Annotated in this window: 49 protein-coding genes (1 of these 49 cut by a window edge); 17 read left to right on the top strand and 32 right to left on the bottom strand. The window is 71.8% G+C overall.

Annotation, left to right across the window (positions count from 1 at the left end):
• Window positions 1-1,239: the 3' end of a bifunctional [glutamine synthetase] adenylyltransferase/[glutamine synthetase]-adenylyl-L-tyrosine phosphorylase gene (locus tag AB0898_RS19245; RefSeq protein WP_366804141.1), read on the top strand. 1,761 nt of this gene lie to the left of the window's left edge; only the last 1,239 of its 3,000 coding nucleotides appear in the window; its start codon lies off the left edge, out of view; the stop codon is at window positions 1,237-1,239.
• Between the two features lies 1 nt (window position 1,240).
• Here AB0898_RS19245 and AB0898_RS19240 read toward each other — a convergent pair whose 3' ends face one another.
• Both AB0898_RS19240 and AB0898_RS19235 read right to left on the bottom strand, forming a co-directional pair.
• Entirely contained in the window at window positions 1,241-2,191 is a 951-nt protein-coding gene (locus AB0898_RS19240; protein WP_366804140.1) for a phosphatase PAP2 family protein, read from the bottom strand.
• A 90-nt stretch (window positions 2,192-2,281) separates the two neighbouring features.
• Window positions 2,282-3,325, bottom strand: a complete 1,044-nt coding sequence (locus tag AB0898_RS19235) for a LacI family DNA-binding transcriptional regulator (protein WP_366804139.1) — start codon at window positions 3,323-3,325, stop codon at window positions 2,282-2,284.
• Window positions 3,326-3,780: 455 nt separating this feature from the next.
• Here AB0898_RS19235 and AB0898_RS19230 point away from each other — a divergent pair, with 455 nt between their 5' ends.
• The 7 genes from AB0898_RS19230 (at window position 3,781) to pulA (ending at window position 16,583) form a co-directional block, all read left to right on the top strand.
• Window positions 3,781-5,052 carry an extracellular solute-binding protein gene (locus AB0898_RS19230; RefSeq protein ID WP_366804138.1) on the top strand — a complete coding sequence of 424 codons (1,272 nt, stop codon included), beginning with the start codon at window positions 3,781-3,783 and terminating at the stop codon, window positions 5,050-5,052.
• Window positions 5,053-5,168: 116 nt separating this feature from the next.
• Window positions 5,169-6,173, top strand: a complete 1,005-nt coding sequence (locus AB0898_RS19225) for a sugar ABC transporter permease (protein WP_366804137.1) — start codon at window positions 5,169-5,171, stop codon at window positions 6,171-6,173.
• A 19-nt stretch (window positions 6,174-6,192) separates the two neighbouring features.
• A complete protein-coding gene (locus tag AB0898_RS19220; protein WP_366804136.1) occupies window positions 6,193-7,101 on the top strand; it encodes an ABC transporter permease subunit in 909 nt (302 codons plus the stop codon).
• 49 nt (window positions 7,102-7,150) lie between these two features.
• Window positions 7,151-8,833, top strand: coding sequence for a glycoside hydrolase family 13 protein (locus tag AB0898_RS19215; RefSeq protein WP_366804135.1), 1,683 nt, complete (start codon window positions 7,151-7,153; stop codon window positions 8,831-8,833).
• Between the two features lie 121 nt (window positions 8,834-8,954).
• Complete coding sequence (locus AB0898_RS19210; protein ID WP_366804134.1) at window positions 8,955-9,446, top strand: hypothetical protein; 492 nt, start codon at window positions 8,955-8,957, stop codon at window positions 9,444-9,446.
• A gap of 130 nt (window positions 9,447-9,576) precedes the next feature.
• A complete protein-coding gene (locus AB0898_RS19205; RefSeq protein WP_366804133.1) occupies window positions 9,577-10,968 on the top strand; it encodes an alpha-amylase family protein in 1,392 nt (463 codons plus the stop codon).
• A gap of 218 nt (window positions 10,969-11,186) precedes the next feature.
• On the top strand, window positions 11,187-16,583 hold the full coding sequence (pulA, locus tag AB0898_RS19200) for a pullulanase-type alpha-1,6-glucosidase (RefSeq protein WP_366804132.1): 5,397 nt from the start codon (window positions 11,187-11,189) through the stop codon (window positions 16,581-16,583).
• Between the two features lie 12 nt (window positions 16,584-16,595).
• Here the strand turns inward: pulA and AB0898_RS19195 are convergent, their stop codons facing one another.
• The 5 genes from AB0898_RS19195 to AB0898_RS19175 all read right to left on the bottom strand — a co-directional run bounded on the left by AB0898_RS19195 (window position 16,596) and on the right by AB0898_RS19175 (window position 21,869).
• Window positions 16,596-17,294, bottom strand: coding sequence for a TetR/AcrR family transcriptional regulator (locus tag AB0898_RS19195; protein ID WP_366804131.1), 699 nt, complete (start codon window positions 17,292-17,294; stop codon window positions 16,596-16,598).
• Between the two features lie 67 nt (window positions 17,295-17,361).
• A complete protein-coding gene (locus AB0898_RS19190; protein WP_366804130.1) occupies window positions 17,362-18,420 on the bottom strand; it encodes a PDR/VanB family oxidoreductase in 1,059 nt (352 codons plus the stop codon).
• Window positions 18,417-19,322 carry a metal-dependent hydrolase gene (locus AB0898_RS19185; RefSeq protein WP_366804129.1) on the bottom strand — a complete coding sequence of 302 codons (906 nt, stop codon included), beginning with the start codon at window positions 19,320-19,322 and terminating at the stop codon, window positions 18,417-18,419. The genes AB0898_RS19190 and AB0898_RS19185 overlap by 4 nt, the downstream gene beginning before the upstream one ends.
• 78 nt (window positions 19,323-19,400) lie before the next feature.
• On the bottom strand, window positions 19,401-21,320 hold the full coding sequence (locus AB0898_RS19180; RefSeq protein ID WP_366804128.1) for a hypothetical protein: 1,920 nt from the start codon (window positions 21,318-21,320) through the stop codon (window positions 19,401-19,403).
• Window positions 21,321-21,368: 48 nt separating this feature from the next.
• Window positions 21,369-21,869: a tetratricopeptide repeat protein gene (locus tag AB0898_RS19175; RefSeq protein ID WP_366804127.1), complete on the bottom strand. Its 501-nt coding sequence runs from the start codon at window positions 21,867-21,869 to the stop codon at window positions 21,369-21,371.
• 132 nt (window positions 21,870-22,001) lie between these two features.
• On the opposite strand from AB0898_RS19175, the gene AB0898_RS19170 reads away from it, so the two are divergent.
• Window positions 22,002-22,406: a hypothetical protein gene (locus AB0898_RS19170; protein ID WP_366804126.1), complete on the top strand. Its 405-nt coding sequence runs from the start codon at window positions 22,002-22,004 to the stop codon at window positions 22,404-22,406.
• A gap of 95 nt (window positions 22,407-22,501) precedes the next feature.
• On the opposite strand, the gene AB0898_RS19165 is transcribed toward AB0898_RS19170, so the two are convergent.
• The 5 genes from AB0898_RS19165 to AB0898_RS19145 all read right to left on the bottom strand — a co-directional run bounded on the left by AB0898_RS19165 (window position 22,502) and on the right by AB0898_RS19145 (window position 27,089).
• A complete protein-coding gene (locus AB0898_RS19165) occupies window positions 22,502-24,082 on the bottom strand; it encodes a DUF1996 domain-containing protein (protein WP_366804125.1) in 1,581 nt (526 codons plus the stop codon).
• A 190-nt stretch (window positions 24,083-24,272) separates the two neighbouring features.
• Entirely contained in the window at window positions 24,273-24,917 is a 645-nt protein-coding gene (locus AB0898_RS19160) for a winged helix-turn-helix domain-containing protein (protein ID WP_366804124.1), read from the bottom strand.
• 121 nt (window positions 24,918-25,038) lie between these two features.
• On the bottom strand, window positions 25,039-25,161 hold the full coding sequence (locus tag AB0898_RS19155; RefSeq protein ID WP_267880469.1) for a hypothetical protein: 123 nt from the start codon (window positions 25,159-25,161) through the stop codon (window positions 25,039-25,041).
• Window positions 25,162-25,432: 271 nt separating this feature from the next.
• Entirely contained in the window at window positions 25,433-26,464 is a 1,032-nt protein-coding gene (glnII, locus tag AB0898_RS19150) for a glutamine synthetase (RefSeq protein WP_366804123.1), read from the bottom strand.
• A 157-nt stretch (window positions 26,465-26,621) separates the two neighbouring features.
• A complete protein-coding gene (locus AB0898_RS19145) occupies window positions 26,622-27,089 on the bottom strand; it encodes a helix-turn-helix domain-containing protein (RefSeq protein WP_366804122.1) in 468 nt (155 codons plus the stop codon).
• Between the two features lie 68 nt (window positions 27,090-27,157).
• On the opposite strand from AB0898_RS19145, the gene AB0898_RS19140 reads away from it, so the two are divergent.
• Window positions 27,158-28,030 carry an alpha/beta hydrolase gene (locus tag AB0898_RS19140; RefSeq protein ID WP_366804121.1) on the top strand — a complete coding sequence of 291 codons (873 nt, stop codon included), beginning with the start codon at window positions 27,158-27,160 and terminating at the stop codon, window positions 28,028-28,030.
• Window positions 28,031-28,033: 3 nt separating this feature from the next.
• Here AB0898_RS19140 and AB0898_RS19135 read toward each other — a convergent pair whose 3' ends face one another.
• Complete coding sequence (locus tag AB0898_RS19135) at window positions 28,034-28,759, bottom strand: hypothetical protein (protein WP_366804120.1); 726 nt, start codon at window positions 28,757-28,759, stop codon at window positions 28,034-28,036.
• Window positions 28,760-28,879: 120 nt separating this feature from the next.
• Window positions 28,880-29,275: an ArsC/Spx/MgsR family protein gene (locus AB0898_RS19130; protein WP_366804119.1), complete on the bottom strand. Its 396-nt coding sequence runs from the start codon at window positions 29,273-29,275 to the stop codon at window positions 28,880-28,882.
• Between the two features lie 241 nt (window positions 29,276-29,516).
• On the opposite strand from AB0898_RS19130, the gene AB0898_RS19125 reads away from it, so the two are divergent.
• The gene (locus AB0898_RS19125) at window positions 29,517-29,819 is read left to right on the top strand and encodes a hypothetical protein (RefSeq protein WP_366804118.1); all 303 of its coding nucleotides are present in this window, start codon (window positions 29,517-29,519) and stop codon (window positions 29,817-29,819) included.
• A 40-nt stretch (window positions 29,820-29,859) separates the two neighbouring features.
• Here AB0898_RS19125 and AB0898_RS19120 read toward each other — a convergent pair whose 3' ends face one another.
• Together AB0898_RS19120 and AB0898_RS19115 are read right to left on the bottom strand one after the other, a co-directional pair.
• Window positions 29,860-30,447, bottom strand: a complete 588-nt coding sequence (locus AB0898_RS19120; RefSeq protein ID WP_366804117.1) for a hypothetical protein — start codon at window positions 30,445-30,447, stop codon at window positions 29,860-29,862.
• 35 nt (window positions 30,448-30,482) lie between these two features.
• Window positions 30,483-32,117: an alpha/beta fold hydrolase gene (locus AB0898_RS19115; protein ID WP_366804116.1), complete on the bottom strand. Its 1,635-nt coding sequence runs from the start codon at window positions 32,115-32,117 to the stop codon at window positions 30,483-30,485.
• A gap of 83 nt (window positions 32,118-32,200) precedes the next feature.
• Between AB0898_RS19115 and AB0898_RS19110 the strand changes: the two genes are divergently transcribed.
• Window positions 32,201-33,082, top strand: a complete 882-nt coding sequence (locus AB0898_RS19110; protein WP_366804115.1) for an alpha/beta hydrolase — start codon at window positions 32,201-32,203, stop codon at window positions 33,080-33,082.
• Window positions 33,083-33,141: 59 nt separating this feature from the next.
• On the opposite strand, the gene pspAB is transcribed toward AB0898_RS19110, so the two are convergent.
• From pspAB to AB0898_RS19095, 3 genes are all read right to left on the bottom strand, one after another.
• Complete coding sequence (pspAB, locus tag AB0898_RS19105) at window positions 33,142-33,738, bottom strand: PspA-associated protein PspAB (protein WP_366804114.1); 597 nt, start codon at window positions 33,736-33,738, stop codon at window positions 33,142-33,144.
• A gap of 2 nt (window positions 33,739-33,740) precedes the next feature.
• Window positions 33,741-34,661: a zinc metalloprotease HtpX gene (gene htpX / locus AB0898_RS19100; RefSeq protein ID WP_366804113.1), complete on the bottom strand. Its 921-nt coding sequence runs from the start codon at window positions 34,659-34,661 to the stop codon at window positions 33,741-33,743.
• Window positions 34,662-34,769: 108 nt separating this feature from the next.
• Window positions 34,770-36,113, bottom strand: coding sequence for a hypothetical protein (locus tag AB0898_RS19095; protein WP_366804112.1), 1,344 nt, complete (start codon window positions 36,111-36,113; stop codon window positions 34,770-34,772).
• Between the two features lie 147 nt (window positions 36,114-36,260).
• Here AB0898_RS19095 and AB0898_RS19090 point away from each other — a divergent pair, with 147 nt between their 5' ends.
• A complete protein-coding gene (locus AB0898_RS19090; protein WP_366804111.1) occupies window positions 36,261-36,857 on the top strand; it encodes an ALF repeat-containing protein in 597 nt (198 codons plus the stop codon).
• A 78-nt stretch (window positions 36,858-36,935) separates the two neighbouring features.
• Here AB0898_RS19090 and glnA read toward each other — a convergent pair whose 3' ends face one another.
• Window positions 36,936-38,345 (bottom strand): type I glutamate--ammonia ligase, encoded by a 1,410-nt coding sequence (glnA, locus tag AB0898_RS19085; protein ID WP_366804110.1) that lies wholly within the window; start codon window positions 38,343-38,345, stop codon window positions 36,936-36,938.
• Window positions 38,346-38,556: 211 nt separating this feature from the next.
• On the opposite strand from glnA, the gene AB0898_RS19080 reads away from it, so the two are divergent.
• Entirely contained in the window at window positions 38,557-39,024 is a 468-nt protein-coding gene (locus AB0898_RS19080; RefSeq protein WP_366804109.1) for an RDD family protein, read from the top strand.
• Between the two features lie 124 nt (window positions 39,025-39,148).
• On the opposite strand, the gene AB0898_RS19075 is transcribed toward AB0898_RS19080, so the two are convergent.
• From AB0898_RS19075 to lipB, 4 genes are all read right to left on the bottom strand, one after another.
• A complete protein-coding gene (locus AB0898_RS19075; protein ID WP_366804108.1) occupies window positions 39,149-39,853 on the bottom strand; it encodes a DUF4191 domain-containing protein in 705 nt (234 codons plus the stop codon).
• 74 nt (window positions 39,854-39,927) lie between these two features.
• The gene (locus AB0898_RS19070) at window positions 39,928-40,125 is read right to left on the bottom strand and encodes a hypothetical protein (protein ID WP_161179873.1); all 198 of its coding nucleotides are present in this window, start codon (window positions 40,123-40,125) and stop codon (window positions 39,928-39,930) included.
• Window positions 40,126-40,395: 270 nt separating this feature from the next.
• A complete protein-coding gene (gene lipA, locus AB0898_RS19065) occupies window positions 40,396-41,361 on the bottom strand; it encodes a lipoyl synthase (RefSeq protein WP_366804107.1) in 966 nt (321 codons plus the stop codon).
• A 118-nt stretch (window positions 41,362-41,479) separates the two neighbouring features.
• Window positions 41,480-42,280, bottom strand: a complete 801-nt coding sequence (lipB, locus tag AB0898_RS19060) for a lipoyl(octanoyl) transferase LipB (RefSeq protein WP_366804106.1) — start codon at window positions 42,278-42,280, stop codon at window positions 41,480-41,482.
• 264 nt (window positions 42,281-42,544) lie between these two features.
• On the opposite strand from lipB, the gene AB0898_RS19055 reads away from it, so the two are divergent.
• Window positions 42,545-44,011, top strand: a complete 1,467-nt coding sequence (locus AB0898_RS19055) for a regulator (RefSeq protein ID WP_366804105.1) — start codon at window positions 42,545-42,547, stop codon at window positions 44,009-44,011.
• A 23-nt stretch (window positions 44,012-44,034) separates the two neighbouring features.
• Here the strand turns inward: AB0898_RS19055 and AB0898_RS19050 are convergent, their stop codons facing one another.
• The gene (locus AB0898_RS19050) at window positions 44,035-45,411 is read right to left on the bottom strand and encodes an FAD-dependent oxidoreductase (protein WP_366804104.1); all 1,377 of its coding nucleotides are present in this window, start codon (window positions 45,409-45,411) and stop codon (window positions 44,035-44,037) included.
• A 149-nt stretch (window positions 45,412-45,560) separates the two neighbouring features.
• Window positions 45,561-46,457, bottom strand: a complete 897-nt coding sequence (locus AB0898_RS19045; protein WP_366804103.1) for a TIGR01777 family oxidoreductase — start codon at window positions 46,455-46,457, stop codon at window positions 45,561-45,563.
• Between the two features lie 91 nt (window positions 46,458-46,548).
• On the opposite strand from AB0898_RS19045, the gene AB0898_RS19040 reads away from it, so the two are divergent.
• On the top strand, window positions 46,549-47,037 hold the full coding sequence (locus AB0898_RS19040; RefSeq protein ID WP_366804102.1) for a GNAT family N-acetyltransferase: 489 nt from the start codon (window positions 46,549-46,551) through the stop codon (window positions 47,035-47,037).
• Window positions 47,038-47,052: 15 nt separating this feature from the next.
• Here AB0898_RS19040 and AB0898_RS19035 read toward each other — a convergent pair whose 3' ends face one another.
• Window positions 47,053-48,246, bottom strand: coding sequence for a MarP family serine protease (locus AB0898_RS19035; protein ID WP_366804101.1), 1,194 nt, complete (start codon window positions 48,244-48,246; stop codon window positions 47,053-47,055).
• Between the two features lie 187 nt (window positions 48,247-48,433).
• Here AB0898_RS19035 and AB0898_RS19030 point away from each other — a divergent pair, with 187 nt between their 5' ends.
• The gene (locus AB0898_RS19030) at window positions 48,434-49,240 is read left to right on the top strand and encodes a peptidoglycan recognition protein (RefSeq protein WP_366804100.1); all 807 of its coding nucleotides are present in this window, start codon (window positions 48,434-48,436) and stop codon (window positions 49,238-49,240) included.
• Between the two features lie 28 nt (window positions 49,241-49,268).
• Here the strand turns inward: AB0898_RS19030 and AB0898_RS19025 are convergent, their stop codons facing one another.
• The 5 genes from AB0898_RS19025 to lpdA form a co-directional block, all read right to left on the bottom strand.
• The gene (locus tag AB0898_RS19025) at window positions 49,269-49,787 is read right to left on the bottom strand and encodes a DUF4240 domain-containing protein (protein ID WP_366804099.1); all 519 of its coding nucleotides are present in this window, start codon (window positions 49,785-49,787) and stop codon (window positions 49,269-49,271) included.
• Window positions 49,788-49,904: 117 nt separating this feature from the next.
• Window positions 49,905-52,607, bottom strand: a complete 2,703-nt coding sequence (gene aceE / locus AB0898_RS19020) for a pyruvate dehydrogenase (acetyl-transferring), homodimeric type (RefSeq protein WP_366804098.1) — start codon at window positions 52,605-52,607, stop codon at window positions 49,905-49,907.
• Window positions 52,608-52,850: 243 nt separating this feature from the next.
• Window positions 52,851-53,474 (bottom strand): GntR family transcriptional regulator, encoded by a 624-nt coding sequence (locus AB0898_RS19015; RefSeq protein WP_366804097.1) that lies wholly within the window; start codon window positions 53,472-53,474, stop codon window positions 52,851-52,853.
• Between the two features lie 299 nt (window positions 53,475-53,773).
• Window positions 53,774-55,675 carry a 2-oxoglutarate dehydrogenase, E2 component, dihydrolipoamide succinyltransferase gene (gene sucB, locus AB0898_RS19010; RefSeq protein WP_366804096.1) on the bottom strand — a complete coding sequence of 634 codons (1,902 nt, stop codon included), beginning with the start codon at window positions 55,673-55,675 and terminating at the stop codon, window positions 53,774-53,776.
• A gap of 62 nt (window positions 55,676-55,737) precedes the next feature.
• Window positions 55,738-57,126 carry a dihydrolipoyl dehydrogenase gene (gene lpdA, locus AB0898_RS19005; RefSeq protein ID WP_366804095.1) on the bottom strand — a complete coding sequence of 463 codons (1,389 nt, stop codon included), beginning with the start codon at window positions 57,124-57,126 and terminating at the stop codon, window positions 55,738-55,740.
• Between the last annotated feature and the right edge of the window lie 280 nt (window positions 57,127-57,406).

Raw genomic sequence — 57,406 nt, 5'->3', positions numbered from 1 at the left:
TCGGCCGGCCGCCTCGCTCCCGACCTGCTGATGCGCGCCCCCGAGGCGGTGGCCCTGCTGGGCGACGGCGACGGCGGGAGCGGCGGCCTGGAGCCGCGCGGCCGGGCCCAGCTGGAGCAGGAGATCCTGGCCGCGGTGGGCCGCGCGGAGAACGCCGAGCAGGGCGTCACCGCGGCGCGCGGGGTGCGCCGCCGCGAGCTGTTCCGTACGGCCGCGACGGACATCGTCGGCTCCTACGGCACCGAGACCACCCCCGCCGAGGCCGACGAGGGCGCCCTCCTGGACCGTACCGGCGCGGCGGTCTCCGACCTCACCGCCGCCACCCTCGCGGGCACCCTGCGCGCGGTGGTCCGCGAGCACTGGGGCGACACCCTGCCGGTCCGGTTCGCGATCATCGGCATGGGCCGCTTCGGCGGGCACGAGCTGGGCTACGGCTCCGACGCCGACGTGCTCTTCGTCTACGAGCCGCGCGAGGGCGTGGACGACCAGGAGGCGAACCGCGCCGCGAACAAGGTCGTGGCCGAAATGCGCCGCCTGCTGCAGATCCCGAGCGCCGATCCGCCGCTGCTGATCGACGCGGATCTGCGCCCGGAGGGCAAGTCGGGGCCGCTGGTGCGCACCCTGAAGTCGTACGAGGCGTACTACCGCCGCTGGTCGCTGGTGTGGGAGTCGCAGGCGCTGCTGCGGGCCGAGCCGGTGGCCGGGGACGAGGACCTCGGGCGCCGGTTCATCGAGCTGATCGACCCGCTGCGCTACCCGCGCCACGGCCTGGACGACGAGGCCGTGCGCGAGATCCGGCGCCTGAAGGCCCGTATGGAGTCCGAGCGGCTGCCACGCGGCGCCGACCCCAAGCTGCACACCAAGCTGGGCCCCGGCGGCCTGTCCGACGTGGAGTGGACCGTGCAGCTGCTCCAGCTGCGGCACGCCTGGGAGGTGCCGGGCCTGCGGACGACCCGTACCCGCGAGGCGCTGGCCGCCGCGCGCGAGGCGGGGCTGCTGAGCGAGGAGGACGCGGCCGTACTGGACGAGGCGTGGGTCCTGGCGAGCCGGGTGCGCAACGCGGTCATGCTGGTCCGGGGCCGGGCCGGGGACACCTTCCCCACCGAGCCCCGCGAGCTGGCCGCCGTCGGCCGCTACCTCGGCTACGGCGCCGGCCAGGCGGGCACCATGCTCGACGCCTACCGCCGTACCGCCCGCCGGGCCCGCGCGGTGGTGGACGAGCGGTTCTACGCGGACTGAGTCACCGGGAACCGGTCTCGGTCCCGGTCCCGGACCCCGTCCCGGACTTCGTCCCCGCGCCCGGCGCCGGTTCCACCCCGCCGTCCACCCCCTCCACCCGGGAGTCCATCCGGGAGTCCACCCCGTCGTCCACCCCCCGCGGCAGCGCCCCCGGCAGCCGCCCGTACCAGAGCCACGCCACCGCGAACCCGAAGGCCAGGCACGCCGCCCCGCCCACCGCGTCCAGCCAGAAGTGGTTGGCGGTGGCGACGATGACCACCAGGGTGGCCGCCGGGTAGAGGAGGGCCAGGACGCGGACCCACGGCACCGAGGCCAGGGTGAAGACCGTCAGCCCGCACCACAGGGACCAGCCGATGTGCATGGACGGCATCGCGGCGTACTGGTTGGACATGTGCTTGAGGTCGCCGGAGGCCATCGAGCCCCACGTCTGGTGGACCATGACGGTGTCGATGAAGTGGCCGCCGCGCATCAGGCGGGGCGGGGCGAGCGGGAACAGGTAGTAGCCGAGCAGGGCCACGCCCGTGGTCGCGAACAGGACGAGTCTGGCGGCGCCGTAGCGCCCGGGATGCCAGCGGTAGAGCCACACCAGCACGGCGATCGTGATGACGAAGTGCAAGGTGGCGTAGTAGTAGTTCATGGCGATGATCAGCCAAGTCACCGCGTCGGCGGCGTGGTTGACCGACACCTCCACCGCGATGCCGAGATGGTGCTCCAGGCGCCAGATCCCGTCGGCGTTGCGCAGCGCGTCCGCCTTCTGCTCCGGGACCGCGTTGCGGATCAGGGAGTAGACCCAGTAACTCACGCCCGTCAGCAGGATCTCGAACCACAGCCGGGGCCGCCCGGGACGGCCGCGCAGCCGCTCCCGCACGCTCTTGCCGCGCTCGCCCGTGACGGTCCGCGGAACGGTCACCTTCTCGCGACCTTCCGGGCCTGTCACGGTCGAGTCACTCATAGCCACCGAGTCTGCCAGACAAAGCGTGCCTGACTGATCATCCCAAGGCGGGTTCCAGCACGCATGTTCTGCGCGTGGAGCCCCCTTGTGCTAGTGCCCGCGCTCCTGGTTGCCACGCCCCGGCGCCGACGCCGTCGAGCCGCGCACCACCAGCTCCGGCATGAACACGAACTCGCTGTGCGGAGCGGGCGTCCCGCCGATCTCCTCCAGGAGCGTGCGCACCGCGGCCTGTCCCATCGCGGGGACCGGCTTGCGGACGGTGGTCAGCGGCGGGTCGGTGAACGCGATCAGCGGGGAGTCGTCGAAGCCCACCACGGAGACGTCCCGGGGGACCTCCAGGCCGAGCTGCCGGGCCGCGCGTATCGCGCCGAGCGCCATCATGTCGCTCGCGCAGACGATCGCCGTGCAGTCGCGCCCGATCAGCGCGGTGGCGGCGGCCTGGCCGCCCTCCAGGGTGTACAGCGAGTGCTGCACCAGCTCGGTCGTCACCGTCGTCGCGTCGAGCCCGAGCTGCTCCTGCATCGCGCGCACGAAGCCCTCGATCTTGCGCTGCACCGGCACGAACCGCTTCGGCCCGAGCGCGAGCCCGATCCGGGTGTGGCCCAGCGAGGCGAGGTGGGTCACCGCGAGGGTCGTCGCGGCCCGGTCGTCGGGGGAGATGAACGGCGCCTGCACCTTGGGCGAGAAGCCGTCCACCAGGACGAAGGGCACGCCCTGCGCCCGCAGCCGCTCGTAGCGCTGCATGTCGGCGGTGGTGTCGGCGTGCAGCCCGGAGACGTAGATGATGCCGGCCACCCCCCGGTCCACCAGCATCTCGGTCAGCTCGTCCTCGGTGGAGCCCCCGGGGGTCTGGGTGGCCAGCACCGGGGTGTAGCCCTGACCGGTCAGCGCCTGCCCGATGACCTGCGCGAGCGCCGGGAAGATCGGGTTCTCCAGCTCGGGGATGATCAGGCCCACCAGGCCCTCGCTGCGCCGCCGCAGCCGTACCGGGCGCTCGTAGCCGAGCACGTCCAGCGCGGCGAGCACGGACTGGCGGGTGGCGGACGCGACGCCCGGCTTGCCGTTGAGGACACGGCTGACGGTCGCCTCGCTCACCCCCGCCTGCGCTGCGATGTCGGCAAGCCGTGTGGTCACGCCACCGGACTGTACCGGCCGCGCCTTGCCCTGTGCACCGGCGGGACGTCGTGCACGGCTTGCCGAACGGCCCGCCGTGGATTGCCGCGTCATCGCGCTCCTCGTCCCTCTAGGAATGTCATCGCTCTGCCCGCCGGGAGGTCTCCCCGGCGCGCGGCCGCAAGGGGATGATCCCGGCGGCGACACCCTGCGGCAAGAGCTTGCAGAGTCTTGCACAAGTGTCCGTCAACCCTCCTACCGGCGGAAGGCCAGTATTTCGACAAGGTCTGGCGCAGGTCACGACACGGTAACCCCACGGCGTTCTTGCACTTTTTTTCTGCAAGGTCTTTCGCCAGGATTGCATCGCTGTTACGTTCCCAGTCGCCCGGCCGCGGCAATGGCGCAGTCGGCAAGTCGCAGGCGGCGGCAGACGGGGCCGCTCCTGCAAACTCGGGCTTTCACCCTCAAGGAGAATCATGCGGCGTGGCATAGCGGCCTCCGCGCTCGTGGCGTCCCTCGCCCTCACGGCGACGGCGTGCGGCGGGAGCGACAGCGACAGCAAGTCCAGCGGCCCGGTGACCGTCACCTGGTGGGACACCTCCAACGCCACGAACGAGGCGCCGACCTACAAGGCCCTCATCAAGCAGTTCGAGGCCGCCAACAAGGGCATCAAGGTCAAGTACGTCAACGTGCCCTTCGACCAGGCGCAGAACAAGTTCGACACCGCGGCCGGCTCCCAGGGAGCCCCGGACGTCCTGCGCTCCGAGGTCGGCTGGACCCCCACGTTCGCCAAGAAGAGCTACCTGCTGCCGCTGGACGGCACCGAGGCCCTGGCCGACCAGGCCAAGTTCGAGCCGAACCTGATCAAGCAGGCCCAGTACGAGGGCAAGACCTACGGCGTGCCGCTGGTCACCGACACCCTCGCGCTCGTCTACAACAAGGCCCTGTTCAAGAAGGCCGGCATCACCGAGGCGCCCAAGACCTGGGACGACCTGAAGAAGGCCGCCGCCACGATCAAGTCCAAGACGGGCGTGGACGGTTACTGGGGCTCCACCCAGGCCTACTACGCGCAGTGCTTCCTCTACGGCGAGGGCACCGACACCGTCGACGCCGCCGCCAAGAAGATCACCGTGGACTCCGCCCCGGCGAAGAAGGCGTACGGCACCTGGCTCGGCCTGTTCAAGGGCAAGGGCCTGCACAAGGCCGACGCCACCGCCGACGCCTACGCCCACATCCAGGACGCGTTCGTCAACGGCAAGGTCGCCGCGATCGTCCAGGGCCCCTGGGAGATCACCAACTTCTACAAGGGCTCGGCGTTCAAGGACAAGGCCAACCTCGGCATCGCCACCGTCCCGGCCGGCTCCACCGGCAAGGCGGGCGCCCCGACCGGCGGCCACAACCTCTCGGTCTACGCCGGCTCCGACAAGGCCCACCAGAAGGCGGCCCTGAAGTTCGTGAACTTCATGACCTCGGCCAAGTCGCAGGAGACCATCGCGCTGAAGAACTCCACGCTGCCGACCCGCACCGACGCCTACACCGACCAGGTCAAGGCCGACCCGGGCATCGCCGGCTACCAGGGCGTCCTCTCCGCCGCCCAGCCGCGCCCGGCGCTGCCGGAGTACAGCTCCCTGTGGGGCCCGCTGGACACCGAGCTGCCCAAGGTCGCCGGTGGCAAGGAGTCGCTGGACAAGGGCCTCGGCAACGCCGAAGTGGCCATCGCCAAGCTGGTTCCCGGCTTCGGCAAGTGAGCCCGCGTGACCGCCGGACCCTTCCCGCCGTGGGGGATGGGGAGGGTCCGGCGGTCACCGGACGGCGCCCCGCGCGTCCCGGCCCGTAACCCGAACTTTCCAGAAGGTGTCGAACCATGACAGTCGCCATCGACCGCGCGACCGGCGAACGCCGAGGTGAGCGCGCGCCCCGTCCCGGGCTGGCGCAGCGCCTGAAGAACGGCTACCAGCGGTACTGGTACGCCTACGCGATGATCGCCCCGGTGGTCGTCGTCCTCGGCGTCCTGGTGGGCTATCCGCTGGTGCGGGGTGTCTACCTCACCCTCACCGACGCCAACAGCCTCAACTCGGCGCGCACGATCGGCGTCAACCACATCGACGCCACGTACAAGTTCATCGGGCTCGACAACTACAAGGACATCCTGTTCGGGCCGACCGCCTACGACCGGTTCTGGTCGCACTTCGTGTGGACCGTCGTGTGGACCGTCGCCTGTGTGGCCCTGCACTACCTCATCGGGCTCGGCCTCGCGATGATGCTCGACCAGAAGCTGCGCGGCCGCACCTTCTACCGGGTGCTCCTGGTGCTGCCCTGGGCCGTGCCGACCTTCGTCACCGTCTTCTCCTGGCGGATCATGCTCGCCGACGGCGGTGTCCTCAACCAGGTCCTCGGCGCGCTCCATCTGCCCCAGCCCGAGTGGCTGGAGGACTCCTTCTGGCAGCGGTTCGCCGCCATCATGGTCAACACCTGGTGCGGTGTGCCGTTCATGATGATCTCGCTCCTCGGCGGGCTCCAGTCCATCGACTCCACCCTCTACGAGGCCGCCGAGATGGACGGCGCGACCGCCTGGCAGCGCTTCCGGCACGTCACCCTGCCCGGACTGCGCTCGGTCAGCTCCACCGTGATCCTGCTCGGTGTGATCTGGACCTTCAACCAGTTCGTGATCATCTTCCTGCTGTTCGGCAAGACCTCCGCGCCGGACGCCCAGATCCTCGTGACCTGGGCCTACCAGCTCGGCTTCGGACAGCAGCCGCGCGACTTCGCCCAGTCCGCCGCCTACGGCGTGCTGCTGCTGTCGATCCTCACCGTCTTCACCTCCTTCTACTTCCGCTGGCTGAAGCGCAATGACCAGCTCGCCGTCTGACGCCGCAGGAGCCGCCGCCATGAGCACCACGACCCTCGTCGAGAAGTCCGGGAACAGCACGCCCGCCGCCGCCCCGGCCGCCCCCGCGGTCCGCCGGCGCGGCGAGCGCGGCCTCCTCGGCAGCGCCCTGCTGCACGCCGGGCTGATCCTCGCGAGCCTCATCGCGCTCGCCCCGGTGGCCTGGCTGTTCTTCCTGTCCCTCGGCCCGGACAAGGACGCCTATCTCCACCCCCGCAAGATCCTGAGCACCGCGGACTTCTCCAACTACGCCTACGTGCTCCAGCACAGCGGCTTCTTCGACTGGTTCAAGTCCACGCTCATCGTGGCGCTCGGCACCACCGTCATCGGCGTCTTCGTCGCCGCCACCACCGGCTACGCCGTCTCCCGGATGCGCTTTCCCGGCTACAAGCAGCTGATGTGGGTCCTGCTGCTCACCCAGGCGTTCCCGATCGCCATCCTGATCGTGCCGATGTACGACATCTTCGGCGAGCTGGGCCTGATCGACACCTACTGGGCGCTGATCCTCATCAACTGCACCACCGCCGTGCCGTACAGCGCCTGGCTGCTCAAGGGGTACTTCGACACCATCCCCTTCGAGATCGACGAGGCGGGCCGGGTGGATGGGCTCACCCCGTTCGGCACCTTCTTCCGGCTGATCCTGCCGCTGGCCCGGCCGGGTCTCGCCGTCGCCGCCTTCTACAACTTCATCACGGCGGTCAGCGAGGTCGCCTTCGCGACGACCTTCATGCTGGACGACTCCAAGTACACCTTCGCCGTGGGCCTGCAGACCTTCGTCAGCGAGCACGACGCGCAGTGGAACTACATGGCCGCCACCGCCGTGCTGATCGCGATACCCGTGTCCGTGTTCTTCTACCTCGTGCAGAAGAACCTGGTCACCGGCCTCACCGCGGGCGGCACCAAGGGCTGACGCCCGCCCCCCTGCTCTCGAACCAACCTCGTCACGCACCAAGGACGCCATGAGCCAGCAGCATCTCGCAGCCCCGGCCGACGAAACCGCCGTCGCCACCGTCGCCCCGCACCGCGACTGGTGGCGCGGCGCGGTGATCTACCAGGTTTACCCGCGCAGCTTCGCCGACAGCAACGGCGACGGCATGGGCGACCTGGAGGGCGTACGCGCCCGCCTCCCGTACCTGCGCGACCTCGGCGTGGACGCCGTCTGGCTCAGCCCGTTCTACGCCTCCCCGCAGGCCGACGCCGGCTACGACGTGGCCGACTACCGCGCGGTGGACCCGATGTTCGGCAACCTGCTCGACGCCGACGCGCTGATCCGCGACGCGCACGGGCTCGGCCTGCGCATCATCGTGGACCTCGTGCCCAACCACTCCTCCGACCAGCACGAGTGGTTCAAGCGGGCGCTCGCCGAGGGCCCCGGCTCGCCGCTGCGCGAGCGCTACCACTTCCGCCCCGGCAAGGGGAAGAAGGGCGAACTCCCGCCCAACGACTGGGAGTCCATCTTCGGCGGCCCCGCCTGGACCCGGGTCACCGAGCCCGACGGCACGCCCGGCGAGTGGTATCTGCACCTCTTCGCGCCCGAGCAGCCCGACTTCAACTGGGAACACCCGGCGGTCGGCGACGAGTTCCGCTCCATCCTGCGCTTCTGGCTGGACATGGGCGTGGACGGCTTCCGCATCGACGTGGCGCACGGGCTGGTCAAGGCCGAGGGCCTGCCGGACCTCGGCGACCACGACCAGCTGAAGCTGCTGGGCAACGACGTGATGCCGTTCTTCGACCAGGACGGCGTGCACGAGATCTACCGCCAGTGGCGCACGGTCCTCGACGAGTACGCGGGCGAAAGGATCTTCGTCGCGGAGGCGTGGACTCCCACCGTCGAGCGCACCGCGCACTACGTGCGCCCCGACGAGCTGCACCAGGCGTTCAACTTCCAGTACCTGAGCACCGCTTGGGACGCCGACGAGCTGCGCGTGGTCATCGACCGCACCCTGGACGCGATGCGCCCGGTCGGCGCCCCGGCCACCTGGGTGCTCTCCAACCACGACGTGACCCGGCACGCCACCCGCTTCGCCAACCCGCCCGGCCTCGGCACCCAGATCCGCACCGAGGGCGACCGCGAGCTGGGCCTGCGCCGCGCCCGCGCCGCCACCCTGCTGATGCTGGCCCTGCCCGGCTCGGCCTACCTCTACCAGGGCGAGGAACTGGGCCTGCCCGACGTGGTGGACCTGCCCGACGAGGTGCGCCAGGACCCCGCCTACTTCCGGGGTGAGGGCCAGGACGGCTTCCGCGACGGCTGCCGGGTGCCGATCCCGTGGACCCGCGAGGGTTCGTCGTACGGCTTCGGCGCGGGCGGCAGCTGGCTGCCGCAGCCGGGGAGCTGGGGCGAGCTGAGCGTGGAGGCGCAGACCGGCGACCCGGACTCGACGCTGGAGCTGTACCGCGCCGCGCTCACCGCGCGCCGCGAGCAGCCTTCGCTCGGCGCGGGCGAGTCGCTGGAGTGGCTGACCGCCCCGGAGGGCGTACTGGCCTTCCGGCGCGGGGAGTTCGTGTGCGTCGCCAACACCACGGACGCCCCGGTGACCGTGCCCGCGCACGGCCGGGTGCTGCTCGCCAGCGGCGAGGTCACCGTGGCCGGCACGGAGGCGACGCTCCCGGCCGACACCACGGTGTGGTGGACGACCGCCTGACACCCGTCGGCCGCCGCACCGCCACGCGGGCCCGCCGTTCCCGGAACCGGGAGCGGCGGGCCCGCGTGCGTAAGAAGGGCACCTTCCACCACATCTCCGAGGAGGACAGCGGGATGAAGCGATGAGCCACGGCACGCCCGACGCCGCCCGGGCATCCACGGCGGGCGTCGGCATCGGGGGGATCGCCCTCCTCTTCGTCTTGATGATCGGGCTGGTGCTCGTCGTCTCCCTGATCGGCTACCTGTGCTCCTGCGTCGCGCGCCGGGACCAACTGCCGCCCGGCAGGCTGCCGTTCCGGGCCGGAATCGCCCTGGGGGGCTGCGCGGCCGTCCTCGTGTACCTGTGGGGCCTGCTGTACATGCCGTCCGACGACGCCCACTATCTGCGCGAGGCGTGTGCGGAGGCGGGCGGGGCGGAGCGGGCGGCCGGGGTCGTCGGCTACGAGACGGGCTTCGTGCCCCTGCGCTTCGTCTGCCGCCTCGACGGGGGCGGCGGCATCTCCACCATCCCGTCGTGGATCAACCCGACCGTGGGCGCGCTGGTCGCGGTGACGCTGATCCTCGCGGCGGCCGCCCTGCTCACCCGGGGTCCGGCGCGCGGCCGGCGGTCGTAAAAATCTGAAGCAACTTCCCCCGGCCCGCTGCCTTTTCAGGCGGCGGGCCCTTAACATCTGCGTCACCGCAAGTTTGCTGAAATGTTTCAGCAAGCGCCTTCAAGCCTTCAACGACGAAGGAAACCCCCACATGGCACGACGCAGAACCCTCCCCACGGCGTTCGCCCTCGCGGCAGCGGTCTCACTCGGCATGTCGCTTGGCATGAACCCGACTACCGCACAGGCCTCCCCGCCCGGCACCAAGGACGTCACCGCCGTCCTCTTCGAGTGGAACTACGCCTCGGTCGCCCGCGAGTGCACCACCACCCTCGGCCCCGCCGGCTACGGCTACGTCCAGGTCTCCCCGCCCGCCGAGCACATACAGGGCTCGCAGTGGTGGACCTCCTACCAGCCCGTCTCCTACAAGATCGCGGGCCGCCTCGGTGACCGCACCGCCTTCAAGAACATGGTCGACACGTGTCACTCGGCCGGCCTCAAGGTCGTCACCGACACCGTGATCAACCACATGTCGGCGGGCAGCGGCACCGGCACCGGCGGCTCGTCGTACACGAAGTACAACTACCCCGGCCTGTACTCCCCGCCGGACTTCGACGACTGCACCTCCGAGGTCAGCAACTACCAGGACCGCTGGAACGTCCAGCACTGCGAACTCGTCGGCCTGGCCGACCTGGACACCGGCGAGGACTACGTCCGCAAGGCCATCGCCGGGTACATGAACGACCTGCTCTCCCTCGGCGTCGACGGCTTCCGCATCGACGCGGCCAAGCACATCGACGCGGCCGACCTGGCCAACATCAAGTCCCGCCTGACCAACCCGTCCGTGTACTGGAAACAGGAGGTCATCTACGGCGCGGGCGAGCCCGTCCAGCCCACCGAGTACACCGGCAACGGCGACGTCCAGGAGTTCCGCTACGCCTACGACCTCAAGCGGGTCTTCAACAACGAGAACCTCGCCTATCTGAAGAACTTCGGTGAGGGCTGGGGGTACATGAGCAGCTCGGTCGCCGGTGTCTTCGTCGACAACCACGACACCGAGCGCAACGGCAGCACCCTCAACTACAAGGACGGCGCCAACTACACGCTGGCCAACGTCTTCATGCTGGCCTATCCGTACGGCGCGCCGGACATCAACTCCGGTTACGAGTGGTCCGACGTGGACGCGGGACCGCCCAACAACGGCAAGGTCAACGCCTGTTGGCAGGACGGCTGGAAGTGCCAGCACGCCTGGCCGGAGATCAAGTCCATGGTCGCCTTCCGCAACGCCACGCGCGGCCAGGCGGTCTCCAACTGGTGGGACAACGGCAACGACGCCATCGCCTTCGGACGCGGCACCAAGGGGTATGTGGCCATCAACCACGAGACCTCGTCGCTGACCCGCACCTACCAGACCTCGCTCGCGGCGGGCACGTACTGCAACGTGCAGAACAACACGAGCGTGACGGTCAATTCGAGCGGCCAGTTCACGGCCACGCTCGGGGCCAACACCGCGCTCGCGCTGTACGCGGGCAAGTCCAGCTGCTGAACGCAGATGGCCGCGAAGGTCCGTTGAACGCTTCATCGGTGAACCGCCCGTCGTATACGGGCGGTTCGTCCTTCGTTCAGCGATGAAATTTCTTTCTTCGGGTTTCAAGAGTCTTGCAGCAAGGCTTGCGGCGGCGGTACGGTCACGCGGCGTCCGGCAACGAAGCCGTGTCCAGGGGCCGGACCCGAACGAGCCGTGAGCGCAAGGAGTCTGTGCCCGTGAGACCGAGTTGGCAGGCGCGCCGGTCGCGCCGCACCCCCTTCCGGAGGAGAGCGGCGGCCGTCGTCGCCGTGGCCCTCGCCGCCGCCCTCGTACCGCCGCTGGCGGCGCACGCGGACGCCCCGCCCGCGCCCCCGTCGGACGCGGCCCTGGCCGCGCAGCCGGCCCGGCACGACGACACCCGCGAACAGTTCTACTTCGTCATGCCGGATCGTTTCGCCAATGGCGACAAGGGCAACGACCGCGGTGGCCTGACCGGTTCGCGCATGAGCACCGGCTACGACCCCACCGACAAGGGCTTCTACCAGGGCGGCGACCTCAAGGGCCTCACCCACCGCCTCGACTACATCAAGGGCCTGGGCACCACCGCCATCTGGCTCGCCCCCATCTTCAAGAACCGCCCCGTGCAGGGCACCGGCGCCGACGCCTCGGCGGGCTACCACGGTTACTGGATCACCGACTTCACCCAGGTCGACCCGCACTTCGGCACCAACGCCGACCTGAAGAACCTCATAGCCAAGGCCCACGGCAAGGGCATGAAGGTCTTCTTCGACGTCATCACCAACCACACCGCCGACGTCGTGGACTACAAGGAGAAGTCGCACGACTACCTCTCCAAGGGCGCCTTCCCGTACCTGACGAAGGACGGCCGCCCCTTCGACGACTCCGACTACGCGGACGGCCGAAGCGGGTTCCCGGCCGTGGACACCTCGTCCTTCCCGCGCACCCCCGTCGTCACCGGTAAGAGCAAGGTCCCGGCCTGGCTCAACGACCCGGCGATGTACCACAACCGGGGCGACTCCACCTTCGCGGGCGAGTCCGCCGAGTACGGCGACTTCGGCGGCCTGGACGACCTGTGGACCGAGCGTCCCGAGGTCGTCACCGGCATGGAGAAGATCTACCAGCGCTGGGTCAAGGACTTCGCCGTCGACGGCTTCCGCATCGACACGGTCAAGCACGTCGACATGCCGTTCTGGACCCAGTGGGCGACCGCGCTCGACACGTACGCCGCCGCGCACGGCCGGAAGAACTTCTTCATGTTCGGCGAGGTCTACTCCGCCGACACCTCGGTGACCTCCCCGTACGTCACCCAGGGCCGGCTGGACGCCACCCTCGACTTCCCCTTCCAGGACGCGGCCCGCGCCTACGCCTCCCAGGGCGCGAGCGCGAAGAAGCTGGCGGGCGTCTTCGGGGACGACTACAAGTACACGACCGACAAGGCCAACGCCTACGAGCAGGTCACCTTCCTCGGCAACCACGACATGGGCCGCATCGGGTACTTCCTCAAGCAGGACAACCCGAAGGCCACCGACGCCGAGATCCTGCGCAAGGACAAGCTGGCCAATGAGCTGATGTTCCTCAGCCGCGGCAACCCGGTCGTCTACTACGGCGACGAGCAGGGCTTCACCGGCTCCGGCGGCGACAAGGACGCCCGCCAGACCATGTTCGCCTCCAAGGTCGCCGACTACCTGGACGACGACGAGATCGGCACCGCCCGCACCCACGCGAGCGACGCCTACGACACCAAGGCCCCGCTCTACCGGGACATCGCCGCCCTCGCGAAGCTCCGCAAGGCCAACCCGGCCCTCACCGACGGCGTGCAGACCGAGCGCTACGCGGCCGACGGCGCCGGGATCTACGCCTTCACCCGCACGGACGCGCGCACCGGCGCCGAGTACGTCGTCGCCGTCAACAACGCCGGCGAGGCCAAGTCCGCGTCCTTCGCGACCGGTTCGGCCCGTATGACGTACCAGGGCCGCTACGGCGCCCACGGCACGGTGAAGACGGACGCCGACCGCAAGATCACGGTGACCGTCCCGGCCGAGTCGGCGGTCGTCTACCAGGCCGCCGCCCCCCTCGGCAAGCCCGCCGCCAAGCCGTCGATCACCCTGACCGCCCCGGCCGCCGGAGCCACCGGCACGGTGGAGATCGGCGCCGATGTCGACGGCGGGCAGCTGAACCGCGTCGTCTTCGCCGCCCAGGTCGGCAACGGCCCCTGGAAGACCTTGGGTTCGGCCGATCACGCGCCGTACAAGGTGACCCAGAGCATCGGCAAGAAGGTCCCGGCCGGTACCGCGCTGCGCTACAAGGCGGTCGTGATCGACTCCGCCGGCCGCACCGCGAGCGCCCAGGCCGCCTCCACCACCGGCACCCCGGCCGCGCCCGAGACGCCCTCGGCCTCCTCGCGGGACTACGCGGTCGTCCACTACAAGCGCGCCGACGGCGACTACGCCGACTGGGGTCTGTACGCCTGGGGTGACCTCGCCGACGGCGAGTCCACCACCTGGCCCGCCGGGCACCCCTTCACCGGACGCGACGCCTACGGCGCCTTCGCCTGGGTCAAGCTGAAGCCGGGCGCCTCGAACGTGGGCTTCCTGGTCGTCGACAAGGACGGCGACAAGGACGTCTCCGCCGACCGGTCCATCGACGTCACCAAGACGGGTGAGGTCTGGCTGGAGCAGGGCAAGCCCGAGGTCCTCACCGAGAACCCCGACCAGCCCGCCCAGGACAAGGGCAAGGCGGTCCTGCACTACCACCGCGCCGACGGGAACTACGACGGCTGGGGCCTGCACGTCTGGACGGGTGCCGCCAGCCCCACCGACTGGTCGAAGCCCCTGCAGCCGGTGAAGACTGACGCCTATGGCGCGGTCTACGAGGTGCCGCTCACCGAGGGTGCCACCAGCCTCAGCTACATCATCCACAAGGGCGACGACAAGGATCTGCCCACCGACCAGTCCCTGGACCTCACCGCCAGCGGCCACGAGGTGTGGCTGTTGAACGGCCAGGAGACCTATCTGCTCCCGCAGCCCAAGGGCAGCGCGGCCGCGCTCGACCTGACCACCGCCAAGGCGGTCTGGATCGACCGGGACACCGTCGCCTGGAACGGCGTGGACGGCGCCGCCTCCACCCAGCTGCTCGCCTCCCACGACGGCTCCATCGCCGTCAAGGACTCCGCCCTGACCAGCGACGACGAGCGCTGGCTGCGGCTGACCAAGACGAGCCTCACCGACGCCCAGAAGGCGAAGTTCCCGTACCTCAAGGACTACACCGCCTGGTCCGTCGACCCGCGCGACCGCAGCCGGGTGCGCGAGGCGCTGACCGGCCAGCTCGTGGCCTCCCAGCGCGCCGCCAACGGCGCCGTGCTGGCCGCGACCGGCGTGCAGATCGCCGGCGCGCTGGACGACCTGTACCCGGGCGCCACCAAGGCGAAGCTCGGTCCCGTCTTCCACGACGGCAGGCCCACGCTCTCCGTGTGGGCGCCGACGGCCCAGAGCGTCGCCCTGGAGCTGGACGGCTCGCTCAAGGCCATGCACCGCGACGACGCCACCGGCGTCTGGTCCGTCACCGGGCCCGCGTCCTGGAAGGGCAAGGCCTACCGGTACGTGGTCAAGGTGTGGGCGCCCAGCGTCCGCAAGATCGTCACGAACAAGGTCACCGACCCCTACTCGGTCGCCCTGACCGCGAACTCCGAGCGCAGCCTCGTCGTCGACCTGGCCGACCGCTCGCTCGCCCCCAAGGGCTGGACGGGGCTGACCAAGCCCAAGGCCGTGCCGCTCAGGGACGCGCAGATCCAGGAGCTGCACATCCGGGACTTCTCGGTGGCCGACAAGACCGTGCCCGCCGGTGACCGGGGCACCTACCTGGCCTTCACCGACAAGAACAGCGACGGCTCGAAGCACCTGCGCGCGCTGGCGAAGGCGGGCACGTCCTATGTGCATCTGCTGCCCGCGTTCGACATCGCCACCATCCCCGAGAAGAAGGCCGACCAGGCCACTCCGGACTGCGATCTGGCCTCCTACCCGGCCGACTCCGACAAGCAGCAGGAGTGCGTGGCGAAGACCGCCGCGAAGGACGCCTACAACTGGGGGTACGACCCGTACCACTACACGGTCCCCGAGGGCTCGTACGCCACCGACCCCGACGGCACCGGGCGCACCGTGCAGTTCCGGAAGATGGTGCAGGGGCTCAACCAGGACGGCCTGCGCGTCGTCATGGACGTCGTCTACAACCACACCGCCGCCAGCGGCCAGGCCGACACCTCGGTGCTCGACAAGGTCGTGCCCGGCTACTACCAGCGGCTCCTCGCGGACGGCAGCGTGGCCAACTCCACCTGCTGCGCCAACACCGCGACCGAGAACGCCATGATGGGCAAGCTCGTCGTGGACTCGATCGTCACCTGGGCCAAGGAGTACAAGGTCGACGGCTTCCGCTTCGACCTCATGGGCCACCACCCGAAGGCCAACATCCTCGCCGTGCGCAAGGCGCTGGACGGGCTGACCCTCGCCAAGGACGGCGTCGACGGCAAGAAGATCATCCTCTACGGCGAGGGCTGGAACTTCGGGGAGGTCGCGGACGACGCGCGCTTCACGCAGGCCACGCAGAAGAACATGGCCGGCACCGGCATCGCCACCTTCTCCGACCGCGCCCGTGACGCGGTGCGCGGCGGCAGCCCCTTCGACGACGACCCGGGCGTCCAGGGCTTCGCCTCCGGCCTCTACACCGACCCCAACTCCTCGAAGGAGAACGGCACTCCGGCCGAGCAGAAGGCCCGGCTGCTGCACTACCAGGACCTCATCAAGGTGGGCCTGAGCGGCAACCTGGCCAAGTACCGCTTCACCGACACCGACGGCAAGGCGGTCACCGGAGCCGAGGTCGACTACAACGGCGCGCCCGCCGGCTACGCGGCCGCACCCGGCGACGCCCTCGCCTATGTGGACGCCCACGACAACGAGTCGCTGTTCGACGCCCTCGCCTACAAGCTGCCCGCCGGGACCAGCGCGTCGGACCGGGCCAGGATGCAGGTCCTCGCGATGGCCACCGCCGCCCTCTCGCAGGGCCCGGCACTCTCACAGGCGGGCACCGACCTGCTGCGCTCGAAGTCGCTCGACCGCAACTCCTTCGACAGCGGCGACTGGTTCAACGCCATCCACTGGAACTGTGCCGACGGCAACGGCTTCGGCCGCGGTCTGCCCCCGGCGGCCGACAACAAGCCCAAGTGGCCGTTCGCGACGCCGCTGTTGACCAAGGTCAAGGTCGGCTGCCCGCAGATCACGGGGACCTCGGCCGCGTACCGCGATCTGCTGCGCATCCGCACCACCGAGTCCGCGTTCTCGCTCGCGACGGCGGACCAGGTGCAGCACGGGCTCGCCTTCCCGCTCTCCGGCAAGGGCGAGACCCCCGGCGTGATCACCATGGAACTCGGTGACCTGGTCGTGGTGTTCAACGCCACGCCCGAGCGCCAGGAGCAGAAGGTGGGCGCCCTCGCGGGCAAGCACTACCGGCTGCACCCGGTGCAGGCTGCCGGGGCGGACCAGGTGGTGAAGTCGGCTGCCTACAAGGCCGGTTCGGGCACCTTCAGTGTCCCGGCGCGGACCGTGGCCGTCTTCACCCGGTAAACGGACGGGCGTTCAGGACGCCAGGGAGATGAGCCGGCCGGCGAGTTCCGCGAAGGGACCGTCGGCCGGCTCGTCCTTGACCAGGGACCGCACCAGCGCGGCCATCTCCGCGTCCCGCGACGCGCTCACGGCGGCCAGCGCCCCGAAGTCGTCCACGAGCTGGACCTCCAGCTCGGCGCGCGGCACCCGCCGGCCGTCCAGCCAGATCAGCGCGGTGGACTCGGCCAGCGAGATCCACGAACGCACCACCAGCTCAAGCCGCGGGGGAGCCGCCTCGACGTCCTCGATGCCGAGGTGCCTGAGGATCTGCTCGTAGGCGGCCTGCCGCACCGAGTCGATCAGCGCGTTGGTCGCCGAGGAGCCGACCGCCGGGCCGCCGCGCATCAACGCGGAGAAACCGGGGCCGTGTTCGTCCACGAAGTCGAAGAAGCGGCGCATCACCCGCAGCAGCCGCAGCCCCAGCGGGCCTTCGAGGGGCTCCACGAACCGCCCGGCCAGATCCTCCGAGGCACGCTTCAACGCGGCCTCGTACAGGCTGAGTTTGCCGGGGAAGTAGTGGTAGACCAGCGGGCGGGAGATGCCCGCCGCCGACGCTATCTCGTCGATGGAGACCTCGTCGGGCGAACGGCGGCTGAACAGATCGAGCGCGACCTTGATCAACTGTTGCCGTCGCTCCTCGACGCCCATCCTGCGGCGAACCCCGGTGCTCATGCACCCACCTTACCGATCGGAACCGGCAGTTGGATGATCCGGTTCCGCATCGAGGTGCGCAGGTCCGTCACATGTCGAGCACCAGACGCTCACTTCTGGACCGGGACACACAGATCAGCATCGAGTCCCCGCGCTCCGCGTCGGTCAGCAGCTCGTCGCGGTGGTCCACCTCGCCCTCCAGCACCCGCTGCTGGCAGGTCCCGCAGAAACCCTGCTCGCAGGAGAACACGGTGTCCGGCAGCTCACGCCGTACGGCCGCCAGCACACTGGAGCCGGGCGGGACGGCCACCGTCCTTCCGCTGCGCCGCAGTTCGACCTCGAAGGCGCTGTCGCCCCCTGCCGTCGTACGCGGCGCGAACCGCTCCAGGTGCAGCGTGGCACCCTCGGGCAGCCGCTCGGCCACCGCGTCCATCAGCCCCTCCGGGCCGCAGCAGTAGACCGCCGTACCGGGTGCCGTGTCCGCGAACAGCGCGGCCAGGTCCGGGCGGCCGTCCTCGTCCTCCGCGACCAGGGTCAGCCGGTCGCCCGCCAGCTTCTCCACCTCCGCGAGGAACGGCATCGAGTCCCGCGACCGCCCGCAGTACAGCAGCCGCCACGCGGCGCCCTCCGGGAGCGCCCGCAGCATCGGCAGCACCGGGGTGATGCCGATCCCGCCCGCGACGAAGACGTACGCGGGCGCCTCGACCAGCGGGAAGCGGTTGCGCGGCCCGCGCACCTCCAGCTCCATCCCCTCGGCCAGCTGCTCGTGCACCTCGCGCGAACCGCCCCGCCCGTCCGTGACCAGCCGCGTCGCCACGGTGTACGAGGCCGGGTCCGCCGGGTCGCCGCACAGCGAGTACTGCCGGACCAGTCCCGAGGGCAGCACCAGGTCCAGATGCGCGCCCGGCTCCCAGGACGGCAGCCCCTCGCCCTCCAGACGCAGCCGCACCACGCCCTCGGCGACCTCCTCGTGGGCGGTGAGCAGCAGCCGCAGCGTCCGGGCGCGCGGCTGCCCCGAGATCGGCGGGTCGAGTGCCGGCAGCGGCCACAGCGGAGAGTTCCTCACCCGGCGGCGCAGCGCCCGCCGGGTCAGCAGGGCGGCGGCACCGCCCGCGAGCAGCAGCAGCGTGCGGGGCCTCGGTGTCACGACGCCTCCTTCTCGTGCTGTTCGGCGGCCAGGGCGGCGGGGGAGGAGGCCAGGTAGGCGGCCGCCTGCGCGGTGGAGCACTCCTGGGAGGGGTGGTAGGCGCGGCTGAGGTAGCGCGGGATGGACTTCAGCAGGGCGCCGGTGGCGGGCAGCGTGCCCCGGCGGCCGCTGCGGTAGAACTCCGCGAAGGACGCCTTGGCGTCCACCAGGGTCGGGTCGTTCTCCATGAAGAAGCGGGCCCCGCGCTGCCACAGGAACATCAGCACCGCGAAGGACAGCGCCCAGGTGCGCACCCGGCGCCGGTAGTCGCCGTCCACATGGACGAAGAGGTCGAAGGCGACCGAGCGGTGCTCGACCTCCTCCGCGCCGTGCCAGCGCAGCAGGTCCAGCATGGTCGGGTCGGCGCCCCGCCGGTCCAGCTCGGCCGCGTTGAGCACCCAGTCGCCGAGGAACGCGGTGTAGTGCTCGATGGCCGCGATCAGCGCGACGCGTTCGAGGAGCCACCAGCGCCGGGCCCGTCCCGGGGGCAGCGTGCGGTCCCCGAGCAGCTTCTCGAAGAACCAGTCCACCTGCGCGGTGTACGGCGTCGGGTCGAGCCCCTGCTCGCGCAAGTGCGGCAGCACCCCGTCATGGGCCTGGGAGTGCATCGCCTCCTGCCCGATGAACCCGATGACGTCCTCGCGCAGCCGGTCGTCCTTGATCAGCGGCAGCGCCTGCTTGTAGACGTGCACGAACCAGCGCTCGCCGGCGGGCAGCAGCAGATGCAGCACGTTGATGGTGTGCGTGGTGAACGGGTCGCCGGGCACCCAGTGCAGCGGGGTGTCCGCCCAGGAGAAGGACACGTTGCGGGCCTTGAGCGCGATGCGCTCGGACTCCACCGGCCCGGCCTGCTTGTTAGACATGGCGTCAATGTACTGAGGCGCGGGCCGCCTGAGAACCCCTCGGGCAGGGCTTGTTGACTTCTGCGTCAGCAAGCGTGCTCATCCGAGCCCGTTGATCTCCCGCCCGCTCGTCAGCGTGCCCTTGAGGTCGGCCTGCGCACCGCGTTCGGCGGGAGCCGCCAGCAGCCGCCCGGTGCCCTCGGCCTTGACTCCGCCGGTCGCGCGGACCGACGCCACGTCCTCGCTGCCCGCCGCGAGCAGATACCAGGCGCCCGTACCGGACTTCCACAGCACACCGGCCAGCACCCGCGGATCACGCGGACCGCACGCCGTGGTGTCCGTCGCCTTCGCCACGACCGCCCCGGCCGACCCGCCCGGCGTACGGAACTGGGCGAGGGCCGCCGTGCCGTCGCCGCGCCAGGTCTCCGCCCGGGTGCACACCCAGGTGCCGTCGCCGCCCGCGTCCGGCAGCGCCTGCTCGGCGTACGCCCACGCGTTCACCTCGCGGATGCCGGCCGAGCGCTCGGCGCCCAGCGAGCAGGCGAACGGCGCCCAGTCGCGCAGCCCTTCGGCGCCGGACGCCTCCTCGGACGCGCCCGGCCGTCCCGCGGTCAGGTGCGCGGGGACCAGCTCGCCGAGGTCGGTGGCGAGCCGGGCGCCGGTGCCGTCGGTCAGCTGGAGCACACTCCACGAGGTGCAACTGCCGGTGCGCAGCACAGGGCTGGCCAGCGGGGAGGTCACCCCGTCGGTGAGGGTGAGCGCGTGGGGCGCCGACTCCGGCTTGGTCAGGTCGCGTTCGGCGGCCTTCTTCACCCAAGGAGCCGTCAGATAACGGACGTTGCCGTCCGCGCGGCCGAGCACCAGCGCGCTCGCCTCGGCCCGGCCCGCGCCGTCCACCCGGGCGAAGTCGAGGGCGGCGCCCTCGGTGCCGTCCACCGGCTCGGCGTAGCGGGCGATGCGCAGACCGTCGTAGAGGATCACCACCCGGGCCGCGTCCACCTGCCCCGCGTACAGCAGTTGGGGCGGTCCGGCCGGGCCGCCGGTCTGGGTGCCCGGGGTCGCCGAGACGCGCACGGTGGCGCCGGGGCGGGCCCAGACCGCCAGCGCGCGGCGCAGCAGGTCCTTGTCGCCGGTGAGCGGGCCGCGCGCGGGCCACACCGAGAAGTCGGTGCGCGCCGAGGTCTTCCAGACGGCCGGCGTCACCCGGGTGAGCCTGGCCGGGTCCAGGGCGGCCTCGGCGGCGGGGTTGGACGCGTACGACGGCGCGGCGGCGCCCTCGGGGCCCCAGCCGCCGCCGGGCATCGCCACCAGCGCGCAGCACACCAGGAGCGCGGCGCCCGCCGCGAGCGCCGCCTTGGTGTGCTGGCGGCGGCGCATCAGATCGGTGGGGCGCGCCTGAAGCGAGCAGGCGTCGAACTCCGGTGAGGACAGCAGCCCGTACCGCGCCGGGACGCCGCTCGCCTCGGACAGCGCCGACTCCACCCGGGTCACCCCGGCGGACTTGAGGATCTTGCGCACCTCGTCGTCCGCCAGACCCTCCAGACCGCGCAGCACATAGGCGGCGCGGGCCGGGGCCGACAGCGCGGACAGCCGCTGCTCCAGGGCGAGTTCGTCGGCACCGCCGGAGCGCGGGAAGAGCCTGAGCCCCCACGCCCGGGGCAGCAGCGCGGGCAGCTGGGAGCGCTTGGGCAGGCCCTTGCGCGGCCGGCACGCCTCAAGGGCGGAGCGCAGCACCCGCTCCCGCACGAATCCGTACGCCGGGTCGCCGTCCCGCCCGGACGCCTGCGCCGGGATGAGGGAGCGCTGCTTGCGCCCGGTGGGCAGGGCCCGCTGGGCCAGCGCGTGGGCGGTCAGCACGCGCCGCCCACGGCCGAGTCCGGGCGGCAGCATCAGATAGGCGAGCCGGACCAGCCGCGGATAGTGCTCGACGAGCGCGGCCTCGGCCTGCTCGACATCGGCGGCGGGCCCCCGGGCCCCGTGGGCGGCTGCGTGACGCTGGGCTACATCCTGTGACTGCACATCGGGGAGAACGAGCGAAACGCCCGCGGGTTACCGCCGGGTGGGTGACTACGGCACCAGCGCCCGCGCGTAGTTCCCCATCGACCGCTGGTAGCGCGGCAGATGAGGGGCGAGCGCGCCGAGCACGAGCGAGAGTCCCTCGCGGTCCCGGCCCAGGCTGGACAGGCACAGCGCGAGGCAGGCCCGTACGGCGTCGTCCAACTCGTCCGAGTGCGAGTCGAGTTCGGGGGTGAGCAGGCGTACGCCCTCCTCCGGGTGGCCGGTGTTGCGCAGCGAGCTGGCGAGCTGGATCGCGGTCCGGCGGCCCCGGTACGGGCTCACCTCGCGCAACCCCCGCTCCAGGGCCTCCCGGTAGAGCGGCACCGCCTTGTCGGAGTGGCCGGTGGAGTCCCAGGCGCACGCCTCCTCGAAGGGGCCCAGCGGGCTGCCCTCGGGCAACTCGGCGGTCAGCGCGGCTATTTCGGCGCGGAAGGCGGCCGCCTCCTCCTCGGGGCGGTCCGCGAAGCCGGCCCAGAGGGTGTTCACGCGATCTTCCCAGTCCTTGTTCACCGCGCCACCCTCGCACAAGTGATCCGCTTTCGCACCGGATTTGAGCGGTCCGCCGCCCACAGCCGTATCCGTCGGTGCGGGCCCCCGCGCCGGGGCCCCGTGCGGCGTACCAGGACCGGAGGAGCAGGGCAGATGAAGGTGACGAGGGCGGCGCTCGCCGTGACGGGTACCGCGATGGCCGTACTGGCGCTGGCGGGCTGCGGGGCCGGGGAGCAGCAGCAGAAGGTGCCGGTGACGGCGACCGGCAGCCTGGAGAGCCTGGCCGCCGAGGTCAAGTGCACCCCGGACATGCAGACCGACGCCGACGAGATCCGCCAGGCGCTGTGCAAGAACAAGGACGGCAAGTTCGTCCTGGCCACCTTCGCCACCGACCGCGGCCAGCGCGAGTGGATCAACGACGCGAAGGACTACGGCGGTTTCTACCTCGTCGGCCGCAAGTGGGTGGCCGTCGGCGGGGACGGTACGGTCAAGGCGCTGCGCGGGACGCTCGGCGGCGACGTCGAGGTGGGCACCGACCACCACGCGCACACCGGCTGAAACACCGAAGAGCGACGGACACGGCGAAGGCCGGTGACGGGGTGGGGCCCGTCACCGGCCTTTACTCGTGTTCCCCGGGTGGGGGGATCAGGGGATCACGAGCAGTTCTGACCGCGGTTGACGCAGTTGGCGATCTTGTTGGCGAGATTGCCCTGGGTGATGCTGATGAAGTCGTCGTGGTCCGTCGCGGCCTTGTGCAGCTGCTCCGGGAAACCGTCCACGGCGTACGCGTTCTTCAGCTGGCCGTTGGCCAGCGTGGGCGGCGTGATGTTGTACACCAGGCGCATCGTCAGCTGCGGGATCGCCTTGAAGCCGTTCTGGCAGTTGCCGTTGGCGTCGGCGAAGGCCACGTGGGTGCGGTGGTTGGCGCTGTCGGTGTTCTGCCCGTCCCAGCAGCTCTGGAAGGCGAACGTGCGCACGACCTTGCTGCCCTGCGGGCAGATCGGGTACTGCTCCGTCAGCTGGACCTTGTTCTCGAACCCGGTGCAGCTCCAGTGGGCGTTGGCGTTGGCCAGACCGTTGGTGGTGGTCTTGGCGTCACCGGTGATGATCCGCAGGAACTGCGGCATCGCGACGACCTTGCCGGTGGGGCTGCCGACGTACTTGATCTGCGCCTGGACCGGCGTCAGGATCTTGCCGACGTTGCCTTCCTTGCCGCCGCCGTCGCTGTTCTGGTCGAAGTCCTGCGACCCGTCCTGGACGCGGACGACCGGCCAGTAGTACGACGACAGGTCGTTCTTGTTCTGGCAGCTGCTGCCGCCCTGCAGGAACGTGTCGTTGCTGGCGAAGGCGTCGATCTTCTGGTTGCCGACGTAGTCGTGCAGGTGGTGCGCGCCGTTCTTCACGCCGGGCGCCACGATCACGTTGTCGGTGTTGTGGTTCTTGTTGGCGTTGACACCGCAGCGCGTGGTGAAGGTGCCCCGCGAGGCGTTGCGGTTGTTGCGCGGCTTGGCCTTCACGTTCGGCTGGACCTTGGTGATGTCCACGAAGTCGGCCGCGACGGGACCGTTGCCGGCCTGGCCGCCGATGTTGCCCTGGCCCGCGTCGCCCTGCTGCTGGCCGCCGTTGTTCTGGCCGCCCTGCTGGCCGTTCTGGTCCTGGCCACCCTGCTGCTGGCCGCCCTGGTTCTGCTGACCGCCGTTGTTCTGGCCGCCCTGCTGCTGGCCGCCGTTCTGGCCACCGGGGGTGGTCTGGCTGGCGGGCGTGCCGGTGCAGTTGGCGAGCGTGTCCAGGTCACCGGGGGCGGTGCCGCCCACGCGGGTGATCTCCAGCTTGATCCGGTCCAGGATGTTCTGGCGGCGCTCCTTGAGCGGCTGGAGGATCGTGTTCTGCACGAAGCTCGCGTCGCGCGTCTGGGCGTCGCGCGTGGTCGCCAGGCGCTGGTACGCCTCGGTGATCTGGCGGTCCAGGTTGGCCAGTTCGCCGTCCACGTCCTTGCGGGCCTGGTTCGGCACGTTGGTGAGCTTCTGGCCGACATCGGGGCAGGAGATGGTCGCCACCTGGGCGGCGGCGGCCTTGGTCGAGTTGCCTCCCCACTTGCCACCGTTGTTCGCCTCGTGCGCGGAGGCGTAGAAGTTCGCCCAGATCAGCCCGCCCCCACCGAGCGCTAGGGCCGCCGATGCTGCGGTGACCTTCACAGCCAGCGGCGTACGGCGTTTACGTGTGTTGCTTCCCATGGAACTCCTCTGACTTCCTTGCGGGGCAGCATCGAGGCGCCCGACAGGAGTGAAGCGGCGTCCATCCATACGGACGCCGCCTCAGAGGTGTTCAGCCTTCTCACAAACAATTCAGAGAACTACCCCGAGTGGGGCCATGAAATGCCCTCTGAGCAGCGGGAGTTGAAATTTTCTCCCGCTCGGCCCCCGCTCAGCTCACCGTCGGCGGAATGTACTTGTAGCCGACGCGGCGCACCGTCTGGATGGTGTGCCGGTGAATGCCCAGCTTGCGGCGGACCCGGGCGATGTGCACGTCGACGGTGCGGCCGTCGCCGACATGGCCGTACCCCCACACGGTGGTGACCAGCTGGTCGCGAGTGTGCACCCGGTGCGGGTGCGCCACCAGGTGGGCCAGCAGCTCGAACTCCAGGTAGGTCAGGTCGAGTTCGCGGCCCTCCACGGAGGCGGTACGGCGTGCGGAGTCGATCCGTACCAGCGGGGCGCCGCTCTCGGCGGCGGCGGGCCGGTCGGGGACCGCGACCGGGGCGAACGGGGGGCGCTGGTCGGCCGGCACAAGCACCAGGTAGCCGACCATCGGGGGGCGGCCGGGGAGGTCGGGCAGGGTGTGCGGCGGGGCGGGCAGCCAGGTGGCCCCCGGCGGCAGCAGATCCGCGACGGTGGTCCCCGGCTGCTCGGCGCCGGCCGGGTGGGCCGGGGCCCATGCCTCGTCCCGGTCGACGGACCGCAGCCGGTGCCGGGCGCCGCCGGCGGGGAGCGGGGCGGTGCGGGGCGGCTGGGCGGGGGCCACGGGGGCGGCGAGAGGGGTGGCGGTGGACTGAGGACGATGGGTCGCCATGAGAGGTCAGCTCTTTCGCGCGAGGAGTGCGTCGGACAGGGCGACGGCCGCGATTCGTGGTCGGGCGCGCCTCGGGACGTTCGTCGTACCGCGCGGGTGCCTGGAGGCCGGGGTTACGGCTTCAGAAGGCCCGCGCGCTGCTCGCGCGGCAACACACCCGGTCGAAGTCGTCGTGCTGACGGGACGGCCAGAACGGCTCGAGGTCATGGCGACCCGTCGCGGTGTTCTGCTGGAAGCTGGCCATGTGCCCATTGAAGCAGAATCGGGCGCCGGACAGGAGGCGTCTCTCACTGGCCGGACGCCCGCCTGGCCGGAATCGGCCACCGTTCACCTGGGGTGAGGCGGGGAAACGCCGCTGGGGGACGGGGGCGCGCTCCGGATCGCGTCTCAGTCCTTGGACGGCCGGGTGGCCGACGGCGCTCCGTGTCCGGGCCGCGCGGACGGGCGCCCATCGACGCGCGGACGGGCGCCCGCTGTGACAGCGGGCGCCCGTCCGGGGTGGTGATGCGGGTGGATCAGACCTGGCCGGCCTTCTCCAGGGCGGAGCAGCAGGTGTCCACCAGGAGGCGGGTCACCACGTACGGGTCGACGTTGGCGTTGGGGCGGCGGTCCTCGATGTAGCCCTTGCCGTCCTTCTCGACCTGCCACGGGATGCGGACCGAGGCACCGCGGTCGGAGACGCCGTAGCTGTACTCGTTCCACGGGGCGGTCTCGTGCAGACCGGTGAGGCGGTCGTCGATGCCGGCGCCGTAGTTCTTGACGTGGTCCAGCGGCTTGGAGCCCTCGCCGAGCGACTCGCACGCGGTGATGATCGCGTCGTAGCCCTCGCGCATGGCCTTGGTGGAGAAGTTGGTGTGCGCGCCCGCGCCGTTCCAGTCGCCCTTGACCGGCTTGGGGTCCAGGGTGGCGGAGACGCCGAAGTCCTCGGCGGTGCGGTAGAGCAGCCAGCGGGCGACCCACAGCTGGTCGGAGACCTCCAGCGGGGCGAGCGGGCCGACCTGGAACTCCCACTGGCCCGGCATGACCTCGGCGTTGATGCCGGAGATGCCGAGACCGGCCTTGAGGCAGTTCTCCAGGTGGGCCTCGACGATGTCACGGCCGAAGATCTCGTCGGCGCCGACACCGCAGTAGTAGCCGCCCTGGGGGGCCGGGAAGCCGTTCTCCGGGAAGCCGAGCGGACGGGCGCCGTCGAAGAAGGTGTACTCCTGCTCGATGCCGAAGATCGGCTCCTGGGCGCCGAAGCGCGCCTCGGTCTCGGCCAGCGCGGCACGGGTGTTGGACGCGTGCGGCGTCATGTCGATGTCGAGGACCTCGCACAGCACGAGGATGTCGTCGCCGCCGCGGATCGGGTCCGGGCAGGTGAAGACCGGCTTGAGCACGCGGTCCGAGGCGTGGCCCTCGGCCTGGTTCGTGGAGGAGCCGTCGAAGCCCCAGATCGGCAGCGCGTCGAGACCGGCCGGAGCACCCGCGATGATCTTCGTCTTGGAACGCAGCTTGGCCGTCGGCTCGGTGCCGTCGATCCAGATGTACTCAGCCTTGAAGGTCACGGGGCCACTTCCTCCGGGGGTGGGTCGGTCTGCGGGCAGACTGCCAACAGGCGATTTCCCGTCCGTTGCCCTTGTGTGAACCCCGTGTTACCTGGCGCCTTTTGTGGTGTGGCTCACCTTGTGGGGGGAGTTGGGCGGGATGGCGGGGACGGGCGGGTCACTCCCGCTCCGCGGCCGCCGCGTCCCGGACCCCCGCCAGGAAGCCCTGGATCGCGGCCCGCTGCCCTTCGTCGTACCCGCGCAGCAGCTCGGCGGAGCGCTCGATCAGCGGGCCGAAGTAGTCCCACCCCAGTGCCACCGCGCGCTCCTCGGCCTCGATCACGACCCGGCGCCGGTCGCCCTCGCCCCGTACCCGCCGTACGAGACCGGCCCGCTCCAGCCGGTCGACGAGCGCGGTGGTGCCCGCCGAGTTGAGCCCCAGGGCCGCCCCGAGCCGCCCGGCGGTGGTCTCCTCGCCGGCGCGCCGGGCGTCCATGAGCGCGATCAGGGCGCGTACGTCCGTGGGGTGCAGCCCGTTGAGCTGTGCGAACCGGGCGCTGTGCAGGGCGAGTTCGACGGAGGCGGCGCGCAGCAGATGCACGGTCTCCAGCTCGGGGCCGTTCGCCGGGCCTGAAGGGGTGGGCATGGGGCGCCTCCGGGGCTATCGTCTCGCTCGACGAGTATCTCGCTCAACGAGATGATAGGGGCTGCGTGATGGCACGGACGCGGAGGGGCACGTACGACGGCGACGCCTTCCGGACCGCCTACGACAAGGTGCTGGCGAAGTGGCCCGCCGACCGCGAGGCCCTGACGGTGGCCACCCCCTTCGGCGTCACCCGCGTCAACGCCTGCGGGCCGCGCGAGGCACCCCCGCTGCTCCTGCTCCCGGGCGGCGGCGGAGCGACCTCGGTCTCCTGGTACGCCCAGGCCGCCGCCCTCGCCTCCACGCACCGTGTCTACGCCCCCGACCTGATCGGCGCCCCCGGCCTGAGCGTCCCCGACGACGGTCACCCGCTCCGTACGCCCGAGGACCTGACCGTCTGGCTGGACGCGCTGCTGGACGGGCTCGGAGCGCCGGCCGCCGACGTGGGCGGTCACTCGTACGGCGGATGGATCGCCCTGGATTACGCCCTGCGCAGGCCGGAGCGGGTGCGCCGCCTGTTCCTCCTGGACCCGACCCAGTGTTTCGCCGGGTACAAGGCGGCGTACCTGCTCCACGCCCTGCCGATGCTGCTGCGGCCCACACCCCGCAGGGTGCGCGCGTTCCTCGCGTGGGAGACCGGGGGAGCGGACCTGGACCCCGACTGGCTGCGCCTTCAGGAGGCGGCGGCGGGGTTTGCGGCCACGAGACCGGTGACGGGGCCGCGTCCGACGGCGGCCGGACTGCGGTCCCTGGACAAGCCGGTCCTGCTGCTCGTGGCCGCGAACAGCAGGACCCATGACGCGGAGAGGCTGGTCGCGCGGGCCGGTGCGGTGCTGCCGCGCGGGGAGACGGCCGTACTGGCGGATGTCTCCCACCACGCGCTGCCGCACGCGGGACCGGCCGGGGCGACGCGTCGCCTCACCGCGTTCCTGTCGGTCGGGTGAGGGTTATCCCACCTTCTCGATCACGGCACGGCGGATGAGGAACTTGCCCGGCTCCCGCACCTGTTCGAACGCCGCGTTGTTGAGCAGCACACAACTGCCGGACACCGAGGTGACCTTGACGGTGGTCGACTTGTTGTTGTCCAGGTTGGTGACCTTGAGCGTCGTACCCGCCGGGAACTGGTTGCTGGACGCGGCCGGGGCGCCGCCCTCGCCCGAGAGCGTGACGGTGGAGCCGTTGCAGACCTGCTGGCCGGAGGCCGCGCCGCCGGCGTTGCCGCCGCCGTTCTGCGCGGGCGGGGCGGCGCTCTGCTGTGCCCCGCCGCCCGCCTGCTGGCCGCCGCCGGCCTGCTGGTTGCCCTGCTGAGCGTTGCCCTGCTGGTCGCCCTGCGCCGCCTGGGAGCCCTGAGCCGACTCCCCAACGGTGCATCCGGCAGCCTTCTGCTGGACCTTGATCTGCTCGATGACCGCCTCACGGTTGGCGATCCGGGCGTTGGACTGCGCGTCCGGGTTCGCCTTCTGGTCGGCGATGAACTTCTGGTTGTTGCCGAGCGCCGTGGCGAAGCCCTGGCAGACGGTCGAATCCGCCGCCGACGACAGAGTCTTGGCGTCCTTCGGCGCCTGCGCGGCATTGGAGGTGGTGGCGAGCGCGAAGGCACCACCACCCGCCACCGCCGCTGCACTGACGAGCAGCGCGATCTTCTTCTTGGTGTCGAGTCTCCTGCGCGACATCCGCGCCTCCTGCGAGGTAGGGGAGCGTACGCCGCTATGTACGGGCGCCCGGGCGCCGTTACTCAGTGGTTACCGATCTCGTCCAAGTAACCTGTGTCACACCTGAGTTGAAGCTGTCACCTACGCGCCCGGGCCACCCCGCGCCGGGTCACCCGCACTCCGCCGCACCGCCTCCCGTACGGCCTCCTCGGTACGCCCCACCAGCGCGGTCCCGTCGTCCGCGGTGATGATCGGCCGCTGGATCAGCCGGGGATGCGCCGCGAGCGCCGCCACCCACCGCTCCCGCGCCCCCGCGTCCCGCGCCCACTCCCCGACCCCCAGCTCCTTCGCCTCCGCCTCCTGCGTCCGCGTGATGTCCCACGGCTCCAGCCCCAGCCGCCCCAACACCTCCCGAATCTCCGCCTCACCGGGCGCGTCCTCCAGATACCGCCGCACGGTGTACCCGGCGTTCTCGGCATCCAGCACGTCGAGCGCGCTACGGCACTTGGAACAGCTCGGGTTGATCCAGATCTCCATGGGGGCCACGGTACGCGGCCGTACCCGGCGGCCTCCCGCGCTGAGTTTGTTCGATTTTCTCGCGTCTCGTGAGTGGTGTGCGGTGCCGGCGTGACGGAGGGGTAAATCCCCTGCTCATGCGGTTATTTCGGCTGTTCGGCGCGCTCCTGATTGTCAGTCCCCCGCAGTAGAATGGGGGCAGTGTTCGAGAGTGCGTGCCGGGGTTTCCGGTGGGTGCTCTGCTCGCGACAGGAGGATGCCCGTGCCCGCTGCCGCTGTTTTGAAGAACGAGCCCACCCAGTCCACCGCGAAGCGCGCCGTGCCGCTCGACTCGCCGTATGTGCCGGTGGCGAAGCGTCCGCTGCCGGCCGGGCAGCCGCGTGAGTGGTACGTCACGCACAACCGGCGGCTGAAGGCCATGCGCCTGGCCATAGCCCTGCTCGACTCCGGGATCTACCGGCCGACCCAGGCCCGCGACGCGACCATCCGCCGCACGGCCGAGAAGCTGGGCGTCCACCCGCCGTCCGCGACGACCTGCCGGATGGTGCGGGCGCTGATGCGGTGAGGGGCGGGGGAGGGGGCGAGGCTTTGGCGCCGCCCCCTCTTCACCCGTTCAGGATCTCCGCGTTGGGGATGAAGCGCGTCCTGTCCTCGGGGGCGACGATGTCGTCCACGTCGGTGAAGTAGGGCGAGGGGACCGTACCGGTGAGTACCTCCAGCAGGAACTCGCTGCACGGCACCGGGTGGAACTCCCACAGGGGCCCGCGTCCCTCGTTGAGGACGACGGTCCAGTCGTCCGGGGCGGTGCCGGCGCGGACCAGCCAGTAGAGGAAGTGGCCCGCGCCCTCCACGTATCCCCACGGCACCAGCCGGGCGCCGTCCTCGTCCAGCTCCGGCGGCCGCATCTCGCCCGCCGCCCAGAGAGCGCCGAGGATCTCCTCGCGGTCCGGGGTCTGGGCGACCAGGTCGTACATCGCGTCCGGGCAGCCGGGTTCCAGGAGCCGGATGAGGTCGCCGAAGAGGCCCCCGCCGTAGGTCCGTACGAGCTGCTTGTAGTCGGCGGGGAGGGGGACGCCCAACGTCCCTTCCACGTCGGGCCATTCCACGTTCCGGCCGCCGCCCGGCGGGGGAGGGCAGAGTGCCGTGAGCGGGGCGATGTGGCGCAGGGGCCGGGTGTTGTGAGCGTGAGACATGGTGCCCACCTTGCCTCACGCCGGCCGCCGCCCCTTCAGCCCAGCAGCGCGCCCACATACGCTTCCAGCCGGGCGCTCAGCACCTCGGGCGTCAGGTCCGTCCGCCCCAACTCGCGCCACGGCTCGGCCAGTTTCGACGCGTCGGGGACGTACGCGAGCGCGTCGAGCAGGCGCCAGTACAGATGGTCGGGCCCGGTCAGGAGGCCGTGGCCGCCCTGGCGTTCGTACCGCGCCCGGAAGGCCAGGCCGTGTTCCGGGCCGTGCAGCAGCGCCAGTGCCGTCGAGCAGTGGGCGACGTCCAGGTCGGCGGGGCCCCAGGAGGTCTCCACCCAGTCCACGACCCCGCTGACGTGCGGGTCCTGGCCTTCGCCGGTGAACAGGACGTTCCCGGGGTGGTAGTCCCGGTGCAGGAAACGGCCCCGGTACGACGGCGGTTCGCGGTCGATCAGCTCCACCGCCCGGTCCCACACCCCGCCGGACACCGCCGCCCGCACCCGCTCCGGCCAGGTCCACGCCTCGTACACGCGCGGGCGGTGCTCCGGTGCGACCGCGTGGATACGTACCAACTGCGCGGCGAGCAGGTCCAGTACGGCGGGATCGGGTGCGTCCACCCGGAGCCGGCCGGGCAGCTTGGTCATCAACAGGGAGGGGTGGTCGCAGTGTTGACCGGAGGCGTCCACGGCGACCAGACCCGGCGCCGGGATGCCCGGCTCGCCCGCCAGCAGCTCCAGTACGGCCGCCTCTCGTGACAGCAGTGCCGGAGCCACCCGCCGGAAGAAGGGCTTCACGAAGGACCGCTGGACGAGTTCCGTACCGTCGTCCAGCCCGAGCACGCGCATCTGCGAGGACCAACCGCCTTGCAGCGTACGGGAGTCCACGACCACCCGCCCCTTCGGAAGCCGCTCACCCACCCACCTCCGGGTCGCCGACCAGCCCCGCTCCTCCAGTCCGCCCAGCAGAAGTTCCGCCAACTCCCCGCAGTCCTCCGGGTGATCGCGGAACCACAGCCCCAAGCTGTGGTCCGCGTCCGGCAGTTCGAGCCGCGTGTACTGCGACCGCGCCGCCAGCGCGTCCTGCACCGCCTCCGTCACCGCCCCCGGGATCACCGCGTCCGTCCCCGGCACCACCAGCACCGACCGCCCCTCGTACGCCCGCAGCGCCGCGAGCGCGGGGGAGTCGCGCCAGCTGTCCGGCGTGCGGAGGATCTCGGTGAACCGGCCGTCCCCCGTACCGAAGGGCACGTCCCAGGCGGCCGGCGCGTACACCGCCGGGGCGCCCAGGGCGAGCGCGGCGACTCGGGGGCCGTAGTGCCGTACGAGATCCGCCACCGTCTGTCCGCTCATGCTGAAGCCGACGAGGATCAGCGGCGCGTCCGCCGGGGCATGGGCGTCGATCACCGCGACCGCCTGCTCGTACCGCCGCCGCAGGCTCAGCTCCGCGAGCGCGCCCGTACTGTCGCCGTGCCCGGAGAAGTCGCAGGCCAGCGCATGACAGCCACGCGCGGCGAACTCCGCCGCCGCCGGCAGAAGCCTGGCCTTGCTCCCGGCGCCCGCACCGTGCAACAGAACCACGGTGGCCCGTCCCGGCGCCGCTCCCACACGTACGACACTGAGCCGCTCGCCGTCGCAGGCGAAGGTGAATTCCTCTTGGCCGAGGGAGAGTTCGCGCATGCGGGCCATTCACTCACACCCCGGTCCACCCCGCTCCGGCAATCCGAGTGCGCCCTCCCGCGCCGGCCTGGCAAGATCCACGTATGCCGATTGCCGCCGTGTCGCCCGAAGTGTCCCTCGCCTACGACAGCTTCGGCGACCCCGGTGACCCGCCCGTCCTGCTGGTGACGGGCTTCGGCGCCCAGATGATCGCCTGGCACGAGGACTTCTGCCGCGCGCTGGCGGAGCGCGGCCGCCATGTGATCCGGTACGACAACCGGGACAGCGGGCTGTCCACCACGTTCGACGACCACCCCGTGGACATGGGCGAGTTCATCGCCGCCGCCGGCTCGGGAGACATCGCCTCCGCCCTCGCGATGGTCCCCTACCGGCTGCGGGACATGGCCGACGACGGCCTGGGCCTGCTCACCGCGCTCGGCATCGAGCGCGCGCACGTCGTCGGAGCGTCGATGGGCGGAATGATCGCCCAGACGATGGCCCTCACCCGGCCGGAGCGGGTGCTGACGCTGACGTCGATGATGTCCTCGACCGGCGAGAGCGAGTACGGCCGGCCGAGCCCCGAGGCCCAGGCCGTGCTGTTCGGCCCCAAGCCGCAAAGCCGCGAGGAGTACATCGCGGCGGCGGAACGGGAACTGGTGTGGGCGTCCAGGCGCTACGGCGATCCCGCCGCACTGCGCGAACTCGCCGCCCGGAGCTACGACCGCGCCCACTACCCCGCCGGAGCCGGGCGGCAGCTCGGCGCGATGATCCTCAGCGGCTCACGCGCGGACGCGCTCCGCGAGCTCCGCGTGCCGACTCTGGTGATGCACGGTCTCGACGACACGCTGATCGACGTCAGCGGTGGGCGGCGCACCGCCGAGCTGGTGCCCGGCGCCAGGCTCCTCCTCGTTCCCGACATGGGACACGACCGCCCGCGCGAGCTGTGGCCCGAGATCGTCGATGCCCTCGTGGACCACACCGGCTGAACACGGACGGCGCGACGGCACCCGCACCCGGCACCCGGCACCCGGCGTCCCTCGCCCCCTCACCCCTTCATCCCCGGCGCGTCCCACAACGGGAACCACCGCGACTTGTCCGGCTCCATCCGCAGGTCGTCCTCCAGCGCCGACGCCAGCTGGAGTTCCATCGCGTTGTCGCGGGATTCGCGCCCCGCGTGGGTGCACAGGGGGTAGAAGCTGCCGCGTTTGTAGAGGTAGACGAGGGCGAGGGAGCGGTCGTCGGCGGGGTTGTCGCGGGTGAAGGTGACCAGGGAGCACAGCAGCTGCGGGCCGAAGCCGTTGACCTCCATGGAGCTGTTGACCGCGTGCAGGTCGTTGACCAGTTCGGGGAGCTGGCCGGGGGTGCGGCGGGAGACGAGCCAGGAGTAGCCATAGGCGTCCTGGACCAGCTCCACCCGGGGCCCGGTGCGGTCGGTGTCCGCGTCGAGCAGCGCCCGCACCTCGCGGTGGGTCTGCTCGAAGGCCGCCCCCTCGACCGTCGCGAAGCACACCGCGCCGGTGCCGGTCGGCGTGAACCCGGAGACCACCTCCAGCGTCACCGCCGCCGACGGCAGCCCGAACAGCCGGTCCAGATCCGGCGGCACCGGCTTCGTACGCCCCAGGAGGATGTCCAGCAGCCCCATGCTCAGGCCGCCGACTCGGGGGCCTGCGCCTCGCCCAGCTCCGCCGAGATCCGGCCCAGCTGCTCCAGCCGCTGTTCCAGCGTCGGGTGGGTGGAGAAGAACCGCTCGACGCCGGGCTCCTTGCCGGTCGCCGGGGTGAAGTAGAACGCGTTGAACGCCTGCGCCGTCCGCAGATCCTTCGTCGGGATACGGGCGATGTCCCCGGAGACCTTGGTCAGCGCCGCCGCCAGCGCCGAGGGGCGGCCGGTCAGCTGCGCGGCCGCGCGGTCGGCGGCCAGCTCGCGGTAGCGGGACAGCGCGCGGATCAGCAGGAAGCTGATCGCATACACGGCGATCGACACCCCGATGATCGCCGCGAACACGGCCGCGGTGTTCTGGTCCCGGCGGCCCGAGCTGAACAGCGACGAGTAGAACGCGAACCGGACGATCAGCCCCGCGAGCACCCCGAGGAACGACGCCACCGTGATCACGGCGACGTCCTTGTGCGCCACGTGCGACAGCTCGTGCGCGAGCACACCCTCCAGCTCGGCGGGCTCCAGACGCCGTAGCAGGCCGGTGGTCACACAGACCACCGCGTGATCCGGGTTCCGCCCGGTCGCGAACGCGTTGGGCATGTCCATGGACGACACGGCCACGACAGGCTTCGGCATGTCGGCCATCGCGCACAGCCGGTCCACCACCGCGTGCAGCTCGGGATACTCCTCCGGCTCCACGACCCGCCCGCGCATCGCGAACATCGCGATCTTGTCGGAGAACCAGAACTGCGCCACGAACAGCGCACCCACCAGCACCACGACCAGCAGCCACGACTTCAGCAGCACGATCAGCGCGGCCACGAACCCCACGTACAGCAGGCCGAGCAGAAACAGCGTGACCGTCATCCGCACGGTCAGCCGCCGGTCGCTCCGGAAGCGGCTCCGCATCTCGCATCACCCCGCACTCAGCGCCCTGTGCTGTCCAGTGTGCACCCGCGGTGGCCCAGGGGGGAGCCGCGATACGGCCCGGAACGGGCAAAGCCGTGCGTCCTGTCGTCAAGCGGGCGCGTCCAGGAGCAGCCGGGCCCGCTCCAGCAGCCCGACGATCTCCGGCGCCGACCGGTCGCGCGTCCCCCAGCGCAGCACCCGCCGTACGACCAGCTCGGCCCGCTCCCGCAGCCGTACGTCCCCCTCTCCGCCTTCCAGCAGCGCCACCGCCGCCCGCAGCCGGGCCGGCTCGCCGTGCGCGTCCAGCAGCCGCCACGCCGACACCCGCTCCGACCGGGGCCGGTCCGCGCCCAGCCGCCGCAGCAGCCACTCCTCGGGCAGCGCCTCGGCGGACGGCAGCAGCGCGAGCGTGGCCTCGCGGACGACGCCGGGCGCGGGATCGTCCAGCAACCGCCGCATCCGCTCCACGCCCGTCACGTCCAGCGCGCGCAACCCGGCCACCGCCCGCGCCCGCACCCGCGCCTCCGGACGGTCGAGGAGCGGCCACAACAGCTCGGCGTCCGCCCGCTGCCCGCACTCCGCGAGCCCGATGGCGGCGCCGGGCGGCGGTGCGGGCTCGGCACACCGCGCCCGGTACCAGGGCAGCGGGTCGCCCCCGAGCTGCCGTACGACGTACCGCGCACAGGCCCGCACCAGCGCCGACCGGTCCGCGAGGAACTCCTCCGCCCGCGCCGGCCGCCCCAGCCGCCGCAGCCCGGTGACCCCGGCGGCCCGGACGCGGGGAGCGCGGGCGCCGAGCAGGACGTCGACCACGTCCGCGTCCGCGGTGGCGGCCAGCGCCGCATCGGCACACAGCCCCTGTACGGCCGCGTCGTCATCGAGGGCGGCGGTCCGGGCCAGCTCGGCAGCCGGCAGGCGGCCCCCCTCCACGGCCAGCCGGTACGCGAACCGGCGCGCCGTACGGTCACCGGACGCCAGCAGCGACCCCGGCCCCTCCCGGTGCAGCACCTGTTCGAGCAGCCCGAGGGCGAAGGCCCCCCGCTGCCGGTGGGCCAGCCGCAGGATCAACGGCGCGAGCCGTACGGCGGCATGCGCGTCCATCGCCTCGACGAGCACCTCCCGCGCCCGCTCCCGTACGGGCCCGGCCCAGTCGGTACACCGCACCGCCACCAGCGGGAGCAGCCTGGGCCGCCCTACGACCCGCTCCAGCGCCCGCTGCCGTATCCGCCCGTCCTGACGGCAGAGCACGACCGCGAGCTCTTCGTCGCTCAGCGCCTCGTCCGAGTCCAGCGCGGCCAACACCCGCGACCCGGCACCGAGTTGCCACCCGGCCTCGTGGTCGACCGGCCAGTACCACCCCTCCTCGACCCGGACCCGGCGGTCCCACTCCAGCCAGTCCTCCGGGCCGCCGTTCTCGAACAGCCGCTCCGCGTCGCCGGTCCCCGCCCGCATCTGCCGCGCCCCTTTTTCTCTTCCCGGCGACGACGGCAACGCCGTCCCCCGAAGACTGCATGATTCAGGCAATGATCATCGCCGCTGTTCCTGGGATCATCACCCCGCTGTGTCCGGTCGAGACGACGACTCAAGGTGGTTGATCCCGTGAGGCTGACCCGTGTGACGCTCGCTGTGGCCGCCGGAGCGATGGCTCCGGCGTTGCTGTTCGCGACGCCCTCCTTCGCGGCCGGTACGGCGTCGGCGCCGGCGGCGACCGCTGCCGTGACCGCCGGCGCCGGGTCGCCGTACGACGACATGGACGTGGACGATCTGCGGGTGGCGATCGTCCGCATCCTGGCCGACCCCGACAGCGGCAAGCGCGTGCAGCGGGAGGCCGGCGCGCTGCTCGACAGCGGGACCGCGGACGAGATGCGGGCCTGGCTGGAGACCGGGTACCCGCTGGCCCAGGCCGAGGACGACCGGGTGGCCCTCACCGGCCTGCTCGCCGACCCCGACAGCGGCAAGCGGGTCAAGCGCGAGGTCAACGCGCTGCTCGACCGCGACGACCCCGCCGAGATCCGCGCCTGGCTGGAGACCGGCTACCGCCTCGCCCAGGCCGAGGACGACCGCGTCGCCATCACCCGCATCCTCGCCGACCCCACCACCAGCCCCGCCCTGCGCGCCGCCGCGAACGCGGCCCTGGACGACGGCACCCCGGAAGCCCTGCGCCACTTCCTCGAAGTGGGCCGGTACGAGGTCTGATCAGCGAACAAAAGTGTGCCCCCGGCTCCGGACCCGGAGACGGGGGCACACCCATGGGCGTCGGTCAGACGGCGACGATCACACGTCGTAGTACAGCTCGAACTCGTGCGGGTGCGGGCGCAGCGCCAGTGGGGCGATCTCGTTCGTGCGCTTGTAGTCGATCCACGTCTCGATGAGGTCCGGGGTGAAGACGTCGCCCTGGAGGAGGAAGTCGTGGTCGGACTCCAGGCGGTCGAGGACGGCGCCGAGGGAGGTGGGGACCTGGGCGACGCCCGCGTGCTCCTCGGGGGCCAGCTCGTAGAGGTCCTTGTCGATCGGCTCGGCGGGCTCGATCTTGTTCTTGATGCCGTCCAGGCCCGCGAGCAGCAGGGCGGAGAAGGCGAGGTAGGGGTTGCCGGAGGAGTCGGGCGCGCGGAACTCGACGCGCTTGGCCTTCGGGTTGGAGCCCGTGATCGGGATACGCATCGCCGCGGAGCGGTTGCGCTGCGAGTACACCAGGTTGATCGGCGCCTCGAAGCCCGGCACCAGGCGGTGGTACGAGTTCACCGTGGGGTTGGTGAACGCCAGCAGCGACGGGGCGTGCTTGAGGATGCCGCCGATGTAGTAGCGGGCGGTGTCCGACAGGCCCGCGTAACCGGCCTCGTCGTAGAAGAGCGGGTCGCCGCCGGTCCACAGGGACTGGTGGACGTGCATGCCCGAGCCGTTGTCGCCGAAGATCGGCTTCGGCATGAAGGTCGCGGTCTTGCCGTTGCGCCAGGCGACGTTCTTCACGATGTACTTGAAGAGCTGGAGGTCGTCGGCCGCGGCGAGCAGCGTGTTGAACTTGTAGTTGATCTCCGCCTGGCCGGCCGTGCCCACCTCGTGGTGCTGGCGCTCGACCTTCAGACCCGCCTTGTCCAGCTCCAGGGAGATCTCCGCGCGCAGGTCGGCGAAATGGTCCACCGGGGCCACCGGGAAGTAGCCGCCCTTGTAGCGGACCTTGTAGCCGCGGTTGTTCTCGACCGCGCCGGTGTTCCAGGCGCCGGCCTCGGAGTCGATGTGGTAGAACGCCTCGTTCGCGCTGGTGGCGAACCGCACCGAGTCGAAGACGTAGAACTCCGCCTCGGGGCCGAAGTACGCGGTGTCCGCGATGCCGGTGGAGGCGAGGTACGCCTCGGCCTTCTTCGCCACGTTGCGCGGGTCGCGGGAGTACTGCTCGCCCGTGATCGGGTCGTGGATGAAGAAGTTGATGTTCAGCGTCTTGTCGCGGCGGAACGGGTCCACGCGGGCGGTCGACAGGTCGGCGCGCAGGGCCATGTCGGACTCGTGGATGGCCTGGAAGCCGCGGATCGACGAGCCGTCGAAGGCCAGCTCCTCGTCCGGGTCGAACGCCTCGACGGGCACCGTGAAGTGCTGCATGACGCCCGGCAGGTCGCAGAAACGGACGTCTACGAACTTGACGTCCTCGTCCGCGATGAACTTCTTGGCCTCGTCGGCGTTCTGGAACATCCAGCTCCTCCTACTCCCGGCCGTCCGGTCGGGGTGGCAGATCGGTTCGTGCGGCCAGTGCGGTGGCACACGCTGGTTCCGACACTAGGGACGCGTGGTTTCTCGGGCGTGACTCGTTTGTTTCGCAGAAGTTAACCGGCCACCCCCTCCACCGTAGCCCCGGAACCCCCCTCCACGCGGTGATCAAAACCCGGCACAGTACCGTGGACGGGTGGACAACAGGCAAGCAATGGGATCGTGGCTCTCCGGGCCCCGCGCGGCCATGGAAGAGGCGGGCGCGGACTTCGGGTACCGGGGCGAGCAGCTCGGGCTCCCCGAGGACGGTCCGAACTCCGTCGCCCGGCCCGGCAGGCGGCTCGGCGCGCTCGCCGTGGACTGGGGGCTGTGCGTCTTGATCGCATACGGCCTGATCACCCACGGCAACAGCCCCGCCACCAGCAACTGGGCGCTGCTCGTCTTCTTCGCGATGAGCGCGGTGCTGGTCGGCACCCTCGGTTTCACCCCGGGCAAGCGGCTCTTCGGGCTGCGCGTGGTGGCCTTGGAGACCGGCGTCGTCAGCCCGCTGCGCGCCCTGCTCCGCAGCGTCCTGCTCTGCCTCGCCGTCCCCGCCCTGGTCTGGGACCGCGACGGCCGCGGCCTGCACGACCGTCTCGCGAAGACCGTCGAAGTCCGCATCTGAGCCCGGCGACGACAAGACAGCACGACAGCCGAGACAGCACCAGAGCCAGGACAGCACGAGAGTGGGGCCCGCCGGAGGAATTCCTCCAGTCGGGCCCCACTCTCGTACGGGTACGGGAAGCCGCTCAGCGCGACCGCGGGCTGCCGCCCTTCGGCATCCGCATGCCCTTGGGCATAGGCCCCTTCGGCAAGGGCATATTGCTCATCAAGTCCCCGAGCGCGCGCAGCCGGTCGTTGGTGGCGGTCACCTGCGGGCCGCTCAGGACGCGCGGGTACTTCAGCATCGTCGTGCGCAGCTTCTTCAGGTCGACCTGACCCTCGCCGGTGCCCACGATCAGGTCGTGCACGGGCACGTCCGCGACGATGCGGTTCATCTTCTTCTTCTCGGCCGCGAGCAGGCCCTTCACCCGGTTCGGGTTGCCCTCCGCGACGAGCACGATGCCGGCCTTGCCGACCGCGCGGTGCACGACGTCCTGGCTGCGGTTCATCGCCACGGCGGGGGTGGTGGTCCAGCCCCGGCCGACGTTGTCCAGCACGGCCGCGGCGGCGCCCGGCTTGCCCTCCATCTGCCCGAAGGCGGCCCGCTCGGCCCGGCGCCCGAACACCACGGCCGCCGCGAGCGTGCCGATCAGCAGGCCCGCGAAGCCGAAGTAGTACGGATGCCCGACCAGGAAGCCGATCGCGAGGAGGACACCGAAGATGCCGAGTCCGACGGCCGCGAGTACCAGGCCGATCGTCTTGTCGGCCTTCTGGGTCATCTTGTACGTGAGAGCGATCTGCTTCAGTCGCCCTGCGCTCGCGGCGTCCGCCGCGGTTTCCTTCCTCGCCATGCCACGAAGTCTACGTGGCCTCGGGCGCACTCTCGACGGCGGTGTCGGAAGCGTCACACCCGGGCGCGGAACGGTCAGAGACGGGCGGCGGCGCGGTCGAGGACCTGCTGGGCCTCGACACGGTCCTTGGCCCGGCGGCGGTCCTCCAGGACCGACGTCCAGGCGTTGCGGCGGGCGGTGCGCTGACCGCCGTTCATCAGCAGGGACTCGACGGCGCGCAGGGCGCCGCTCAGGGACGGGATGGCGTTGGCGCGGACGGGTGCGGCCTGCATGATCGAGGTCCCCCCTCGGAGCGGGTGGAGTACGGGGCGTGATTCCAGGGTCACTGATTGGTGTTACCAGGGCGTGACCGGCCGGTCAAACGCCAGTGAAGGGCCGGTGCGCGCCCCGCGTACGACGACGCGGCCCCGGCGGGTGCCCTCATCAGGGAGGACGGCCGGGACCGCGTCGACTCGGCCATTACCGGCCAGTAGGAACTTGTGCGTGAATTCACACGGCTTGCTCACACCGCTCGGGCGCCACGGGTGTGCGCCGGGGGCGCGTCAGACCGCCTGGCTGGCGACGAACGCGCCCCGCTTCTCGATCGCCATCTGGTACAGACGCCCGGCGCGGTACGACGAGCGGACCAGCGGGCCGGACATCACACCGGAGAAGCCGATCTGCTCGGCCTCCTCCTTCAGCTCCACGAACTCCTGCGGCTTGACCCAGCGCTCCACCGGGTGGTGGCGCAGCGAGGGGCGCAGGTACTGGGTGATGGTGACCAGCTCGCACCCGGCCTCGTGCAGCTGGCGCAGCGCCTCGCTGATCTCCTCGCGGGTCTCGCCCATGCCGAGGATCAGGTTCGACTTGGTGACCAGGCCGAAGTCGCGCGCCTCGGTGATGACCTTCAGCGAGCGCTCGTAGCGGAAGCCGGGGCGGATGCGCTTGAAGATGCGCGGGACCGTCTCGACGTTGTGCGCGAAGACCTCGGGGCGGGAGGCGAAGACCTCGGCGAGCTGCTCGGGCACCGCGTTGAAGTCGGGGGCCAGCAGCTCGACCTTGGTGCGACCCGTCTCGCGGCCCGCGGTCTGGGCGTGGATCTGGCGCACGGTCTCGGCGTACAGCCAGGCGCCGCCGTCCTCCAGGTCGTCGCGGGCGACGCCGGTGATCGTGGCGTAGTTGAGGTCCATGGTGACCACGGACTCGCCCACGCGGCGCGGCTCGTCGCGGTCCAGGGCCTCGGGCTTGCCGGTGTCGATCTGGCAGAAGTCGCAGCGCCGGGTGCACTGGTCGCCGCCGATGAGGAAGGTGGCCTCGCGGTCCTCCCAGCATTCGTAGATGTTGGGGCAGCCGGCCTCCTGGCACACCGTGTGCAGGCCCTCGCTCTTCACGAGGTTCTGCATCTTCGTGTACTCGGGGCCCATTTTCGCCCGGGTCTTGATCCACTCGGGCTTGCGCTCGATGGGGGTCTGGCTGTTGCGGACCTCCAGGCGCAGCATCTTGCGTCCGTCGGGTGCGACTGCGGACACGACCGGCTCCCTGCTTGTTGCGAAGTAGTCTTCGATTCTTCGGCGTACACAGAGTACGCCCGTGTTCATTGGGCCCTACGGGTGAGGAAAACCTCGCGGACGCAGGCCGAATTCCCGGTCAGGCCGCGGCGGTCTTCTCGATCACCCGGGGCTTGGGCTCCGCGCTCTCCATGACCTCGCGCAGCTGCCGCTCGATCACCGGCAGCACCTCGTCGACCGTGACGTCCCGGCCCAGCTCGCCGGCCAGCGAGGCCACGCCGGCGTCACGGATGCCGCACGGGATGATCCGGTCGAACCAGCGGTTGTCCGGGTTCACGTTGAAGGAGAAGCCGTGCATCGTGACGCCCTTGGCGACGCGGATGCCGATGGCGGCGATCTTGCGGTCCTCGCGGCGCTGGCCCGCGTTGGAGGGGGCGTACTCCGGGCCGTTGAGCCGGGGGTCGAACTCCTCGTCGTTCAGCCGCGGGTCGAAGTCCAGGGAGAGGCCGCCGAGCGCGGGGCGCTGCTCGACCGGGTCGCCGAGCACCCAGACCCCGCTGCGGCCCTCGACGCGGGTGGTCTCCAGACCGAACTCCGCGCAGGTGCGGATCAGGGCCTCCTCCAGCCGGCGTACGTGCGCGATCACGTCGACCGGGCGGGGCAGCTTCTGGATCGGGTAGCCCACGAGCTGGCCGGGACCGTGCCAGGTGATCTTGCCGCCCCGGTCCACGTCCACCACCGGGGTGCCGTCGAGCGGGCGCTCGCTGTCCTCGGTGCGGCGGCCCGCCGTGTACACCGGGGGGTGTTCGAGGAGCAGGACCGTGTCGGGGATCTCGTCGGCGAACCGGGCGGCGTGCACCCGGCGCTGCTCGTCCCAGGCCTCCTGGTACTCGACGGCGTCCGCGCCGAACCCCATGTGGACGAACCGCAACTCACTCACGGCAAGCGCCTCCCTCAGGCTGCCCCTCGTCCAGGCCGCCCCTCGTCGGGTCTGTCAGGCGCGTCGGGCGCCCACGCCACTGTACGTCCGGCCCGGGCACGTCAGTCCCGCGGGTGATCCTCACACGATCGGATGAATGCGCGGCGGAATGTGCGACTACTTGCTCACTCTCCGCTACATTCGCGCCGTTCGTGCGGCCGAAGGGGCTGCTCACAGGCGATCCCGGCACCTCAGGGAGCCGGAAGGCAGGAGACCGCGCCACAGATGACGGACCGACCCGCGCAGCGCACCCCCAACCGCCAGCTCGCCGCGCTCATCGCAGAGGCGGGGTTCTCCAACGCGGGTCTGGCCCGGCGCGTCGACCAGCTCGGCCTGGAGCACGGGCTGGACCTCAGATACGACAAGACCTCCGTCACCCGCTGGCTGCGCGGCCAGCAGCCCCGGGGCACCACCCCCGCGCTCATCGCCGAGGTCTTCACGCGCCGGCTCGGGCGCCGGCTCACCGCGCAGGACCTCGGCCTGGACGCGTGTGCGCCGGTGTACGCCGGGCTCGAGTTCGCGGCCACGCCGGAGGAGGCCGTGGACATCGTCGGCGGGCTGTGGCGCAAGGACTCCGGAAGCCACGCCGAGCTGCGCCGGATCGCCTTCACCCCGGCCGGGCTCGTGGTGCCCAGCCGCGACTGGCTGATCGGCAGGCCCGACGACCGGGTGGCCCGCGAGGCGGCACCCCGGGTGCCCGCGCAGGGCCGCCACGGCAGCGCGCCCGAGCGCACCGAGCCCGTCCCCGGCGCGCTCCGGCCGCCCGGGCACCCCGACCGCTCCTCCGGGCACCGGGTCACCTCCGGCGAGATCGCCGCGCTGCGCTCGGTCGGCGAACTGTTCCGCACCCTGGACGACCAGTACGGCGGCGGCCACGCCCGGCAGGCCCTGGTGCGCTACCTGGAGCACGAGTGCGAGCCGATGCTGCGCGGGGTCTACTCCGAGCAGACCGGCCGCAGGCTCTTCGGCGCCGCCGCCGACCTCACCCGGCTCGCCGGCTGGACGTCGTACGACATCGCCGCCCACGGACTCGCCCAGCGCTACTTCGTCCAGGCGCTGCGCCTTGCCCAGGCGGCGGGCGACCGGGCCTACGGCTCGTACGTGCTGGTCACCATGAGCCGGCAGGCCGTCTACCTCGGACACGGCAGGGAGGCTCTCCAGCTCGCCCGGGTCGCCCAGCAGGGCGTCGGCACGGCGGCGCCCCCGGTCGTCCAGGCGCTGCTGCACGCGGCGGAGGCGCGGGCGCACGCGGTGGTCGGGGAGGCGCGGGCGTGCACCACCGCGCTGCTGCGCGCCGAACGCGCCCTGGAGTCGGCCCGGGCCGCCGACGACGTGCCGCACTGGGCGCGCTTCTTCGACGAGGCCCAGCTCGCGGACGAGCTGGGCCACTGCCACCGGGACCTCCAGCAGTTCCGGGCGGCCGCGCAGCACGCGGAGCGCGCGCTGCGGCTGCGCGGCCCGGCGCACGCCCGCAGCCGGCTGTTCTGCCGGGTGGTCCTCGCCACCGCCCGGCTCGGCCTCGGCGAACTCGACCAGGCGTGCGCGCTGGCCGCCGAGGCGGCGGCCCAGGCGGCGGAGATGCGCTCGGTGCGCGCGGTCGAGTACGTCAAGGACTTCGAGCGCCGCCTGGAGCCGTACCGCGACGCGGCCCCGGCGCGGGGGTACCGGGAGCGGACCGCCGCGCTGGGGTGAGAGTCACACCCGCTGCCGCGGCTCTACGCCGCGCGCGGCACCGTCGCCGCCGGGTCGGCGCGGTGCAGCGAGCCCGCCGCGCCGAGGTCGGCCAGGAGGGCCGCCGCCGCGCGGTGGGCGGAGCGCAGGGCGCCCTGGACGGTGCCGGAGTCGCGGTGGTCGCCGCACACGTACAGCCCCGCCATCAGGCGCACCGGGCGGCGCGCGTCGTACGGCGGGCGCTGTGCGGGGACCGCCTCCGGGGTGTGCCGCACGGCCAGGGTCTCCCAGCGGTGCGTGGAGGTGCCGTAGAGGCGGCCCAGCTGGATGCGGACGGCGCTGTCCAGTTCGCCGTGGTCCCGGGGCGGGGTGCCGAGGACGGTGGAGGAGATCAGCACGCGTCCGGCGGGCGCCCGGGCCGGGTCCACGGTGCTGAGCACCGCCGTGTGCGCGACCGGGCCGCTCCGGTCGGCGTCGAGGAGCAGCGCGGAGCCGGTGGCGAGCGCGGGGGCCGGGTCGTCGGTGGTGTGGTGGACCACGGTCACCGGGTGGAAGTCCGGCACGCGCAGGCCGGGCAGCAGCTCGGCGGCGGCGCGGGCGCCGGTCGCGAGCAGGACCGCGCGGCAGCGGATCACGCCGTGCTCGGCGGTGGTGACCGAGGTGGTGGAGACCGAGGTGACGCGTACGCCGGTGCGCACGGTGCCGGGCGGCAGCGAGCGGGCCAGCCGGTCCGGGAGCGCCTGCGCGCCCCCCTCGGGGACGCACAGCCGCCCGCTCGCGAAGGCGTGCAGCGCCAGGTCGGCGGCCCGGCTGGAGGTGGTCAGCTCCGGGTCGCACAGCAGGGCGGCCAGCAGCGGGCGCAGGAAGCCCTCGACGGTGCGTGGCGGCAGTCCGCGCGCCTGGAGGGCCTGGGCGGCGGGCAGTTCGGGCCGGGCCAGCAGGCGTTCGACCGGGGTGGCGGCGAGCCGGTTCAGCGCGCTGCCGAGCCGGGCCCGGTCCATGGCGCCCCCGGCCGCCCCGCCCGTACGGCTCTCGCGGGCGCTTCCCGGCCCCCGAGGGGCGCTCGCGAGGGCGCGCGCGATGTGAAGTGCGCCCCTTGCGCCCCCTGTGACCGCCGGAGCACCCGCCCGGTGCCGGTGCCCGTCGCGGTGCAGCAGGACCCCGGGCGCGAAGCGGCGCAGCGGCAGCGCTTCGAGGCCGGGGGCGGTGCGCAGATCGGTCCAGGACGTGAACAGCGGCTGTCCGAGCCGGTCGAGCCGGAAGCCGTCGACCTTGTCCGTCGACATACGGCCGCCGACGCACGGATCGGCCTCCAGGACCGCGGTCGACACTCCAGCACTGGCGAGCCGACGGGCCGCCGCGAGTCCGGCGACCCCGGCTCCCACGACGACGACGTCCACCTGGTACGCGGGCTCAAGCACGAGGCCCCTCCTGTGGTTGCGCGGCCGGTGGAGACGTGATGCCCCCAACAGGCCCCGGGGATACCCGAGTTCGGGTCGAGGTTAGGGCCCGGACCGGTCAGGGGCAGTCGCGCATCGACAGGGCACGGTCGCATGGAGGTCGCATACGGTCACTCCGCCGCGCGGATCGCGTCCTCGATCCCGGGGAACGCGAAAGCGAACCCCGACTCCAACAGCCGCGCGGGCACCACCCGTTGACTGCCCAGCACATCCCCGGCCATCTCCCCGAGCACCGTGCGCAGCACCGCCGCCGGGACCGGGAACGGGGTCGGCCGGTGCAGCACGCGCCCCATCGCCTCGGTGATCTCCTGGTTGGTCAGCGGCTCGGGCGCGGTCAGATTGAACGGCCCCGACAGGTCATCACGGTCGATCAGATGCCGGAGCGCGGCCACCTCGTCGTGCAGCGCGATGTACGACCAGTACTGCCGCCCGTCCCCGAGCCGCCCGCCGAGCCCCGCCTTGAACAGCGGGAACAGCCGCCCCCACGCCCCGCCCGTGGACGCCACCACCAGACCGGTGCGCGCGAACACCGTCCGCACCCCCGCCTCCCGCACCGGCGCCGCCGCCTCCTCCCACTCCTCGCACACCGAGGGCAGGAACCCCTCGCCGGGCGGGGCGCTCTCGTCCGTGACCCGGTCGCCGGTGTCGCCGTAGTAGCCGATCGCGCTGCCGTTCACGAACACCCGGGGCGGCTCCGGCAGCGAGACGACCGCCTCCGCCAGCGTCGCCGTGCCCAGCACCCGGCTGTCCCGGATCAGCCGCTTGTACTCCGGCGTCCAGCGCTTGTCCCCGACCCCGGCCCCGGCCAGGTTCACCACCACGTCGCAGCCGGTCAGCCCGGCCGCGTCCACCGTCTGCCGCTCCGGGTCCCAGCGCACCTCGTCCTCGCCCCGCGGCTCGTGCCGCACCAGCCGGACCACCTCGTGCCCGTCGCCCCGCAGGGACCGCACCAGGGCGCTGCCGATCAGACCGGACGCGCCGGCCACCGCGATTCGCGAATGCTCCATGATCCCAGCATGGCCGTACGGCCCCCGGAAACCGGGGAGAACGGCCCACCGCGGCCGCAAGTCGCCCCCGGCCCCCGCCTACAGTCCCCCCATGACCCAGCCCCGCATACGCCCGGCCCGCCCCGGGGACGAGGACGCGCTCGCCCTGCTCGACCGCCGCACCTGGTCCACCCTCCACGCGGTGCAGCCCGCGCCCCGGCCGCCGTACCCGCCCTTCTTCGACGCGGCCCATCTGCCGCAGGACCACCTGGTGGCCGAGCTCGACGGACGCGCCGTCGGCTATGTCCGGGTCGGGCCGCCCACCCCGCTCGCCGTCAACGCGCACGTCCTGCAGATCCGGGGCCTCGCCGTCGCCGGGGAGGCACGCGGCCACGGCGTCGGCCGCGCCCTGGTCCGCGCCGCCGCCGAGCTGGCCCGCGCCCGGGGCGCCCGGCGCCTGACCCTGCGCGTCCTCGGCCACAACACCCCGGCCCGCCGGCTCTACGAGGCCGAGGGATTCACGGTCGAGGGCGTCCTCCCGGAGGAGTTCCTCATCGCGGGGGAGTACGTCGACGACGTCCTCATGGGCCGCTTCCTGTGAGATGCCCCCGGCGTCCTACGACGTGATCAGGTGCCCGGTGTCCACCGGCCGCGTCGCCTTCGCCGCCCGGGACGCATCCGAGGCGACCTCGGCCGCCGTGAGCGCGTAGCCCGTCTCGGAATCCGAGGTGGAGCGGGCGAACACCACGCCGTACACCCGCCCGGACGTGGTCAGCAGCGGTCCGCCCGAGTTGCCCGGGCGGACCGTCGAGCGCACCGAGTACACCTCGCGGGTGACCGTCCGGTCGCTGTAGATGTTCTGGCCGGTCGCCCGCACCCGGTTCGCCACCGTCGCCGCCTGGAGGTTCAGCCCGCCGTCCTCCGGATAACCCGCCACCACCGCCGAGTCCCCGCGCCGGGCACCGTCGTCGAAGCGCAGCACCGGGGCGCTCAGCCGGGGCACGTAGAGCACCGCCACGTCCTTGTCCGGGTCGAAGAGCACCACCCGCGCCGCGTACGACGGACCGACCCCGCCCACCCGCACGCTCGGCTCGTCGATCCCGGCCACCACGTGCGCGTTCGTCATCACTCGGTGCGGCGCGTACACGAACCCGCTGCCCTCGCGGCCCTCGGCGCCCGCCGAGCCCTCGATCTTCACCGTGCTCGTACGGGCCGCCTCCGTCGCCTCCGCCGTCACACTGTCCCCGCTGGGCTCGGCCACCCGGGCCGTGGACTCGTTCTCGAACGGGTTGAAGACCTGCGGGAAACCCGCCTCCGTCAGCGCCGAGGTGGCCCGCGAGAACCACACCGGGGTCGTCTCCGGCATCGCCTCCTGCACCGCGCCGAGCAGCGTCGAGTGACGGATCGCCGACGTCAGCGTCTGCGAGGGCGCCGCCGCCAGCACGCTCGCCGCCACCCACGCCACGATCAGCACCGCCACCGAGTTCGCCGCCGCGCCGCCCAGCCCGTCCGCCACCCGCAGCGCGCCCCCGCCCGTGCGGTCGATACGGCTGCGCAGCCGCAGCCCCAGCTGCCCCGCCAGCTCGTGCCCCACCACGCCCGGCACCAGCACCGTCAGCACCGCGAGCACGGTCGCCGCGGCCGACCCGCGCGTCACCAGGCCCGTCACGAAGGGCAGCGCCCAGACACCGACGGCCGCGCCGCCCACGAACCCGGCCAGCGACAGACACCCGGCCACCAGGCCGCGCCGGTACCCGGCGGCCGCGTAGACGAGGACCACCAGCACGAGCAGCACGTCGAGCAGGTCCACGAAGCCGCCTTTCTCTCGGACCCCCCAGTACGGTCGGGACGCGCCCGCTGATCAGCCGCGCGCGCCCCGGCGGGGAAACGGCACACGGGTGCGTGTACCCCCGGAAACGTCCCGGACGGGGACGATGGTTCCACCGGGTGGCACAGCACACATCGCGGACCGGGCCGGGCGATCCGACGATGGGATCATGCGTGCCACGCGAGGACCGGACGGACACAAGCGGCGCGTCCGGGTACCGGGCGCGGTGCTGCTGGTGGTCGGCTGCCTGCCCGCACTCACCACCCTGGTCGCGGTGCTGATGTTCGCCCGGGGCAGCGAGAGCATCGTCACCCACCACTCCCCCCACCCCGCCACGGTCGCCCCGCGCACACCCCCGCACCACTACGCGCCCCGCCCGGCGATCGTGCCCCGCTCCGTCTGGCTGGACGCCACCGCCCGGCACGAGCAGCCCGCCCCGCGCTACGACGACAAGGTGATCGCCGTCTTCGTCCACCACACCGACTCGCCCAACGGCTACGACTGCGCCGACGCCCCGCGCATCATCCGCGCCCTGTACGCGGGCCAGACCGGCAGCCGGCACTGGGACGACATCGGCTACAACTTCCTCGTGGACCGCTGCGGCACCGTCTACGAGGGCCGCGCCGGAGGAGTGGACCGGGCGGTCACCGGCGCCCACACCCAGGGCTTCAACCACCGCAGTACGGGCATCGCCGCGCTCGGCACCTTCACCGCCGGAGTCCCCGTCCCGCGCGCCATGACCGACGCCATCGCCGCGGTCGCCGCCTGGAAACTGGGCCTCGCCGACATCGACCCGCGCTCGCGCGTCACCCTGGTCTCCAGCAGCGGACTGAGCAGGTACAAGGCCGGTACGGCCGCCACCCTGCCCGCCCTGGCGGGCCACAACGACGGCTATCAGACCACCTGCCCCGGCGCCGCCCTGACCGCCCGCCTCCCCGCCATCAGGAACGCGGCGGCCCGCCTCCAGGGCCGGTGAGCGGTACACCGGGGAGCGGGCGGGCACCTCACTCCCCGAAGCGTTCCCACAGCACCGGATAGCGCTCCGCCAGCATCCCGTCGTTCTCGAAGTCGAACGCCGTGCCCGCCGGCTCCGCAGGGGCGGGAGCGATCCCCAGGTCGGGGGCCACCACGCCGGTCAGCCGCTCGTACGCCTCGTCGGCCGCGTACCCCAGCTCCTCGCCGTCCCCGTCCATCTCCTCGTCGAAGTCATCGAGGAGCTCCGCCAGCGCGTCCGGGTCGTGCAGCGCGCCCTCGAACACCTCCCGGCCCTGGCCGATCAGCCAGCACCGGAAGTAGTCGAAGGCGTCGTCGCTCGCGCCGCCCAGCAGAATCCACGCCGCGCCCCACAGATCCCAGCGGTAGGCGCGGTTGTAGCGGGCCTCGAAGTGACGGGCGAAGTCCAGGACCATGTCCGGGTCCAGCTGGAGCAGCTTGTCCACCAGCAGGTCGGCCTGCTCCTCGGGGTCGCCCTCGGCGGCCTCGCGGGTGGCGTCGATCAGCTCCCAGAACTCCGTCTCGTCCATCACGGCACCAGCATCGGGCCTCGGTGCGCGCCCCGCACGCGGAACGGCACGGTGAACGGCGGGAAACGACGAAGGGGCACGGCGACACGCCGTACCCCTTCAGCGGACCTCAGAAGGTCACAGACCGTACTTCTCGCGGGCTTCCTTCACCGCCGTGGCCTTGACCTCGCCGCGCCGGGCGAGCTGCGCCAGGGCCGCGACGACGATCGACTCGGCGTCCACGCCGAAGTGCCGGCGGGCCGCCGCGCGGGTGTCGGAGAGGCCGAAGCCGTCCGCGCCCAGCGAGGACCAGTCCTGCTCGACCCACTGCGCGATCTGGTCCGGGACCTGGCGCATGTAGTCGGAGACCGCGAGGACCGGGCCCTCGGCGCCCTGGAGCGCCCGGCGCACGAACGGCACCCGCTCCTCGCCGCGCAGCAGGGCCGCGTCGGCGTCCATGGCGTCACGGCGCAGCTCGGACCAGGAGGTCGCGGACCACACGTCGGCGGCCACCCCCCACTCTTCGGCGAGCAGCTTCTGCGCGTCGAGCGCCCAGTGGATCGCCGTGCCCGAGCCGAGGAGCTGGATGCGCGGGGCGTTGGCCGGGACGGTGACGCCCGCGGACTCCGCCGTGTTGAAGCGGTACAGGCCCTTGACGATGCCCTCGTCGATGCCGGGGGCGGCGGGCTTGGCCGGCTGCGGCAGCGGCTCGTTGTAGACCGTCAGGTAGTAGAAGACGTCCTGGTCCTCGCCCTCGGCGGCCTCGCCGTACATCCGGCGCAGACCCTCCTTGACGATGGCGGCGACCTCGTAGGCGAACGCCGGGTCGTACGTCAGCGCGGCCGGGTTGGTCGCGGCGATGACCGGGGAGTGGCCGTCGGCGTGCTGGAGGCCCTCGCCCGTCAGGGTCGTACGGCCGGCGGTCGCGCCGACGAGGAAGCCGCGGCCGAGCTGGTCGCCGAGCTGCCACATCTGGTCGGCCGTGCGCTGCCAGCCGAACATCGAGTAGAAGATGTAGAACGGGATCATCGCCTCGCCGTGCGTCGAGTACGCGCTGGAAGCGGCGATGAAGTCGGCCATCGAACCGGCCTCGGTGATCCCCTCGTTGAGGATCTGGCCGTTCTTGGCCTCCTTGTAGTACATCAGCTGGTCGCGGTCGACCGGCTCGTACGTCTGGCCCTTGGGCGAGTAGATGCCCAGCGAGGGGAACAGCGACTCCATGCCGAAGGTGCGCGCCTCGTCGGGGACGATCGGCACCCAGCGCTTGCCGGTCTCCTTGTCGCGGACCAGGTCCTTGACCAGGCGGACGAACGCCATGGTGGTCGCCACGTTCTGCGAGCCGGAGCCCTTGTCGAAGGAGGTGAACGCCTTGTCGGCGGGGGCGGGCAGCGCGGGCAGCGGCTGGGTGCGGCGGGCCGGGGCCGGGCCGCCGAGGGCCGCGCGGCGCTCCTGGAGGTAGCGGACCTCGGGGGAGTCGGCGCCCGGGTGGCCGTAGGGCACCTGGCCGTCGGCGAAGGCGCTGTCCGGGATCGGCAGTTCGAGGAGGTCGCGCATCGCCTTGAACTCGTCCACCGAGAGCTTCTTCATCTGGTGGTTGGCGTTCTTGGAGGCGAAGCCCGGGCCGAGGGTGTGGCCCTTGACCGTCTGGGCCAGGATCACGGTCGGCGCGCCCTTGTGCTCGACGGCCGCCTTGTACGCGGCGTAGACCTTGCGGGCCTCGTGGCCGCCGCGCGAGAGGTGGAAGCACTCGAGGATCTTGTCGTCGCTCAGCAGCTTCGCCATCTCCACCAGCGCCGGGTCGGCGCCGAAGAAGTCCTGGCGGATGTAGGCCGCGTCACGCGTCTGGTACGTCTGGATCTGGGCGTCCGGGACCTGGCGAAGGCGGCGGACCAGCGCGCCCGTGGTGTCCAGCTGGAACAGCTCGTCCCAGGCGGTGCCCCACAGGGTCTTGATGACGTTCCAGCCGGCGCCGCGGAACTGGGCCTCCAGCTCCTGCACGATCTTGAAGTTCGCGCGGACCGGGCCGTCGAGGCGCTGGAGGTTGCAGTTGATGACGAAGGTGAGGTTGTCCAGCTCCTCACGGGCGGCGAGCGCGAGGGCCGCCGTCGACTCCGGCTCGTCCATCTCGCCGTCGCCGAGGAACGCCCACACGTGCGAGGCGGAGACGTCCTTGATGGCGCGGTTGGTCAGGTAGCGGTTGAACCGCGCCTGGTAGATCGCGGAGAGCGGGCCGAGGCCCATCGACACCGTCGGGAACTCCCACAGCCAGGGCAGCCGACGCGGGTGCGGGTAGGAGGGCAGGCCGTTGCCGCCCGCCTCCTGGCGGAAGTTGTCGAGGTGGCCCTCGTTCAGCCGGCCGTCGAGGAAGGCGCGGGCGTAGATGCCCGGGGAGGCGTGGCCCTGGATGTAGAGCTGGTCGCCCGAGCCGTCGCCCTCCTTGCCCTTGAAGAAGTGGTTGAAGCCGGTCTCGTACAGCCACGCGGCGGAGGCGAAGGTGGCGATGTGGCCGCCGACGCCGTATTTGCTGCCACGGGTGACCATCGCGGCCGCGTTCCAGCGGTTCCAGGCGGTGATCCGGGACTCCATCGCCTCGTCACCGGGGACGCCCGGCTCGGCGGCGGTGGGGATGGTGTTGAGGTAGTCCGTCTCGACGAGCTTCGGCAGGCCGATGCCGTCCGCCTCGGCACGCTCCAGAGTGCGCCGCATCAGGTACGCGGCGCGATGCGGGCCCGCTTCCCTGGCGACGGCGTCCAGGGAGGCCCGCCACTCGGCGGTCTCCTCGGCGTCGCGGTCCGGGAGCTGGTCGAGCGCGCTCTGCTGGATGGCGTTGGGGTCGGTCATGTCGCCGCCTTCCTCAGTCGAAGGGGGGTGTTCTCATGGTTGAGAACTTGGGGGTGCCCTTGGTCTTTGGCAGGACAGGGCCGTCGAGGACTGTAACTCCCTGATCGATGATCGATCAAAGGTTTGGGGGTGAAAACCCCGTCTTTGCGCGAAAGTAGGCACCCGGTGTCTTTTGGACAGGCACGGGGTGCCGTGTTTTCGACCGGTTTCCGGGTCCGTTTCCGCAGGTGAGCGGGGTACGGCTCAGGCGCGGGGCGCGCAGCCCAGCACGTGCGCCTTCACCAGCTCGGCGATCCGGGGGTCGCGGCGCTTGAACGCCTCCACCAGCTCCTCGTGCTCCTCCGCGTACGACTGCTGAACGGTGCCCAGCCAGCGGATCGACAGCGCCGTGAACACCTCGATGCCGAGGCCCTCCCAGGTGTGCAGCAGCACGGAGTTGCCTGCGGCGCGCACCAGTTCGCGGTGGAAGCCGACGGTGTGGCGGACCTGGCCGGTGCCGTCGGCGGCCTGGTCGGCCTCGTACAGGGCGGCTACGTGGGGCTCCAGGGCCGAGCAGTCCGCCGCCAGGGCCTCGGCCGCGAGTTCGGCCGCTATGGCCTCCAGGCCGGCCCTGACGGGGTAGCTCTCCTCCAGGTCGGCCGCCGTCAGGTTGCGTACGCGGACGCCCTTGTTGGGGGCCGACTCGATCAGGCGCAGGGTCTCCAGTTCGCGGAGTGCCTCGCGGACCGGGGTCTGGCTGACCTCCAGTTCCGTGGCGATACGGCGTTCCACGATGCGCTCGCCCGGTTGCCAGCGGCCGCTGACGATGCCCTCCACGATGTGCTCGCGGATCTGTTCGCGCAGCGAGTGGATTACGGGCGCGGTCATTCTGGGCTCCTTCGCGAGGGGCTGGCTTTTAGACAATAAGGGGGGTGTGAGTATGTCGGGGCGCGGACAAGGGTGCTTTTGCCCAGGTGAGACGAGTTGCACAGGGTGTTTTCGAGGGGTCTCGCCGTGGGGGTGTCGGTTTGGGGGTGGGTGCGGCGGCGTCGTGGCTGGTCGCGCAGTTCCCCGCGCCCCTGAGGGAGTGACAGTTGCCCTGCGCCGACAAGCGCACGTTCCTCCGGTCCGGGAACGGCGAAGCCCCCCTGTCCTTCGACAGGGGGGCTTCTGCACAGGCCAGGGAGTTACAGGCCGAGCTCTACCTCGAACTCGCCCGCTTCCAGGATCTGCTTGACCGTCGTCAGGTAACGGGCCGCGTCGGCGCCGTCGACCAGGCGGTGGTCGTAGGAGAGGGTCAGGTAGGTCATGTCGCGGACGGCGATGACCGTGCCCTCCTCCGTCTCCAGGACGGCCGGGCGCTTGACCGTGGCGCCGATGCCGAGGATCGCGACCTGGCCCGGCGGCACGATGATCGTGTCGAACAGGGCACCGCGCGAACCGGTGTTGGAGATGGTGAAGGTCGCGCCGGACAGCTCGTCCGGAGTGATCTTGTTGGCGCGGACCTTGCCGGCCAGCTCGGCCGTCGCCTTGGCGATGCCCGCGATGTTGAGGTCGCCGGCGTGCTTGATGACCGGGGTCATCAGGCCCTTCTCCGAGTCCACCGCGATACCGACGTTCTCGGTGTCGAAGTAGGTGATCGTGCCCTCGGCCTCGTTGATCTTGGCGTTGATGACCGGATGGGCCTTCAGCGCCTGCGCGGCGGCCTTCACGAAGAACGGCATCGGGGAGAGCTTGACGCCCTCACGGGCGGCGAAGGAGTCCTTCGCCTTGCCGCGCAGCTTCATCAGACGCGTGACGTCGACCTCGACGACCGAGGAGAGCTGGGCCTGCTCCTGGAGCGCCTTGACCATGTTGTCGCCGATGACCTTGCGGATGCGGGTCATCTTGACGGTCTGGCCGCGCAGCGGGGAGACCTCAAGGGCCGGGGCCTTCTTCGCGGCGGCCGGAGCGGCGGCGGCCGGAGCCGGAGCCGGGGCGGCGGCGGCCTTCGCGGCCTCGGCGGCGGCGATGACGTCCTGCTTGCGGATACGGCCGCCGACACCGGTGCCCTTGACGCCGGCCAGGTCGACGCCGTTCTCGGCGGCGAGCTTGCGCACCAGCGGGGTCACGTAGGCGCCCTCGTCGGTCGCCTGGGTGGCGGTCGGGGAGGTGGGCGCGGTGGCCGGGGTCACCGCGGCCGGAGCCGGGGCGGCCGGAGCGGCCGGGGCCACCGGAGCCGGGGCGGCAGCGGCGGGCGCGGCCGGAGCGGCGGGGGCAGCGGCGGCGGGCGCGGCCGGAGCCGGAGCCGGAGCGGCCGGAGCCGCGGGGGCGGCCGGGGCCGGGGCGGCGGCCGGGGCCGGGGCGGCGGCCGCAGGGGCGGCGGGCGCGGGGGCCGGGGCGGCGGGCGCGGCCGGGGCAGCGGCGGCGGGGGCCGGGGCGGCCGGAGCCGGAGCGGCGGCGGGCGCGGCACCGGCGACACCGATGACGGCGAGCTTGGCGCCGACCTCGGCCGTCTCGTCCTCGCCGACCACGATCTCCAGCAGCGTGCCCGAGACGGGCGCCGGGATCTCGGTGTCGACCTTGTCGGTGGAGACCTCGAGCAGCGGCTCGTCGGCCTCGACCGAGTCGCCGACCGACTTCAGCCAGCGGGTGACGGTGCCCTCGGTGACGGACTCACCGAGCGCGGGCAGGACCACGTCGGTGCCCTCGGCACCGCCGGCCGGGGCGGCGGGCGCCTCGGCGGCCGGAGCGGCGGGGGCGGGCGCGGCCGGGGCCTCGGCGACGGGCGCCGGGGCGGGCTCGGCGGCCGGGGCCGCGGGGGCCGGGGCCTCGGCGGCGGCCGGGGCGGGCGCCTCGGCGGGGGCGCCGGAGCCGTCGTCGATCAGGGCCAGCTCGGCACCCACCTCGACGGTCTCGTCCTCGGCGACCTTGATCGAAGCCAGCACGCCGGAGACGGGCGAGGGGATCTCGGTGTCCACCTTGTCGGTCGACACCTCCAGCAGCGGCTCGTCGGCCTCGACGCGCTCGCCCTCGGCCTTCAGCCAGCGGGTGACAGTGCCCTCGGTGACGCTCTCACCGAGCGCCGGAAGGGTTACGGAAACCGCCATGGTTTCGGTTGCTCCTTAAGGAATTGCGGAAGTCTGTGTCGTCGCGCCCGAGGGCCGATGGCTCAGTCGTGGGCGTGCAGCGGCTTGCCGGCCAGCGCCAGGTGCGCCTCGCCGAGCGCCTCGTTCTGCGTCGGGTGGGCGTGGATGAGCTGGGCGACCTCGGCCGGCAGCGCCTCCCAGTTGTAGATCAGCTGGGCCTCGCCGACCTGCTCGCCCATGCGGTCGCCGACCATGTGGACGCCGACCACGGCACCGTCCTTGACCTGGACGAGCTTGATCTCGCCCGCGGTCTTCAGGATCTTGCTCTTGCCGTTGCCCGCCAGGCTGTACTTCAGGGCGACGACCTTGTCCGCGCCGTAGATCTCCTTGGCCTTGGCCTCGGTGATGCCCACGGAGGCGACCTCCGGGTGGCAGTACGTCACGCGGGGGACACCGTCGTAGTCGATCGGGACGGCCTTCAGACCGGCCAGGCGCTCCGCCACCAGGATGCCCTCGGCGAAGCCGACGTGCGCGAGCTGGAGGGTCGGGACGAGGTCACCGACGGCCGAGATGGTCGGCACGTTGGTGCGCATGTACTCGTCGACCAGGACGTAGCCGCGGTCCATCGCGACGCCCTGCTCCTCGTAACCCAGGCCCTGCGACACCGGGCCGCGGCCGACGGCCACGAGCAGGACCTCGGCCTCGAACTCCTTGCCGTCGGCGAGGGTGACCTTGACGCCGTCCTGGGTGTACTCGGCCTTCTCGAAGAAGGTGCCCAGGTTGAACTTGATGCCGCGCTTGCGGAAGGCGCGCTCAAGGAGCTTGGAGGAGTTCTCGTCCTCGACCGGCACCAGGTGCTTGAGGCCCTCGATGACGGTCACGTCGGCGCCGAAGGACTTCCAGGCCGAGGCGAACTCGACGCCGATGACACCGCCGCCGAGGATGATCGCGGACTTGGGCACGCGGTCCAGGACGAGGGCGTGGTCGGAGGAGATGATCCGGTCGCCGTCGATCTCCAGGCCCGGCAGCGACTTCGGCACGGAGCCGGTCGCGAGCAGGACGTGACGGCCCTGGATGCGCTGGCCGTTGACGTCCACGGAGGTGGGGGAGGACAGCCGGCCCTCGCCCTCGATGTACGTCACCTTGCGCGAGGCGATCAGACCCTGGAGGCCCTTGTAGAGGCCCGAGATCACGTCGTCCTTGTACTTGTGGACGGCCGGGACGTCGATGCCCTCGAAGGTGGCCTTCACACCGAACTGCTCGCTCTCGCGGGCCTGGTCGGCGATCTCGCCCGCGTGCAGCAGGGCCTTGGTGGGGATGCAGCCCCGGTGCAGGCAGGTGCCGCCGACCTTGTCCTTCTCGATCAGGGCGACGTCCAGGCCCAGCTGCGCTCCGCGCAGGGCCGCGGCGTAACCACCGCTGCCACCGCCGAGGATCACTAGGTCGAAAACGGTGCTGGCGTCGTTCGCCACGTCACGTCCTCCATGCATGTGCGCCGTACGCCGGTCGTCGGTGACCGGCAGGCGGCTGGTGTCCGGCCGCTTGATGCTTCGGCCCTCGGGTGGGGCCCTGTCCTGCCGGGCTCCATCTTTGCACTTGTCCGGGGTGGTCCATACGCCGGGCCGGGGTGTGAGACGTCCCACGTCCGCTCCGGGGGCGCACGCAGATCGGTGCGACGGTAACGACGCTGGTGAAGGAGGTGAAGACCTATGCCACGCCGCGGCTCGCCGACTACCTCCGCGAGAGCCGCCG

It is taken from the genome of Streptomyces sp. NPDC005435, from assembly GCF_040703155.1.
Classification (GTDB): domain Bacteria; phylum Actinomycetota; class Actinomycetes; order Streptomycetales; family Streptomycetaceae; genus Streptomyces.
The sequence above is the reverse complement of the archived record's forward strand: the minus strand, read 5'-3'. Positions and strand labels throughout refer to the sequence as shown.

Coding starts and splice junctions, on each gene's coding strand:
- AB0898_RS19210 (WP_366804134.1), top strand. CDS start 8,955: ATGAGCCACGGCACGCCCGACGCCGCCCGGGCATCCACGGCGGGCGTC.
- aceE (WP_366804098.1), bottom strand. CDS start 52,607: ATGACCGACCCCAACGCCATCCAGCAGAGCGCGCTCGACCAGCTCCCG.
- AB0898_RS19215 (WP_366804135.1), top strand. CDS start 7,151: ATGAGCCAGCAGCATCTCGCAGCCCCGGCCGACGAAACCGCCGTCGCC.
- AB0898_RS19155 (WP_267880469.1), bottom strand. CDS start 25,161: ATGGCCAGCTTCCAGCAGAACACCGCGACGGGTCGCCATGACCTCGAG.
- AB0898_RS19165 (WP_366804125.1), bottom strand. CDS start 24,082: ATGGGAAGCAACACACGTAAACGCCGTACGCCGCTGGCTGTGAAGGTC.
- AB0898_RS19205 (WP_366804133.1), top strand. CDS start 9,577: ATGGCACGACGCAGAACCCTCCCCACGGCGTTCGCCCTCGCGGCAGCG.
- AB0898_RS19160 (WP_366804124.1), bottom strand. CDS start 24,917: ATGGCGACCCATCGTCCTCAGTCCACCGCCACCCCTCTCGCCGCCCCC.
- AB0898_RS19015 (WP_366804097.1), bottom strand. CDS start 53,474: ATGACCGCGCCCGTAATCCACTCGCTGCGCGAACAGATCCGCGAGCAC.
- AB0898_RS19070 (WP_161179873.1), bottom strand. CDS start 40,125: ATGCAGGCCGCACCCGTCCGCGCCAACGCCATCCCGTCCCTGAGCGGC.
- AB0898_RS19185 (WP_366804129.1), bottom strand. CDS start 19,322: ATGTCTAACAAGCAGGCCGGGCCGGTGGAGTCCGAGCGCATCGCGCTC.
- AB0898_RS19240 (WP_366804140.1), bottom strand. CDS start 2,191: ATGAGTGACTCGACCGTGACAGGCCCGGAAGGTCGCGAGAAGGTGACC.
- AB0898_RS19120 (WP_366804117.1), bottom strand. CDS start 30,447: ATGTCTCACGCTCACAACACCCGGCCCCTGCGCCACATCGCCCCGCTC.
- AB0898_RS19045 (WP_366804103.1), bottom strand. CDS start 46,457: ATGGAGCATTCGCGAATCGCGGTGGCCGGCGCGTCCGGTCTGATCGGC.
- AB0898_RS19135 (WP_366804120.1), bottom strand. CDS start 28,759: ATGTCGCGCAGGAGACTCGACACCAAGAAGAAGATCGCGCTGCTCGTC.
- AB0898_RS19170 (WP_366804126.1), top strand. CDS start 22,002: ATGAAGGTGACGAGGGCGGCGCTCGCCGTGACGGGTACCGCGATGGCC.
- AB0898_RS19130 (WP_366804119.1), bottom strand. CDS start 29,275: ATGGAGATCTGGATCAACCCGAGCTGTTCCAAGTGCCGTAGCGCGCTC.
- AB0898_RS19025 (WP_366804099.1), bottom strand. CDS start 49,787: ATGGACGAGACGGAGTTCTGGGAGCTGATCGACGCCACCCGCGAGGCC.
- sucB (WP_366804096.1), bottom strand. CDS start 55,675: ATGGCGGTTTCCGTAACCCTTCCGGCGCTCGGTGAGAGCGTCACCGAG.
- AB0898_RS19040 (WP_366804102.1), top strand. CDS start 46,549: ATGACCCAGCCCCGCATACGCCCGGCCCGCCCCGGGGACGAGGACGCG.
- AB0898_RS19220 (WP_366804136.1), top strand. CDS start 6,193: ATGAGCACCACGACCCTCGTCGAGAAGTCCGGGAACAGCACGCCCGCC.
- glnA (WP_366804110.1), bottom strand. CDS start 38,345: ATGTTCCAGAACGCCGACGAGGCCAAGAAGTTCATCGCGGACGAGGAC.
- AB0898_RS19140 (WP_366804121.1), top strand. CDS start 27,158: ATGGCACGGACGCGGAGGGGCACGTACGACGGCGACGCCTTCCGGACC.
- AB0898_RS19195 (WP_366804131.1), bottom strand. CDS start 17,294: ATGAGCACCGGGGTTCGCCGCAGGATGGGCGTCGAGGAGCGACGGCAA.
- AB0898_RS19225 (WP_366804137.1), top strand. CDS start 5,169: ATGACAGTCGCCATCGACCGCGCGACCGGCGAACGCCGAGGTGAGCGC.
- AB0898_RS19075 (WP_366804108.1), bottom strand. CDS start 39,853: ATGGCGAGGAAGGAAACCGCGGCGGACGCCGCGAGCGCAGGGCGACTG.
- AB0898_RS19095 (WP_366804112.1), bottom strand. CDS start 36,113: ATGCGGGCGGGGACCGGCGACGCGGAGCGGCTGTTCGAGAACGGCGGC.
- AB0898_RS19055 (WP_366804105.1), top strand. CDS start 42,545: ATGACGGACCGACCCGCGCAGCGCACCCCCAACCGCCAGCTCGCCGCG.
- AB0898_RS19110 (WP_366804115.1), top strand. CDS start 32,201: ATGCCGATTGCCGCCGTGTCGCCCGAAGTGTCCCTCGCCTACGACAGC.
- AB0898_RS19230 (WP_366804138.1), top strand. CDS start 3,781: ATGCGGCGTGGCATAGCGGCCTCCGCGCTCGTGGCGTCCCTCGCCCTC.
- AB0898_RS19145 (WP_366804122.1), bottom strand. CDS start 27,089: ATGCCCACCCCTTCAGGCCCGGCGAACGGCCCCGAGCTGGAGACCGTG.
- htpX (WP_366804113.1), bottom strand. CDS start 34,661: ATGCGGAGCCGCTTCCGGAGCGACCGGCGGCTGACCGTGCGGATGACG.
- pspAB (WP_366804114.1), bottom strand. CDS start 33,738: ATGGGGCTGCTGGACATCCTCCTGGGGCGTACGAAGCCGGTGCCGCCG.
- AB0898_RS19115 (WP_366804116.1), bottom strand. CDS start 32,117: ATGCGCGAACTCTCCCTCGGCCAAGAGGAATTCACCTTCGCCTGCGAC.
- AB0898_RS19030 (WP_366804100.1), top strand. CDS start 48,434: ATGCGTGCCACGCGAGGACCGGACGGACACAAGCGGCGCGTCCGGGTA.